60 protein-coding genes and 4 tRNA genes (2 of these 64 running past the window's edge) are annotated in these 54,799 nt (G+C 62.4%); 36 read left to right on the top strand and 28 right to left on the bottom strand.

Annotated elements, in window-relative coordinates; all coding sequences use genetic code 11:
• The 3 genes from E4487_RS06175 to E4487_RS06165 form a co-directional block, all read left to right on the top strand.
• Positions 1-702, top strand: the 3' portion of a protein-coding gene (locus E4487_RS06175) for a LysR family transcriptional regulator (protein WP_175252936.1). 225 nt of this gene lie to the left of the window's left edge; only the last 702 of its 927 coding nucleotides appear in the window; the start codon falls outside the window, past its left edge; the stop codon is at positions 700-702.
• 156 nt (positions 703-858) lie between these two features.
• A complete protein-coding gene (locus E4487_RS06170) occupies positions 859-1,203 on the top strand; it encodes a toxin (protein WP_175252935.1) in 345 nt (114 codons plus the stop codon).
• Positions 1,200-1,508, top strand: a complete 309-nt coding sequence (locus tag E4487_RS06165; protein ID WP_175252934.1) for a DNA-binding transcriptional regulator — start codon at positions 1,200-1,202, stop codon at positions 1,506-1,508. The genes E4487_RS06170 and E4487_RS06165 overlap by 4 nt, the downstream gene beginning before the upstream one ends.
• Positions 1,509-1,834: 326 nt before the next feature.
• Here the strand turns inward: E4487_RS06165 and E4487_RS06160 are convergent, their stop codons facing one another.
• From E4487_RS06160 to E4487_RS06150, 3 genes are all read right to left on the bottom strand, one after another.
• The gene (locus tag E4487_RS06160) at positions 1,835-2,614 is read right to left on the bottom strand and encodes a glycine betaine ABC transporter substrate-binding protein (protein WP_175252933.1); all 780 of its coding nucleotides are present in this window, start codon (positions 2,612-2,614) and stop codon (positions 1,835-1,837) included.
• Between the two features lie 75 nt (positions 2,615-2,689).
• Entirely contained in the window at positions 2,690-3,871 is a 1,182-nt protein-coding gene (locus tag E4487_RS06155; protein WP_257229350.1) for a major royal jelly family protein, read from the bottom strand.
• A 45-nt stretch (positions 3,872-3,916) separates the two neighbouring features.
• Positions 3,917-4,927 carry a zinc-binding alcohol dehydrogenase family protein gene (locus E4487_RS06150; RefSeq protein ID WP_175252932.1) on the bottom strand — a complete coding sequence of 337 codons (1,011 nt, stop codon included), beginning with the start codon at positions 4,925-4,927 and terminating at the stop codon, positions 3,917-3,919.
• Between the two features lie 112 nt (positions 4,928-5,039).
• On the opposite strand from E4487_RS06150, the gene E4487_RS06145 reads away from it, so the two are divergent.
• Positions 5,040-5,966, top strand: coding sequence for a LysR family transcriptional regulator (locus E4487_RS06145; protein ID WP_175252931.1), 927 nt, complete (start codon positions 5,040-5,042; stop codon positions 5,964-5,966).
• 73 nt (positions 5,967-6,039) lie between these two features.
• Here E4487_RS06145 and E4487_RS06140 read toward each other — a convergent pair whose 3' ends face one another.
• The 5 genes from E4487_RS06140 to E4487_RS06120 form a co-directional block, all read right to left on the bottom strand.
• Entirely contained in the window at positions 6,040-6,330 is a 291-nt protein-coding gene (locus tag E4487_RS06140; protein ID WP_175252930.1) for a putative quinol monooxygenase, read from the bottom strand.
• Between the two features lie 218 nt (positions 6,331-6,548).
• Entirely contained in the window at positions 6,549-7,400 is an 852-nt protein-coding gene (locus E4487_RS06135; RefSeq protein ID WP_175252929.1) for an N-acyl homoserine lactonase family protein, read from the bottom strand.
• A 51-nt stretch (positions 7,401-7,451) separates the two neighbouring features.
• Complete coding sequence (locus E4487_RS06130) at positions 7,452-8,639, bottom strand: MFS transporter (RefSeq protein ID WP_175252928.1); 1,188 nt, start codon at positions 8,637-8,639, stop codon at positions 7,452-7,454.
• 59 nt (positions 8,640-8,698) lie between these two features.
• Positions 8,699-9,463, bottom strand: coding sequence for an SDR family oxidoreductase (locus E4487_RS06125; RefSeq protein ID WP_175252927.1), 765 nt, complete (start codon positions 9,461-9,463; stop codon positions 8,699-8,701).
• A 29-nt stretch (positions 9,464-9,492) separates the two neighbouring features.
• A complete protein-coding gene (locus E4487_RS06120) occupies positions 9,493-10,290 on the bottom strand; it encodes an SDR family oxidoreductase (protein WP_175252926.1) in 798 nt (265 codons plus the stop codon).
• A gap of 103 nt (positions 10,291-10,393) precedes the next feature.
• Between E4487_RS06120 and E4487_RS06115 the strand changes: the two genes are divergently transcribed.
• Complete coding sequence (locus E4487_RS06115; RefSeq protein ID WP_175252925.1) at positions 10,394-11,344, top strand: GlxA family transcriptional regulator; 951 nt, start codon at positions 10,394-10,396, stop codon at positions 11,342-11,344.
• A 326-nt stretch (positions 11,345-11,670) separates the two neighbouring features.
• Here the strand turns inward: E4487_RS06115 and E4487_RS06110 are convergent, their stop codons facing one another.
• The 3 genes from E4487_RS06110 to E4487_RS06100 all read right to left on the bottom strand — a co-directional run bounded on the left by E4487_RS06110 (position 11,671) and on the right by E4487_RS06100 (position 13,381).
• Positions 11,671-12,321 carry a nitroreductase family protein gene (locus E4487_RS06110; RefSeq protein WP_175252924.1) on the bottom strand — a complete coding sequence of 217 codons (651 nt, stop codon included), beginning with the start codon at positions 12,319-12,321 and terminating at the stop codon, positions 11,671-11,673.
• 252 nt (positions 12,322-12,573) lie between these two features.
• A complete protein-coding gene (gene grxC / locus E4487_RS06105) occupies positions 12,574-12,846 on the bottom strand; it encodes a glutaredoxin 3 (RefSeq protein ID WP_175252923.1) in 273 nt (90 codons plus the stop codon).
• 4 nt (positions 12,847-12,850) lie between these two features.
• Entirely contained in the window at positions 12,851-13,381 is a 531-nt protein-coding gene (locus tag E4487_RS06100; RefSeq protein ID WP_175252922.1) for a carboxymuconolactone decarboxylase family protein, read from the bottom strand.
• Positions 13,382-13,510: 129 nt separating this feature from the next.
• On the opposite strand from E4487_RS06100, the gene E4487_RS06095 reads away from it, so the two are divergent.
• A complete protein-coding gene (locus E4487_RS06095; protein WP_175252921.1) occupies positions 13,511-14,338 on the top strand; it encodes an AraC family transcriptional regulator in 828 nt (275 codons plus the stop codon).
• A gap of 75 nt (positions 14,339-14,413) precedes the next feature.
• Here the strand turns inward: E4487_RS06095 and bkdR are convergent, their stop codons facing one another.
• Positions 14,414-14,899 (bottom strand): Bkd operon transcriptional regulator BkdR, encoded by a 486-nt coding sequence (gene bkdR, locus E4487_RS06090; protein WP_175252920.1) that lies wholly within the window; start codon positions 14,897-14,899, stop codon positions 14,414-14,416.
• A gap of 138 nt (positions 14,900-15,037) precedes the next feature.
• Between bkdR and E4487_RS06085 the strand changes: the two genes are divergently transcribed.
• The 17 genes from E4487_RS06085 (at position 15,038) to E4487_RS06005 (ending at position 30,514) form a co-directional block, all read left to right on the top strand.
• Positions 15,038-15,994 carry a DMT family transporter gene (locus tag E4487_RS06085; RefSeq protein ID WP_175252919.1) on the top strand — a complete coding sequence of 319 codons (957 nt, stop codon included), beginning with the start codon at positions 15,038-15,040 and terminating at the stop codon, positions 15,992-15,994.
• Positions 15,995-16,301: 307 nt separating this feature from the next.
• Positions 16,302-18,293: a conjugal transfer protein TraG gene (locus tag E4487_RS06080; RefSeq protein WP_175252918.1), complete on the top strand. Its 1,992-nt coding sequence runs from the start codon at positions 16,302-16,304 to the stop codon at positions 18,291-18,293.
• Positions 18,290-18,724, top strand: a complete 435-nt coding sequence (locus E4487_RS06075; protein ID WP_175252917.1) for a CopG family transcriptional regulator — start codon at positions 18,290-18,292, stop codon at positions 18,722-18,724. Before E4487_RS06080 ends, E4487_RS06075 begins: the two co-directional genes overlap by 4 nt.
• A 59-nt stretch (positions 18,725-18,783) precedes the next feature.
• The gene (gene trbB / locus E4487_RS06070; protein ID WP_175252956.1) at positions 18,784-19,752 is read left to right on the top strand and encodes a P-type conjugative transfer ATPase TrbB; all 969 of its coding nucleotides are present in this window, start codon (positions 18,784-18,786) and stop codon (positions 19,750-19,752) included.
• A complete protein-coding gene (locus tag E4487_RS06065) occupies positions 19,724-20,065 on the top strand; it encodes a TrbC/VirB2 family protein (RefSeq protein WP_175252916.1) in 342 nt (113 codons plus the stop codon). Before trbB ends, E4487_RS06065 begins: the two co-directional genes overlap by 29 nt.
• Entirely contained in the window at positions 20,062-20,334 is a 273-nt protein-coding gene (locus tag E4487_RS06060) for a VirB3 family type IV secretion system protein (RefSeq protein ID WP_088193690.1), read from the top strand. Before E4487_RS06065 ends, E4487_RS06060 begins: the two co-directional genes overlap by 4 nt.
• A gap of 10 nt (positions 20,335-20,344) precedes the next feature.
• A complete protein-coding gene (gene trbE, locus E4487_RS06055; protein WP_175252915.1) occupies positions 20,345-22,774 on the top strand; it encodes a conjugal transfer protein TrbE in 2,430 nt (809 codons plus the stop codon).
• Positions 22,771-23,505 (top strand): P-type conjugative transfer protein TrbJ, encoded by a 735-nt coding sequence (gene trbJ, locus E4487_RS06050; protein WP_175252914.1) that lies wholly within the window; start codon positions 22,771-22,773, stop codon positions 23,503-23,505. The genes trbE and trbJ overlap by 4 nt, the downstream gene beginning before the upstream one ends.
• A 12-nt stretch (positions 23,506-23,517) precedes the next feature.
• Complete coding sequence (locus E4487_RS06045; RefSeq protein ID WP_175252913.1) at positions 23,518-23,703, top strand: hypothetical protein; 186 nt, start codon at positions 23,518-23,520, stop codon at positions 23,701-23,703.
• Positions 23,700-24,857 carry a P-type conjugative transfer protein TrbL gene (trbL, locus tag E4487_RS06040; protein WP_175252912.1) on the top strand — a complete coding sequence of 386 codons (1,158 nt, stop codon included), beginning with the start codon at positions 23,700-23,702 and terminating at the stop codon, positions 24,855-24,857. Before E4487_RS06045 ends, trbL begins: the two co-directional genes overlap by 4 nt.
• 15 nt (positions 24,858-24,872) lie before the next feature.
• The gene (trbF, locus tag E4487_RS06035) at positions 24,873-25,580 is read left to right on the top strand and encodes a conjugal transfer protein TrbF (RefSeq protein ID WP_175252911.1); all 708 of its coding nucleotides are present in this window, start codon (positions 24,873-24,875) and stop codon (positions 25,578-25,580) included.
• On the top strand, positions 25,577-26,563 hold the full coding sequence (gene trbG / locus E4487_RS06030) for a P-type conjugative transfer protein TrbG (protein ID WP_175252910.1): 987 nt from the start codon (positions 25,577-25,579) through the stop codon (positions 26,561-26,563). The genes trbF and trbG overlap by 4 nt, the downstream gene beginning before the upstream one ends.
• 2 nt (positions 26,564-26,565) lie before the next feature.
• Positions 26,566-27,831, top strand: coding sequence for a TrbI/VirB10 family protein (locus E4487_RS06025; protein ID WP_175252909.1), 1,266 nt, complete (start codon positions 26,566-26,568; stop codon positions 27,829-27,831).
• Entirely contained in the window at positions 27,828-28,046 is a 219-nt protein-coding gene (locus E4487_RS06020) for a DUF2274 domain-containing protein (RefSeq protein ID WP_175252908.1), read from the top strand. Before E4487_RS06025 ends, E4487_RS06020 begins: the two co-directional genes overlap by 4 nt.
• Before the next feature lie 61 nt (positions 28,047-28,107).
• Positions 28,108-28,830 carry a zeta toxin family protein gene (locus E4487_RS06015; RefSeq protein ID WP_175252907.1) on the top strand — a complete coding sequence of 241 codons (723 nt, stop codon included), beginning with the start codon at positions 28,108-28,110 and terminating at the stop codon, positions 28,828-28,830.
• A 415-nt stretch (positions 28,831-29,245) separates the two neighbouring features.
• Entirely contained in the window at positions 29,246-29,482 is a 237-nt protein-coding gene (locus tag E4487_RS06010) for a DUF4224 domain-containing protein (RefSeq protein WP_373921504.1), read from the top strand.
• A complete protein-coding gene (locus E4487_RS06005; RefSeq protein ID WP_175252905.1) occupies positions 29,483-30,514 on the top strand; it encodes a tyrosine-type recombinase/integrase in 1,032 nt (343 codons plus the stop codon).
• Between the two features lie 70 nt (positions 30,515-30,584).
• Here the strand turns inward: E4487_RS06005 and E4487_RS06000 are convergent.
• From E4487_RS06000 to E4487_RS05970, 7 genes are all read right to left on the bottom strand, one after another.
• Positions 30,585-30,671 (bottom strand) — tRNA-Leu (locus E4487_RS06000).
• A 120-nt stretch (positions 30,672-30,791) separates the two neighbouring features.
• Positions 30,792-30,865 (bottom strand) — tRNA-Cys (locus E4487_RS05995).
• 38 nt (positions 30,866-30,903) lie between these two features.
• Positions 30,904-30,979: transfer RNA gene (locus E4487_RS05990), tRNA-Gly, on the bottom strand.
• A gap of 67 nt (positions 30,980-31,046) precedes the next feature.
• Entirely contained in the window at positions 31,047-31,607 is a 561-nt protein-coding gene (gene pgsA, locus E4487_RS05985) for a CDP-diacylglycerol--glycerol-3-phosphate 3-phosphatidyltransferase (RefSeq protein WP_037056661.1), read from the bottom strand.
• Positions 31,608-31,640: 33 nt separating this feature from the next.
• A complete protein-coding gene (gene uvrC / locus E4487_RS05980) occupies positions 31,641-33,464 on the bottom strand; it encodes an excinuclease ABC subunit UvrC (protein ID WP_150609563.1) in 1,824 nt (607 codons plus the stop codon).
• A gap of 3 nt (positions 33,465-33,467) precedes the next feature.
• Entirely contained in the window at positions 33,468-34,112 is a 645-nt protein-coding gene (gene uvrY / locus E4487_RS05975; RefSeq protein WP_037056669.1) for a UvrY/SirA/GacA family response regulator transcription factor, read from the bottom strand.
• A gap of 163 nt (positions 34,113-34,275) precedes the next feature.
• Positions 34,276-34,363 (bottom strand) — tRNA-Ser (locus tag E4487_RS05970).
• A gap of 173 nt (positions 34,364-34,536) precedes the next feature.
• Here E4487_RS05970 and E4487_RS05965 point away from each other — a divergent pair.
• The 7 genes from E4487_RS05965 to E4487_RS05935 all read left to right on the top strand — a co-directional run bounded on the left by E4487_RS05965 (position 34,537) and on the right by E4487_RS05935 (position 38,783).
• A complete protein-coding gene (locus E4487_RS05965; protein ID WP_175252904.1) occupies positions 34,537-35,205 on the top strand; it encodes a Bax inhibitor-1/YccA family protein in 669 nt (222 codons plus the stop codon).
• Positions 35,206-35,326: 121 nt separating this feature from the next.
• The gene (gene tusD, locus E4487_RS05960) at positions 35,327-35,719 is read left to right on the top strand and encodes a sulfurtransferase complex subunit TusD (RefSeq protein WP_047589210.1); all 393 of its coding nucleotides are present in this window, start codon (positions 35,327-35,329) and stop codon (positions 35,717-35,719) included.
• Complete coding sequence (gene tusC, locus E4487_RS05955) at positions 35,720-36,079, top strand: sulfurtransferase complex subunit TusC (RefSeq protein ID WP_175252903.1); 360 nt, start codon at positions 35,720-35,722, stop codon at positions 36,077-36,079.
• A complete protein-coding gene (gene tusB / locus E4487_RS05950; RefSeq protein WP_175252902.1) occupies positions 36,079-36,378 on the top strand; it encodes a sulfurtransferase complex subunit TusB in 300 nt (99 codons plus the stop codon). Before tusC ends, tusB begins: the two co-directional genes overlap by 1 nt.
• Positions 36,375-36,710 (top strand): TusE/DsrC/DsvC family sulfur relay protein, encoded by a 336-nt coding sequence (locus E4487_RS05945; RefSeq protein WP_134675867.1) that lies wholly within the window; start codon positions 36,375-36,377, stop codon positions 36,708-36,710. Before tusB ends, E4487_RS05945 begins: the two co-directional genes overlap by 4 nt.
• Positions 36,707-37,702, top strand: coding sequence for a glycosyl transferase family protein (locus E4487_RS05940; protein ID WP_175252901.1), 996 nt, complete (start codon positions 36,707-36,709; stop codon positions 37,700-37,702). The genes E4487_RS05945 and E4487_RS05940 overlap by 4 nt, the downstream gene beginning before the upstream one ends.
• Positions 37,703-37,775: 73 nt before the next feature.
• The gene (locus tag E4487_RS05935; RefSeq protein ID WP_175252900.1) at positions 37,776-38,783 is read left to right on the top strand and encodes a glutathione S-transferase family protein; all 1,008 of its coding nucleotides are present in this window, start codon (positions 37,776-37,778) and stop codon (positions 38,781-38,783) included.
• Between the two features lie 78 nt (positions 38,784-38,861).
• On the opposite strand, the gene cysG is transcribed toward E4487_RS05935, so the two are convergent.
• From cysG to ftsK, 6 genes are all read right to left on the bottom strand, one after another.
• Positions 38,862-40,250 (bottom strand): siroheme synthase CysG, encoded by a 1,389-nt coding sequence (cysG, locus tag E4487_RS05930; RefSeq protein ID WP_037055933.1) that lies wholly within the window; start codon positions 40,248-40,250, stop codon positions 38,862-38,864.
• A 108-nt stretch (positions 40,251-40,358) separates the two neighbouring features.
• The gene (gene serS, locus E4487_RS05925) at positions 40,359-41,639 is read right to left on the bottom strand and encodes a serine--tRNA ligase (RefSeq protein WP_037055925.1); all 1,281 of its coding nucleotides are present in this window, start codon (positions 41,637-41,639) and stop codon (positions 40,359-40,361) included.
• A gap of 79 nt (positions 41,640-41,718) precedes the next feature.
• Complete coding sequence (crcB, locus tag E4487_RS05920; RefSeq protein WP_037055922.1) at positions 41,719-42,099, bottom strand: fluoride efflux transporter CrcB; 381 nt, start codon at positions 42,097-42,099, stop codon at positions 41,719-41,721.
• Positions 42,096-43,421, bottom strand: coding sequence for a replication-associated recombination protein A (locus tag E4487_RS05915; protein WP_037055919.1), 1,326 nt, complete (start codon positions 43,419-43,421; stop codon positions 42,096-42,098). The genes crcB and E4487_RS05915 overlap by 4 nt, the downstream gene beginning before the upstream one ends.
• A gap of 3 nt (positions 43,422-43,424) precedes the next feature.
• A complete protein-coding gene (gene lolA / locus E4487_RS05910; protein ID WP_037055916.1) occupies positions 43,425-44,051 on the bottom strand; it encodes an outer membrane lipoprotein chaperone LolA in 627 nt (208 codons plus the stop codon).
• 124 nt (positions 44,052-44,175) lie between these two features.
• The gene (gene ftsK / locus E4487_RS05905) at positions 44,176-46,584 is read right to left on the bottom strand and encodes a DNA translocase FtsK (protein WP_371923254.1); all 2,409 of its coding nucleotides are present in this window, start codon (positions 46,582-46,584) and stop codon (positions 44,176-44,178) included.
• Between the two features lie 194 nt (positions 46,585-46,778).
• Here ftsK and trxB point away from each other — a divergent pair, with 194 nt between their 5' ends.
• From trxB to infA, 4 genes are all read left to right on the top strand, one after another.
• A complete protein-coding gene (gene trxB / locus E4487_RS05900; protein ID WP_037055914.1) occupies positions 46,779-47,729 on the top strand; it encodes a thioredoxin-disulfide reductase in 951 nt (316 codons plus the stop codon).
• Between the two features lie 54 nt (positions 47,730-47,783).
• Positions 47,784-48,464 carry a leucyl/phenylalanyl-tRNA--protein transferase gene (aat, locus tag E4487_RS05895; protein WP_150609545.1) on the top strand — a complete coding sequence of 227 codons (681 nt, stop codon included), beginning with the start codon at positions 47,784-47,786 and terminating at the stop codon, positions 48,462-48,464.
• Between the two features lie 54 nt (positions 48,465-48,518).
• Positions 48,519-49,226 (top strand): arginyltransferase, encoded by a 708-nt coding sequence (locus E4487_RS05890; RefSeq protein WP_037055910.1) that lies wholly within the window; start codon positions 48,519-48,521, stop codon positions 49,224-49,226.
• A gap of 138 nt (positions 49,227-49,364) precedes the next feature.
• Positions 49,365-49,583, top strand: a complete 219-nt coding sequence (infA, locus tag E4487_RS05885) for a translation initiation factor IF-1 (RefSeq protein WP_002553999.1) — start codon at positions 49,365-49,367, stop codon at positions 49,581-49,583.
• 93 nt (positions 49,584-49,676) lie between these two features.
• On the opposite strand, the gene clpA is transcribed toward infA, so the two are convergent.
• A complete protein-coding gene (gene clpA / locus E4487_RS05880) occupies positions 49,677-51,947 on the bottom strand; it encodes an ATP-dependent Clp protease ATP-binding subunit ClpA (protein ID WP_037055908.1) in 2,271 nt (756 codons plus the stop codon).
• Positions 51,948-51,976: 29 nt separating this feature from the next.
• Positions 51,977-52,339 carry an ATP-dependent Clp protease adapter ClpS gene (clpS, locus tag E4487_RS05875; RefSeq protein ID WP_037055907.1) on the bottom strand — a complete coding sequence of 121 codons (363 nt, stop codon included), beginning with the start codon at positions 52,337-52,339 and terminating at the stop codon, positions 51,977-51,979.
• A gap of 231 nt (positions 52,340-52,570) precedes the next feature.
• Between clpS and cspD the strand changes: the two genes are divergently transcribed.
• Positions 52,571-52,840: a cold shock domain-containing protein CspD gene (cspD, locus tag E4487_RS05870; RefSeq protein ID WP_037055906.1), complete on the top strand. Its 270-nt coding sequence runs from the start codon at positions 52,571-52,573 to the stop codon at positions 52,838-52,840.
• A 74-nt stretch (positions 52,841-52,914) separates the two neighbouring features.
• Here the strand turns inward: cspD and icd are convergent, their stop codons facing one another.
• Positions 52,915-54,171 carry an NADP-dependent isocitrate dehydrogenase gene (gene icd / locus E4487_RS05865; RefSeq protein WP_037055905.1) on the bottom strand — a complete coding sequence of 419 codons (1,257 nt, stop codon included), beginning with the start codon at positions 54,169-54,171 and terminating at the stop codon, positions 52,915-52,917.
• A 360-nt stretch (positions 54,172-54,531) separates the two neighbouring features.
• Between icd and E4487_RS05860 the strand changes: the two genes are divergently transcribed.
• Positions 54,532-54,799 carry the 5' end (the start) of an NADP-dependent isocitrate dehydrogenase gene (locus tag E4487_RS05860; protein ID WP_134675874.1) on the top strand. 1,961 nt of this gene lie beyond the right edge of the window, so 268 of the gene's 2,229 nt are visible here — the first part of the coding sequence; its start codon is at positions 54,532-54,534; its stop codon lies beyond the right edge, outside the window.

The raw sequence follows: 54,799 nt of genomic DNA, 5'->3' as shown, positions 1-54,799 counted from the left end.
GACCAGGCCAAGGCCAGCGTCAAGAGCGCGGCGGCTGGCTACCGTGGGCGCATTCGCGTCGCACTGTCCGATGGCATCCCGCAGGCTCGCCTGGCCGCCTTGCTCGCCCAGTGCCGCGAGGAAGAACCGGAAATCGAGATCTGCCTGTCGGAAGTCACCTTCAGCGAACAGGTCAGAGGCCTCAACGACGACCTGTTCGACATCGGGCTCGCCCAGTCCGACGAAGTGGGCGAAGGGCTTGTGGCCGAGCCGGTCTGGTTCGATCCGCTAGTAGTGGCGGTGCCGGCTCGCCACCCGCTGCTGACCTATCGACGCGTGCCGCTCGACGAAGTGGTGCGCTACCCGCTGGTGCTCTGCGATCCGCAAGTTTGCGAAGGTTTCTGGCAACAGTTGCAGCAGGTGCTAGGCGCCGTGGAAACACGGCTGACCATCGCCGACCGCGTACCGACACTGGATCTGATGATGGCGCTGGTAGCCGCGGGTTATGGCCTGGGCTTCTCCAGCCTGGCGCGCATCAACGAACTGAATAATCCGGACGTCGTGGCCAGGCCGCTAGACGGCTGCGCATCCATGCTGACCACCTACATGGTAAGGCGCAAAGGCGAGCCGGCCGAGCAACTGGCGCGATTTATTGGGCGGGTGAGCCCGTCGGAAACCCAGGCGTTGCTGCCGGATCACACATCACAGAAGGAAATCGCCTGATCGCCCCAGGCACAAGCCTTCCATCGCAGCGAGCCCCTTCAGAAGAGCGTCTTAGCGGCAGCCCAGCCAGGCTGCCGCATTTCTTGTATCTGGCCACCTGCTCACTTCTTGACAAGAAGACACTCACCATTAAATATACGCAAATAGCGCATACATATGAATGCATTGTTCGTTGAGCTGTCACCCTTTGAGCGCAATCGAAAAGCCCACCTGGATGACGACGAGTACTCTCTATTCCAGCAGATGCTCTTGGCCAACCCGGAGGCAGGCGCAGTCATCGCCAACAGCGGTGGCCTGAGGAAGGTCCGCTTCGGATCGGTCAGGCGCAACAAAGGGAAGCGCGGTGGCGTTCGGGTGATTTACTACTACTGGCACAGCGGTCTGCAGTTCTGGCTCTTCACCCTGTATGACAAAGACGAACTCGATGACCTGAGCAGTGATCAGCGTAGGCAGTTGAAAGCGCTCCTTGAGCGCGAAGTGAAGGCGAGGCAAGCACCATGACCAAACGCGATATTTTTTCCGAGCTGATCGAAGGTTTCGACGACTTGGCCGCAGCGCGTGAAGGCAAGCGTACGCTGCGTACTCACAAGGTCGAATACAAGCCAATCGAACCCGCGACAGGTGCGGAAATCGTCGCACTGCGCGAAAAGCTGCAGATGTCCCAGGGTGTATTTGCGCAGGCCATTCACGCCAAGCCAGCGACACTCAAGAACTGGGAACAAAATCGTTCAAAGCCCAACGATCAGGCCACCGTCCTGATTCGTATCCTGAGCAAGTATCCAGAACTCATACGCGAACTGGCATAGACAGAAAGTGCAGCGAGGTCTTTTGTACTGACAAAGCTCTTCCAGAGGCACCGAAAGTTGAAAAACTACATGGATCGGTGTGTAAGGCTGTACGAGATTTGCTTGGCAAGCCACCCGTCCCTAGTCGGCTGGCGGCTTTCGGCTAGAAGCGGAAATAGCTCTGAAGATGGATTTACTTCTTTTCATCAGGCTAAGCCACTAGTCTTATCTGTAGTGGTCTACTGAATCCGAGAACCTGCGGCTGGCGTCGAAGACCTTGTTGGTGTAGCGACGTTTGGCGAGGCTGGCGAGTTCCATTGGTGGTTTCTCCTGTCAGATGGTGATTTTCAAAGGGCAGCGCCACGAGCCAGCCACGCATCGGCGGCTTGCAGCGCTGACATCCCACCGCGGCAGATCATGTGATCAAGTTCGCTTATGACCGCATTGCCTGGACTGAGGCAGTTCAGTTCCTTGAGCAATGCCGCGGGCATATCGCGGGCAAATGGCTCGCTCACGATCAGCGTTGCGTCATCCTGGCCACCGAGCAGCCCCAAGGGTTCGTCCAATGGGCGAATGTAGTGCGAGTGATGCAAAAACTGCGGATGCCAGAGTGGCACGACGCACCATTCGCGCCGTGCATGGGCTTGTTCGTAGCGCGCGAAGCAATCGGCCTGAGTACCGTTCTCGAAGTGATAGCCGAGCCGATCAAGGCCGTATTGCTGGATGATTGCCCTGGAGAAGCGGCTGATGCCGGCGCCGGGATTGATGCCCTGGATCAGCCGCGTCATCCGTGTTGCGACCTCGGGGCGAAGGAGGTCCGCGACGCTCTGTACCGCGTCGACGGGCACATAGTCCGGCACGCCCCAGATGCAGTAAGGCCGGTACAGCACGCCTAGCGTGCGTGTTTGCGCGGCATAAGGCGCAAGGTAGTCGCCATGGCTCGCGGGCAGCCAGGCCGAGACCAGCATGTCGACAGCGCCGGCCCCAAAGCGGCGGAACATGTCTTCATGGGGCGCGGCACTGACCTGAACCTCATAGCCATGACGCTCGAGTACACGCTGCACCAGCGCGGCGCTGGCCGCATGAAAGCTCAGGTCGATGTAACCGAGGCGGATGATCGGTTTCATGGTTCACCTCGCCCGCAGACACACGTCTCGGGCACAGTCCGAAGTCAATGGTTGCCGACAGTCGGCCGGGGCGTCTCAGTGCGTAGGTGCCGGCGCTGCATCGATCTTCACCCGCAACAGGCTATAGGGTTTGCTACGCAGGTCTTGACCATCGTTGAAGCCAGGCGAGCGATGCAGCTGGTTGGCGGTGAAATACAGATAGCCGTCCGGGCCGATGGAAAGGGTGTCCGGCCAGAGCACCCGCGGGTCATGAACGATGGTTTGCCAAGTGCCGTCGGGCAGGCGCTTGCGAATCCCGTTGTGTTCGTAGTCAGTGGCGTAAACGGCGCCCTCGGCATCAGCCTCTAGGCCATCGGAGGCGCCCTTCTCGCCCAGGTCACGTACGGCAGACTGCAACTGTGCCTCGCTCACAGTTGGGTCGCGCAATAGTGCGGTCGACACGGCGTACAGATGGCGGCTGGACAACGGAGAGAAATAGAGTTCGTGTCCATCCGCAGATAAAGCGATGCCGTCGGAAGCCACACCTAGAGCCTTTGGCTTGCCATCGGCATCCTTTGTCAAAAGCGCCGGTTTTCCCTCCACGACCGGTACGAAGTCCCGGTCGACAGAGGTCTGCACCGCGCCGCTCAGGCGTCGGCTGGCTTTACCACTGGCGATATCCATGACGATGATGCCGCCGGGGCCGGATACGGACGAATCGGTTACATAAACCGTGCCTTGCTTGCCCACCCGGAAGTCGAAGCGCATGTCGTTGACATAGGTGCTCGGCAGGATCACTTCAGGTGGAAAGACCAGGGTCTTGACCACCCGGTTGCTGGCCAGGTCGATGGCGACCAGCTTCGCGCCGCCGGGACGCGGCGTGGAGAATTCCGGCGCGGCGGTGTCCAGCACCCAGACACGCCCCTTGCCATCGGCGACCACGCTTTGCACGCTGATGAATCCCTTGGCCGGGTCGTCCGGATCTTCCGTATTGATGGCTGCATTGGGGTACGGCTGGACCTTCCCGTCTCGAATTTCACCCACCGTGAAAGGCACGGCGTCACCCCAGCGCGGGAAGTTGACGAAGAGTCGTCCGGTCTCGCTGACAGTTACGCCGGTGGGCATGGCTTCATGGAAGGCAAATACCTGGTCAATCACCCCGATCGGCCGAGCGGCCGCAGCGCTGGCCGGCAGCGGCTGGAGTTGCGCGGCGAAGGTGACTGGGCTGGCGAGCGCCAAGGCCAAAAAGGTGTGGCGAAAACGTTTTTCGATGCGCATAGTGGGTCTCCTGCCCGCGCGGCGGGCACTTGATGCATGGATAAGTCAGAAGCCTTCCAGGACGATCTTGCCCATGGCCTTGCCGCTTTCGATCAGTGCATGGGCACGCCGCAAGTTGGCCGCCTCGATGCGTCCGAAATGCTCGCCTACGGTTGTCTTCAGCACACCGGCGTCTATCAGCTCCGTGACGCGGTTGAGCAACTGGTGCTGCTTGATCATGTCGTCCGTCTTGTACAGCGAGCGGGTGAACATCAGCTCCCAGTGCAGCGTTAGCGACTTGCGCTTGAGCGGCACCACATCCAGCACGGCCGGATCGTCGATCAGTGCTAGATGGCCCTGGGGCCGCAAAACCTCGACCAGTTGAGGAAGGTAGCTGTCGGTGTGGGTGAGGCTGATCACATGATCCACCGCCTCGATACCAATGCCCTTTAACTGCTCCGCCAGCGGCCGGCTGTGGTCGATTACATGATGCGCACCGAGGGCGCTGACCCATTCCCGGGTTTCCGGGCGCGAAGCGGTGCCGATCACCTTCAGGCCGGTCAACTGGCGGGCCAGTTGCGTCAGGATCGAACCCACGCCGCCGCCGGCACCCAGGATCAGCAGACTCTGCCCTGCTCCACCGCCCTCGCTCATGCCGAGGCGGTCGAACAGCAGTTCCCAGGAGGTGATCGACGTCAACGGCAAAGCGGCGGCACTGGCATCGTCTAGGCTGCGCGGTTTGCGCCCGACAATGCGTTCGTCGACCAGATGCAACTCGCTATAGCTGCCAGGACGGTCGATGGCGCCGGCATAGAACACCTCATCGCCGGGCTGGAACAGGCTTACGTCGGCGCCTACGGCACGCACTACACCGACCGCGTCCCAGCCGAGCACTTTGGGCTGCTCGGTAGCCCCCTTGCCGGAACGCACCTTGGTATCGACCGGGTTCACCGCGATGGCTCTGACCTGCACCAGCAGGTCATGCGGGCCTGGGGTAGGTTCTGGCAGCTCGCTGTCGAACAATGCACGAGGGTCGTCGATTGGCAGGCCGTACTCGGTGAAGACGATAGCTTTCATGTGGGGCAATCCTTGAAGGTCAGGTACAAGCGAAACGTAGGGACATCTTCGTCTTCCCATACCTCTGGAAAAAGGCTCAAAATCCACCAGCACTTTCATCGCAGGTGTGAAAATGGTTCGGTTCGAAGACCTTCAGCTTTTCGTGCGCACAGCCGCACTGGGCAGTTTCTCCAACGTCGCCCGCGAAGTTGGCCTGCTACCGGGCCAGGTGGCCGCGGCGATCAAGCGCCTCGAGCGCGATCTGGATGTTCGTTTGTTCGCTCGCTCCACGCGCAGCCTGCGGTTGACTGCCGAAGGTGAGCAGTACCTGCCGTTTGCCTGCGAGGCACTGGATACCTTGCGCGAAGGCCAGGACCGGGTGCGCCGGGAAAGCACCCAGCTGCATGGCTTGCTGCAGGTCTCCGCGCCGTCGGATCTCGGCCGCAACGTGCTGCTGCCGTGGCTTTCCGAGTTCCGTCGTCAGCATCCGGCGCTCAGCCTTCGCCTGCTGATATCGGATCAAGTGGCCGACGTATTTCGAGACCCGGTGGACGTTGCGCTGCGCTACGGAGTATTTGACGATGCGAGTTGGGTAGCCTTGTCGCTGGCTCCCTGGAATCGCCGCGTCCTGGTAGGCGCCCCAGATTACCTAGAGCGTAACGGCAGGCCCCGAACGCCTACCGATCTTGCGCAACACCAATGCCTGCTGTATTCGCTCAACGGACGCGCGCATGATCGCTGGCGGTTAGGTGATCAGACGGTACAGGTCACTGGCCCGCTGTTAAGCAACGACGCCGACATCGTGCGACGCTTGGCGGTTGCGGGGGAAGGGCTTGTCTACAAATCCTGGCTGGACGTACGCGACGACATAGAAGCAGGACGGCTGGAGATAGTGCTGGCTCAGTATCAAGGCGAGCCCACACCGCTTAACCTGGTGTGCCCGCATCGCAAGCAATATTCGCCGGCCGTTCAACAATTGCATGCACTGTTGCGCAGTCGTCTCGATCCGCTGAAACAGGAACTGCCGCCTCTCGCGTCTGATCCGGGTTTGATCGCTTGAACGGCAAGGTCAAATAGCGGCTGCCAGAACCAGTAGCGTATCCCACGGTTCTGGCGACCCAGAAGCTGCGGCTTCAAACCAGCAGCGACAGCTTCATCACGTCGAGCGTGATATGCCTTTCAAGCGTTTCGGCAAGCTCTCGAAAGACCGGCCCTTCAAGATGGTCTTGTAGCGCCGCCTCGTCGCGCCAACGCTCGATCATGACCAACCTGTCCGGCCGCTCGCTGTCTTCATGCAGCTGGTACTGGTCGCAGCCAGGTTCCTTGCGACTTCGTGCGACAGCTTTGCGAAGCGCCGCTTCGGCCACTTCACGGCTGCCGGGCTGTAGCGTAATCGTGGCGACCACAATGATCGGGGTGTCCATGAATCAGTACTCCAAGGGTTGATGTTTCGGGGGCAAGTCTGACCGGCAACCACACGATGGTGCCGGCCTAGGTACAGCAGGCGATTGGAAGAGTGGAGGTTCTGTTATCCGGCCAGACGAGTGAGCTGGGCCCGCTAACAACTGTGCAGCAATTGCCGTTACTGCTTCGCTGCCGTTGCGATACGCGCCACGCCAGCCCACCCGCGCCAGCGGACCACTCAGTCAAGATAGTCAGGAAGAGCGGGCAACCGTCCGTTGTCAGCAGGCTCGTGTTGAATGATGAAGGTCACGCCTTCACGGCTGGCCAGCTGCTCCAGCTTATCTGACGATTCCAGTGTCTGGTCGTGGCTGAAGTTGAACGTCGGGACTTGGTTCCTCAGTCTATTCTCGGTGAAATGCCACTGGTCGCCAGACAGCAGCACCGTTCCTGCGTTACGCAAGGTCAGCTCCAGTGCCATGTGGCCTGGGGTGTGCCCCGGCAATGCGATCATCTTCACCCGACCATCCCCAAAGAGGTCGTGATTCCCTTCGACCAAGTTGACCTTGCTCAGCTTGGGATCGGATACATGGCTTTGCAGCAGCCCGGGCTCGATGAAATGGGCCTTGGCCACTTTCTCCTGAAGCAACAATTCATATTCGCTGCGCTGCAAAACCAACGTGGCTTCAGGGAAGTCACCGGTCTGCCCAGCATGATCGAAGTGGGCGTGGGACAGGGCTACGATGTCGATGTCGCTGGGAGAAAGACCCAGCGCCTCGAGCTGCTCGACCAGCGTCTTGGTCAACTCCATTTTCAAGCTCCCGCTTGTCACGCCGCCCAGGAAGTCCTTGGAAAGGCCGGTATCCCAGAGCAGCCAGTCGTCGCCATGCTTGATCAGATAGCAGGACACGACGATGTCATAGGAACGGCCCTTGTAGGCGCCGGAATCCGACATCAGCGTCAGATCACCGAGATGCATGGTTCCGCAGTCCAGGCGGTACAGACGAACATCGACATCATCGGAGGCATAGGCACCTTTCCAGCCTCCGAGAAGGGACGCCACCAGGGCGAAGATTGCCATTGCTTGCTTCATGAGGAATTCTCCTGGTTGGGATAACGAAATAGTGGTGTTTGTGAAATTCGGTCACGCCATGGCACCTGCGGAGGCAGGCAGAGCCCGACGTTCCGAGAACACGAGGCAACCCAATGCAAGGCTGAAAGACAGTAGTGACGAGGCCAGCAGGCCCGCGTAGCCGTACGCCGGATAGACCCAGCCGGCGATCGCCGAACCGAGCCCGATGCCGCAAAAAAGAAATGACGCGGTCAGGGCCAGCGCGATGCCGCGCTGCTCGGGCCGCAGCTCGACCATCCGCCGTTGTTGCGTTGGCCAGACGATGTCCGTGGCAAAGGCCCAAAGCACTAGTGCAATTAGCAGCCAGCCGAGCTGCGATGGCGCCATCCACATGAACAGAACGTCAGCCATCAGCAGGCCGACACCGGCCACCAGCATGAACACGGCACTCAGGTAACAGGCGGCCCGGGTAACGAACAGGTTGCCAAGCACGCCGGCCACGCCCAGTACGGTCAGCGCCAGTGAGATGTCAGCGGGATCACCGTGGTAATCGTTGCGGATGATCGGCGTGAGAAAGGCGTAGGTCGAGAACACCCCGGTGGTGACGAAGAAGACCACGAGCAACGCGCTAAGCGAGCCCGGGTCGGTCAGCAATCTCAAAATGCTGCGTAAGGCCGTGCGCTCGCCGGCAACCTTGTTCGGCACGCGCCAGAGAATCAGCATGGCCGTCACCATGCCCGCCAGACCGATGCCCATGAAGAGATTACGTGCGCCCCATACATGAGCCAGCCAGGCGGTGATCGGCATGCCCGCCAGTCCCGCGACGCTCAGCCCGAGCAGTACGACGGCGATGGCGCTGCCCTGCTGATCCCGCTCGACCAAGTTCGACCCGAGCGCACCGAGCACCGGGCCAATGAAGCCGGCGCCGATCCCCATCAACACACGTGAGGCCAACAAGACCTCGTAGCTGGGTGCGAACGCAAAGAGCATGGACGCCGTGCTGAACAGCCCAAGCCCGAGCAACACCTGCCGCCGACGCGGCAGGTGACCCAGCGCGACCTGCAGCAACGGCGCTGCCAGCGCAAAGGTCACGCCGAAAACGGTAATCAGGTAGGCGCTTTGCGAGGCGCTCAGCATCCATTCACGGGATATCGCTTCCAGGCTGCCGACCACCGACAGGGCGCCGACGGCCTGGACGAAATAGGCAAGGCTCAGCAGCCGCAATGCAAACAGGGGCTGGGCCGGGATGGAATTGCTCATGGTCGTGCTCCTGAGTGAGCAGAAGCGGCCGGCCCGAGGGCGGGGCCGGCCGGTGGGTTTCACGCGACAGGGATCGGGTTGTCCACCAGCGACTGGTTGAACTGGTTGATGAGGGCGTGCTCGTTCGGCCCGACGTTGGCCCGCAGCGGCACCACGCCGTCGACCAACACTTCAGTGGTCGCGTGTTCGAGCTTGGCCAGCGTCTCGCTCAGGAAGGCATCGAGTGGCATGGCGCGGGGATCGCCGCTCTTGTGAATCAGATCGGTATCGACCCACGGCGGCGCGATTTCGAGCACGCCGACACTGGTTTCGCGCAGGGCAAACCGTTGCGACAGGGTGTAGGAGTGGATGGCGGCTTTGGTGGCCGAGTAGAGCGCGGTCGCCGCCAGGGGCAGGAAGGCCAGCACCGAACTGTTGTTGATGATCCAGGCCTCTGGCTGGCGCTTGAGGTGCTCGACGAAAGCCGCGCTGACGCGTACCGGGCCGAGTACGTTGGTGTTCAGCAGCCCGACCGCCTGGTCGTCATCCAGATCCCCCGAGGCGGGGTTGTCAAACGGCATGATGCCGGCATTGTTGATCACCACGTTCAGGCCAGGGTGGCGCGCGATCACCTTATCGGCGACGGCCTTGATCTGCACCGGGTCGTTGATGTCGAGTACGACGGTATCCATGCCCGGGTTGGCTGCGGCGATCTCGTCGAGCAGGGCCTTGCGGCGGCCGGCGATGATGACCTGGTTGCCAAGTCGGTGAAATGCCTCGGCCAGACCGCGACCGATGCCCGAGGTGCCGCCAGTAATGAAGATCGTGTTTTTGGTCAGTTTCATGGCTAGGTTTCCTTCTATTTCAGTTGGTTTTAGTGGGAGGAGTAACGGGGTGCAGGGGTGTTGCTGGACAGCTGAGCGGACATGGCGCGGCGACTGGCTTCGTAGGTGCGCCATTGCTCGATGTCATGCAGAGACGGAATGGAGATCAGCTCGCCACGGTCGTAATCGGTCAGCGCCGAATCGACCAATTGGTCGGCGGTCATGACGATGGCAGGGTCCAGGTGCTCGAGCGGTAAGCCGCCGATCTCCCAGAACTCGGTTGCGGTGGCACCAGGCAGCACCGCTTGAACCTGGATGCCCTGGCTGGCGAGTTCGTGATGAAGCGATTGGCTGAACGCGGTAACGAACGCCTTACTGCCGCCATACACGCCGTTGAGAATTTCCGGGGCGATGCTGACGATCGACGAGATATTGATGATGCCGCCATGGCCGCGGGCAACCATCCCCGGCAGGGCGGCGTAGCTCAGGCGCGTCAAGGCGGTAACATTCAGGTCGATCATGCGGGTCATTTGCTCCACATCGCTTTGCAACAGAGGCGTGTGGGTACCGATGCCGGCGTTGTTCACCAGCAGCGTGATGCTGGCGTCTTCCTTAAGTTTGGCTTCTACCTTGGCCAGGGAGCGCTGATCGCCGAGGTCGGCATCGAGTACTTCCACGACCCGACGGGTTTCGTTGGTGATGCGGTTGGCCAGGGTGTTCAGGCGATCGCGGTTGCGAGCAACCAGAATCAGGTCATAACCGCGACGGGCAAGGCGATCGGCGTAGATCGCGCCGATGCCGGATGACGCGCCGGTGATGAGGGCCGTTCCTGCATTTGGGTGGTTCATGGTGAGCTCCAGGGTGCGTTGTTCAGGTGGAGCCATCATGCCGGGGCTAGCCAATGTCGCAAATGACGTTTATGTTCGTGTTTTAGGACATAGAGGATTCGTCATGCATCGCATCGGTTATCTATTGGCCGACGGCTTCCAGATCATGTCGCTCGCCACCCAGACAGTGTTCGAGTTCGCGAACGTGGTGGCTGGCGAGCCGTTTTATCTGATCGAAAATTTCTCGGCGTCAGGCCAGCCGGTTCGCTCGTCGCTGGGTATCTCTATCGAAACCCGAGCCTTCCAGGCGCCCGGCCATGCCGACACCTGGATGGTCGTGGGCGTCAATGATCCGCTGAACAACCCGCCCGACCCGGACGTGCTGGCCTTCGTCCGGCTGGCCGGCGCCCAGGCGCGTCGCACAGCCGGCGTGTGCACGGGAGGGTTCGTCCTCGCTCAGGCCGGGTTACTGGACGGCAAACGGGCAACCACGCACTGGGCGTATGCGCGCGAGATGCAAAGCCGCCACCCGGCGATCCATGTCGAAGAGGACCGCATTTACATCATTGATGGCTCGGTCTGGACGTCTGCCGGCATGACGGCGGGGCTCGACCTGGCCCTTGGCATGGTGGAAAAGGACCTCGGTGCCGAGGCGGCGCGGTCCGTCGCGCACAAGCTGGTGATGCACCAGCGTCGCTCCGGCGGCCAGTCGCAGCACTCGGAAATGCTGGCGCTGGCACCGAAGTCCGATCGCATTCAACAGGCGCTGAATTTTGCTCGGCAGAACCTCAATCGACCGCTGAGCGTCGAGGATCTGGCCGAGCACGTGCACCTCAGCCCAAGGCAGTTCACCCGCGTGTTCACGGCCGAAACCGGCCAGTCCCCTGCCAAGGCGATCGAAAGCCTGCGCCTGGAAGCGGCGCGGCTAATGGTCGAGCAAAGCCGCCATAGCTTGGAGACCATCGCCCGTGAAACGGGCTTCCGCGACCGGCGCCATCTACGCGAAGCCTTCGTCCGCGGCTTCGGTGTGCCGCCTCAGGCCGTCAGGCGAGATGTACGGAATATGCCGGCTTGACCCGGCAAACCCAGTCAAACGCCGGTTTCTGCAGCTAACGGGAAGGTCGTTAGCTGGGCCCGCAAATTGCTTCGAATGCCCGCTGACACTTCGCTTATGTCAGACAAGGTAAGGCCATCATGAACAGCAGTGATAAAGAATCGGAGAGTTCACCCGCCTTCTGGCGGACTCAAGAGATGTTGCTGTTCAGCAGGTAACGACGCTCTTACTGAAGCCTGTCGGCTGAATACGGCCTGGGCTCACGGTGTTTACACCCTACCCCGGTAAAGCAACTCCGCTGCTATATCAGCGCTGCACACCCATCTGCCAGGCCCGTCCCCCCGCCATCAGCGAAACATGAATATTTGCTCAGTGGGCAAGCGCGACTTTCCAGGACCGTCTCCGATTTCACGACTGCGATAGCCCAACGCGACCAGGAGCACGCCGGTCAGCCCTTGTTGTGGCAATTGAAAGGCTGCATCGACCGAGGCCTGATCAAAATGCTCCATGGGTACGGCGTCAATGGCCAGCGCCGCCGCGCGGGAGATCAGAGAACCAAGAGCGAGATATACGTGCTTCTCCATCCAATGAGCCAGATCCTTGCGCTCATAACGGTGCAGGTTGATTCGACGTGCACGGGCGTGATGCTGAGCGATCTGAGCGCTGTTGTCTGAAAAGCGACCCTCCGCAGCCTCCTGCGCCAGTAAGGCCTGGAGGTGCGCGTCACTGATGTCGGAAAGTCTGCAGAGCAATATGAAGTGAGAGGCATCGAGCAGCTCGAGATCCTTATTGGCATCGACCTGTTTGGCTGCACCGGCAAGCTGCGCTTTGGTTGCGGCGCTTTCGGCAATCAAGAAACGCCAGGGTTGAAGATTGGTTGGGGATGGACAATAGCGAAGCGCATCGAGTAGTTCATTGAGAACTGGCCGCTCGATTGTCCTATTTGGATCAAATTTCCGTATTGAATAGTGCGGTCGAGCCATTGCCAGTGAAGTCATGCGGGACCTCTGAGGTGCTAGTTGGTGTAGGTCTAAGCACCGCTATGATCCCGGCAAGGTTAGACAGGGATAAAGCGCACCGCTGAACAATGACTTTCACCGATAGTGTGAAAATGGTGACCTGCCAGCAGCGCATTACGGAGGAATGATTCAGCCAGGTTCAGTTCGAGACACATACATCAGGCCGATCTGAACCTACTGAACGAGGGGTTCGAGGCGGCGCGCCGACCTGGCGACAGCCGCCCACCCGTCTCATACACCCGATACGCTATTGGATCGGATATCTGCCACTTTAAGGCCGCCAATCCTGTCGAAGGCCACCAAGTCATCAAAGCCTCCGACATGGTTACCCTCGATATAGATCTGCGGCACCGTACGCCGGCCGGTCCGGGCGATCAGCGCGGCGCGCTGCTCGGGGCTGGCTCCGATATCGATCTCGGTGACGTTAACCCCTCGGCGGGATAGCAGCGCCTTGGCCTGGATGCAGTAAGGGCAGCCGCTAGTGGTATAAAGCGTGGCGTTCATGCTTTTACTCCTCGGTAAGCGGCTGTACTGCCGGAAAGTCGACGTCTGTCTGGGCAACATTGTTGAGGTAGTTGGTCAGTGTCATCAGGGCAATCTGCGCCACGATGTCGACTATCTGCGCGTCGCTCAGCCCCGCCGCCCGCGCCTCGGCCAATTGTTCGTCGCTGACCTGCCCGCGGCTTTCCGTCACCTGCCGGGCGAATGTCGCAACCGTGTCCAGGCTGCCGCGCCGAGCCTGCTCGATAGCTGTATCGTCGAGGCCCGCCTTGCGGCCGAACAGGGAATGTGCGGCGAGGCAGTAGTCGCAACCGTTCACCTCCGAAGTCGCCAGCGCAACGGTCTCGCGTTGGCGCACGCTGAGGGAGTTTTTGCCAAGCGCTTGGGAGAGCGCTAGGTAGCCGCCCAGGGCAGCCGGCGCGTGAGCCAGGGTACGAAAGGCATTAGGCACACTGCCAAGGCTTTTCTGAATGCCAGACAACAACGAGCGCGCGGCATCAGGGGCATGTTCGATCGATACAGGGGTAATGCGGCTCATGGTGGTTCTCCTGAGTTCGGGTGGCTGGGCCTGTGCGCCAGCCTCGAGCCCATGATCTGCAAAAGAACTTCTCAAATGGCAGCTGTTAGTCGAACATATGCTGCAGATCGTCCAAACCTGTGAGGTCACATGGACCGCTTGTCCGCTCTGCTTACCCATTTCCGCCTGCACGCCACCACCTATTACAGCGGCGGCCTGTGCGGCACGGCCGAATACGATGGCCAGGATCGGCAGGGCCATCTGCACCTTCTGCGCGCCGGGCGGGTGCGTATCCAGGCGGAACGGGTAAAGGTCTACGAGATCGAAGAACCTACGCTGATCCTGTTTCCACGCCCGGCACCGCACGCTCTGGTCGCCGATACTGCCGATCAGGCGGAACTGGTCTGCGCCTCACTGACGTTCGACGGCGGTATCGACAACCCACTGACTCTCGCCTTGCCGTGTCACTTGCTGCTGCCGCTGTCGCAGCTACCGAACCTCGCCGGCAATCTTGAGTGGCTGTTTCAGGAAGCTTTCAATGAGGAGTGCGGGCGATTCGCCGTGCTGAACCGGCTGTTTGAGCTGATGCTCATTCAACTGCTTCGTCATCTGCTGGCGACCCGCAGCCTGTCCACGGGCCTTATGGCCGGCCTTGCTGATCCGCGGCTAGCCCGCGCCCTCACCCTGATGCACGACGCACCGCACCAGGCCTGGTCGGTGGAAACCCTGGCGCAGGCTTGCAACATGTCCCGGGCCGGTTTCGCTGCGCGATTCCATGACATCGTAGGCAGCACACCGGCGGACTACCTGCTTGGCTGGCGGGTGAGCCTGGTTCAAAAGCGCCTGCGGGAGGGTCGGCCGATTGCACTCATCGCCGATGAGGTCGGCTACGAAAGCCCCTCGGCTCTGTCGCGTGCCTTTCGCCGCAAGGTCGGCAAAAGCCCGCGCGAATGGCTCAGCGCGGCACAGGCAAGTTAACGAGCGAGCGCATACTCGCAGCGGGCAGGATCCACCCCATCTGCCAAAGGAGCGATCCCACTTACGGAACCCGCCTCATCCAACGACCAACCCGTTGGGTGGCAACGGCAGCGCCGTCTTGTAGCGCACCTGCTTGAGCGCGAAGCTCGAGCGAATGTTCGCGACGCCGGGAATCTTGGTCAGGTGATCGAGGATGAAGCGCTCCAGCGCCTGGATGTCAGGCACCAGCACGCGGAGCAGGTAATCGGCGTCCCCTGTCATCAAATAGCATTCCATCACCTCCGGGCGTTCGGCGATGGCAGTCTCGAAACGCGCCAGCGCATCGACTACCTGCTTCTCCAGGCTGACGTGAATGAATACGTTGACGTTGAGCCCCAGCAGCTCAGGAGCCAGCAGAGTGACCTGCTGACGAATCAGCCCCAGCTCCTCCATGGCCTTGACCCGGTTGAAGCATGGCGTTGATGAAAGATTCACTGCACGTGCCAGCTCAGCATTCGTGACACGGGCATCCTCTTGCAGTCGGTTGAGGATGCCGATGTCGGTCCGATCCAGTTTACGCACGTCGAATATTCTCCAAAAACTAAATACAACAGAATATTTTCCTGCAAATTAGAAATCATCCAGGCCATTTAGGAAAGCTTCTCCGCTTCTGCCCCCTTAGGCTGTTCCCAACTCGAATAGCGATTGGAGGCCACGGTGATGACCTGCCCGCACAGCCTGACTACCGAAGCACGAAACACTCCGTTATCCAGCCGTACCTTATTGACGCCTCGACTCAAGGGCATGGTGCTGTTGCTCATGGCGATTCTGGTGTGGGGCATGAACTGGCCGGTGATGAAGGCAGGACTTGGTCACGTCACACCCGTCTGGTTCTCAGCCAGCCGCTTCGCATTGGGCGCCTTGTGCCTCTTCCTCCTGCAACTGCTGACCGGCACCCTCTATCGACCCAGCCGAGGCGACGTGCCGCTCCTGCTTAGCGTCGGGCTCCTGCAGATGCTCGCCTTCACATTGCTCGGCGCGCTGGCCATGACCGAGATTCCGGCGGGCCGCTCGGCCGTACTCGCCTACACCACCCCGCTGTGGGTGACGCCACTGGCAGTGCTCGTCTTTCGTGAGCGGCTGGCCCCTCGTCAACTCCTAGGCGCCGCCCTCGGCATGTTCGGCGTAGCCGTCTTGTTCAATCCGCTGGCGCTTGACTGGAACAATGCGAACCTGGTGCGCGCCAACCTGATGTTGCTCATCGCCTCGGCCTGCTGGGCGCTGTGCATCCTGCATCTGCGCTACGCCAAGGTTCGCGCCACGGCCTACCAGCTCGCCCCCTGGCAGATGCTCGTCGCTACGGTTCCTTTGCTGGCACTCGCGCGAATCGTTGAAGGGCCGTTCACAGGCGATGGCTCGGTGGCGTTCTGGCAGATCATTCTGTTCGTCGGCCCGCTGGCTACTGCCTTCTGCTTCTGCGCCGTCAACGCTGCGAGCATGTGGTTGCCCGCGACCAGCATGTCGCTGGCCATGCTGGGCGTACCCCTGGTGGGCTTGATGAGTTCGGTGTTCTGGCTCGATGAGACATTGAGCGCCAGTTTCATAGCAGGGGTACTTGCGATTTCCGCGGGCATTCTCCTTGCCACCGTTAAGACACGAGCCAGGCATACAAAGTGAATCTGTCGTCCCATCAAGGCGGCTTGCTTGCCTAAGCAGTGGCTGCTTTCGGCCCAGAGTGTGTAAAAACCTTTCGGGTTACTGGTGAGTAAGCCCACGGCTCCCGGTCGTTGCGATAGTTGGGCCGGTAGCTGCCTGTTGAACTCCGCGTCCCCCTCCTTACGTCACCTCACGAAATTAAAACTGTTGCCAGCCCAATCTTAATACCCATCGAATCGGTCTTTGACCCCTTTTCGTCCTGCACTCAACCTCTCGCCCACGGCACATTGGCGTGCCGTGCGTTTTGCCTGGGAGGTTGGGTTCAGGGATGCAAGCGGCGACAGTGCTGTATGGCCAGGTGCTGGCAGTGTTGACCATTACCCTCTCCGGGGTATGGAGTGCCACGCAGTGGACGGCTGCTGCGCTCGGTTACCAGGCTCGCCTTGGCGCGCCCTGGTTCGAGTTGCTGGGCACTTCGGTGTATCCCCCCTGGAGTCTGTTCGAGTGGTGGTTCGTCTTCGACGCCTATGCGCCGGACGTCTTCAACGTCGGCGGCAGCATCGCCGCCTGCAGCAGTCTGCTGGCGTTGGTGGTGGCCATCGGGATGGCAATCTGGCGAGCGCGCCAGGCACGCCGCGTCACCACCTACGGCTCGGCGCGCTGGGCCGATGCGGATGAGGTGCGCAAGGCTGGCCTGACCCAGCCCGCGGGAGTGTTCCTCGGCCAGTTCGATGGGCAGTACCTGCGCCACGAAGGCCCTGAGCATGTGCTGACCTTCGCGCCGACGCGCTCAGGCAAGGGTGTCGGACTGGTAGTCCCCACCCTGCTCTCCTGGCCTTCCTCGGCGGTCATCCACGACATCAAGGGCGAGAACTGGAGCCTGACCGCAGGCTGGCGTTCACGGTTTTCCCACTGCCTGCTATTTAACCCCACAGACCTGGCCTCGGCAGCCTATAACCCGCTGCTGGAAGTGCGTCGCGGTGCCCACGAGGTACGCGACGTGCAGAACATCGCCGACATCCTGGTCGACCCGGAAGGCGCGCTGGAGCGGCGCAACCACTGGGAGAAGACCAGCCATGCGCTGCTGGTCGGCGCCATCCTGCACGTGCTCTACGCCGGCCAGGACAAGACCCTGCGCGGTGTCGCCAACTTCCTCTCCGATCCGGCCTGCACCTTCGAGCTGACCCTGCATCGGATGATGACCACGCCGCACCTGGGCGATGCACCGCATCCAGTGGTGGCCTCGGCCGCGCGGGAAGTGCTGAACAAGAGCGACAACGAGCGTTCGGGCGTGCTGTCCACGGCCATGTCCTTCCTCGGCCTGTATCGCGACCCGACCGTGGCCGAGGTCACCTCGCGCTGCGACTGGCGCATCGCCGACCTGATCTCGGCCGAGCATCCGGTGTCGCTGTACCTGGTCGTACCGCCCTCGGATATCAGCCGCACCAAGCCGCTGATCCGCCTGATCCTCAACCAGGTCGGCCGGCGCTTGACCGAGTCGCTCGACGGCTCCGACGGCATCGAGCGCCGGCACAAGCTGCTGCTGATGCTCGATGAGTTTCCGGCATTGGGGCGGCTGGATTTCTTCGAGACGGCGCTGGCCTTCATGGCCGGCTATGGGCTGCGCGCCTTCCTGATCTCGCAATCACTGAACCAGATCGACAAGGCCTACGGCCAGAACCACTCGATCCTCGATAACTGCCATGTGCGGGTGACCTTCGCCACCAACGACGAACGTACTGCCAAGCGCATCTCCGAGACTCTCGGCACTGCCACCGAGCTGCGCGCGCAGCGCAACTATGCCGGCCACCGTCTGGCGCCCTGGCTGGGGCATTTGATGGTGTCGCGCCAGGAAACCGCCCGCCCGCTGCTGACCCCGGGCGAGGTGATGCAGTTGCCCAGCGACGAGGCCGTGGTGATGCTCTCAGGGCTCGCGCCGATCCGCGCCAAGAAGCTGCGCTACTTCACCGACACCAACTTCCAGAGCCGAGTACTGCCAGCGCCGCACTTGCAGCCGGGCCGCTACGCCGATGCACCGGCGCCACGGGCGGACGACTGGAGCGGCCTGGCCGTGCCTGAGGCCGTTGACGCTTCAGCGGCCGACCTGAGCGACGGCGAGGCCATCGAGGACGGCGGTCCACGCCGTCAGCCCGAGCTAGCAGAGCTCGCCCAATTGCCGGATCACGACGAGTTGACCAGCGACCTGCTGCTGCTCGACGAGGACGACATTCCCGCCCCCTTCCCCACCCAGCCGGACCCACGCCTGCAACGCGTGGCGCGGCTGGCCGCCCTCGACCCTGACGATGGAATAGCCCTATGAGCCGAGCCCGCCTCAACCTATTTATCCAACCCGAGCATGCCAAGCGCCTGAACGAATTGGCGATCACCAAAGGCGTGTCGAAGTCCTCAATCATCGCTGCGGCGTTAGCCTCCTGGCTTTCACCCGAGTCTGGCGAGCAGCGCGAGGTGGCCATGGCCAAGCGCCTGGACCGGCTATCGCGCCAGTTCGAGCGGCTGGAGCGCGACCAGAACATCCTGATCGAGACCGTGGCGCTCTATGTGCGCTACTACCTCACGGTGAGCACGCCTGTACCCGAGGCTCACCAAGAAGCAGCACGCGCGCAGGGCAAGCTGCGCTTCAGCCAGTTCGTCGAGCAACTGGGGCGCCACCTGCAGCGCGGACGCAGCCTGGTCAGAGACATACACGAAGAGGTTCAGGCAGAGGCCCAGGTCTCGGGAGAGCGTCCATGACTGTCGCATCCTCCCCTGTGCTGAGTGCAACGGCAGCTTCTCTGGATCGGCGCACGCGCATGCTGCGCACGGCGATGGGCCCGCTGATCGCTGCCGCCCTGGATGACCCGGACGTGGTCGAGGTGATGCTCAACCCCGATGGAGTGCTTTGGCTGGATCGCCTGTCAGTCGGCCGCGCCCGGTTGGGCACGCTAGCGGCTGGCGACGGTGAACGGATCATCCGCCTGGTGGCAGCGCATGTCGGCCAGGAGGTACATCGCAACAAGCCGCTACTGAGCGCCGAGCTGCCAGAGACTGGCGAGCGCTTCGAGGGTGTACTGCCGCCAGTGGTGGCCGGGCCGACCTTCGCTCTGCGCAAACGCGCCGCCGGCGTCATCCCGCTTCAGCAGTACGTGGCCGACGGCATCCTCAGTGCCGCGCAGGCAGAGCACCTTCGCGTGGCCGTGCGTGAGCGGCAGAACATCCTGGTGGCCGGCGGCACCAGCAGCGGCAAGACCACTCTAGCCAACGCGCTGCTGGCCGAGGTGGCCGGCAGTGGTGATCGCGTGCTGGTGCTGGAGGACACGGTCGAACTGCAGTGTCCGGCCCTCGATAACGTCGCTCTGCGCACCAAGCCCGGCGTGGTGTCCATGGCTGACTTGGTGCGCAGCACGCTGCGCCTGCGCCCCGACCGTGTGATGGTCGGCGAGGTGCGCGGCGGTGAGGCGCTGGATCTGGTCAAGGCCTGGGGCACCGGCCATCCCGGCGGCATCGCCACCCTTCATGCCGGCTCCGCGCAGGGTGCGCTGCTGCGCCTGGAGCAACTGATCCTGGAGGTCGCCCTGACCGCGCCGCGGGCGTTGATCGCCGAGGCGGTCAACCTGGTGGTGTTTCTCGCCGGGCGTGGCCGCACGCGCTATGTCCAGCAGATCGCCCGCGTCACCGGCTATGACGAGCGCGGCTATCAACTCACGTCCATCGCCCCAGCATTCATTCCTTCACTGACTCAGGAAAACAGCCATGACTGCCTGCCATCCCTGCGTTGCTAATCGTCGTCGCTTCATCGACGCCTTGATGCTCGGCGCCCTATGCCTGGGCGCTTCCCTGCCCGTGCTCGCCGCCGGCTCCGGCATGCCCTGGGAGGGACCGCTGCAATCGATCCTCGACTCGGTACAGGGTCCGGTGGCGCGCATCATCGCGGTGATCATCATCATTACCACCGGCCTGACGCTGGCCTTCGGCGATACCAGTGGCGGCTTTCGCAAGCTGATCCAGATCGTCTTTGGCCTGTCGATCGCCTTCGCCGCATCGTCGTTCTTCCTCAGCTTCTTCAGCTTTACCGGCGGGGCGGTGATCGCATGAACGGCGAGCGCGAACTCATCCCCGGTTTCGAGGTGCCACTGCACCGCTCGCTGGCCGAGCCGATTCTGCTCGGTGGCGCCCCGCGCAACGTGGCGATACTCAACGGCACTCTGGCGGCAGTGGTCGGCCTGGGCCTGCAACTCTGGCTGCCGGGCCTTGCGCTCTGGCTGATCGGTCATTCGTTGGCGGTGTGGGGCGCCCGCCTGGACCCGCAGTTCCTGCAGGTCTTCGCCCGCCACATCAAGCAGCCGTCGCTGCTGGATGTGTGAGGAGGCCGCCATGCTGAACCTCACCGAATACCAGCGCCGCCCCGCCCAGCTCGCCGACTGGCTGCCCTGGGCCGGCCTGGTCGCGTCCGGCGTCGTGTTGAACAAGGACGGTTCGCTCCAGCGCAGCTTGCGCTTTCGCGGGCCGGACCTGGACAGCGCCACCCAGGGCGAGCTGGTGGCCACCTCGGCGCGCCTGAACAATGCCCTGCGCCGCCTTGGCTCGGGCTGGGCGCTGTTTATCGAGGCTGAGCGCCTAGCGGCAGCCAACTACCCTGACAGCGACTTTCCTGAACCCTTGTCCTGGCTGGTGGACGAGGAGCGCCGCGCCGCCTTCGAGGCCCAGGGCAGTCACTTCGAGAGCAGCTATCACCTGACGCTGCTCTACCTGCCACCGGAAGAGTCACGCTCGCGCGCCGCAGGCCTGCTCTACGAGCACCGGCCGCAGTGCGGCGTCGACTGGCGCGAACGACTGACTGCCTTTGTCGCTGAGACGGATCGTTTCTTCGACCTGCTGGACGGGGTGATGCCGGAGCTCGCCTGGCTCGATGACAGCCAGACGCTGACTTACCTGCATGCCACGATTTCGCCCCATCGCCAGCGGATGGCTGTACCCGAAGTGCCCTTCCACCTCGATACCCTGCTTGCCGACAGCCCCCTGAGCACTGGCCTGGCGCCACGTCTCGGTGAGCAGCATCTGCGCACGCTGTCGGTACGTGGCTTCCCCACCTCAACGTGGCCAGGCGTGCTGGACGACCTTAACTGTCTGGGCTTCGCCTATCGCTGGTCGACCCGTTTTATCTGCCTGGAGAAGGACGAGGCCGAGAAGGAACTGGTGCGCCTGCGCCGGCAGTGGTTTGCCAAGCGCAAGGGTGTCCTGGCGCTGCTGCGCGAAGCGATCTTCCAGCAGGAAAGCCCACTGCTCGACAGCGATGCGGCGAACAAGGCCAGCGATGCCGACGCGGCGCTGCAGGAGCTTGGCGCCGACCAGGTCGCCTTCGGCTATGTGACAGCCACCGTGACAGTGAGCGATGCCGATGCCCAGGTCGCCGACGAGAAGCTGCGCCGGGTAGAGCGGGTGGTCCAGGGCCGCGGCTTCGTCACCATCGCCGAGAGTCTCAACGCGGTGGAGGCGTGGCTGTCGTCGATCCCCGGCAACGCCTACGCCAACGTCCGCCAGCCGCTGATCTCCACGCTCAATCTGGCGCACCTGATGCCGGTCTCGGCAGTCTGGGCCGGCCCGGCACGCAACGAACATCTGAATGGCCCGCCATTGGTGATCACCCGCACCGATGGCGCGACTCCGTTTCGCCTGGTCACCCATGTCGGCGACGTCGGCCACACCCTAGTGGCTGGCCCTACCGGCATGGGCAAATCGGTGTTGCTGGCGACCCTGGCTCTGCAGTTTCGACGCTACCCGGGCGCGCGCCTGTTTCTCTTCGACATGGGCCGTTCGCTGCGCGCAACGGTGCTGGGCCTGGGTGGCGAGCACTACGACCTCAAAGGCGACAGCGACCTGGCTTTCCAGCCTCTGGCGCGCATCAATCAGACGGGATACCGAGCCTGGGCCGCCGAGTGGCTGGAGGCGCGCTTGCTGCAGGAAGGCGTGGCCGTCGGCCCCGAGCAGAAGGCTGCGCTGTGGACGGCGCTAGACAGCCTGGCCGGCGCGCCGGACGTGCAGCGCACACTGACCGGTTTGTCGGTGCTGCTGCAGGACAACGCCCTGCGTCAGGCGCTGCAACCCTACGTACTGGGCGGTGCCCATGGCCCGTTGCTGGATGCCGATCAGGATCGGCTGGGCAGTGCCGACGTGCAGTGCTTCGAGATGGAGGAACTGATGCACAGCAAGGCGGCGGTAGCTGCGGTGCTGAGCTACCTGTTCGCCCGCTTCGAGGAACGTTTCGACGGCGCGCCGACCCTGCTGATCCTCGACGAGGCCTGGCTGTTTCTCGACGACCCGCTGTTCGCCGCGCGCATCCGTCAATGGCTCAAGACCCTGCGCAAGAAGAACGTCAGCGTCATCTTCGCCACCCAGTCGCTGGCCGATATCAAGGACTCCAGCATCGCTGCGGCAATCATCGAGAGCTGCGCCAGCCGCATCTTCCTGCCCAATCCGCAGGCGGGAGAGCCTCAGATCCGAGGCATCTACCAAAGCTTTGGCCTCAACGACCGGCAGATCGAGATCATCGCCCAGGCCACGCCCAAGCGTGATTACTACTACCAGTCGCGCCTGGGCAACCGCCTGTTCGACCTCGACCTGGGGCCGGTGGCGCTGGCCTTCGCCGCCTCGGCCAGCCCGGCCGAGCAGCGCGAGGTCGACCGCATTTTGCAGACGTCCGGCGCCGCCGATTTTGCCCCTGCCTGGTTGCATCACCGCGGCCTGGACTGGGCCGCCGACCTGCTCACCGCTTATCCCTCGTCACGCAAGGAGTGCCTGCCATGAGATCCCCTGTTCACCGTTTCCCCTGCGCCACGCTGCTGGTACTAGGTCTGCTGGCCGTGAAGCCGGCCAACGCTTTCACCGTAATCGATCCGACCAACTTGGTGCAGAACACCCTGACTGCGGTGCGCACCCTGGAAATGGCGAACAACCAGGTTCGCCAGTTACAGAACGAGACCCAGATGCTGCTGAACCAGGCCCGTCACCTACAGCGCCTGGACTACAACGTGGTCAGCCAACTGCGCGCGAGCTTGACCAATACTGAGCGGCTGCTCGCCGAGGCGCGAGGGCTGGCCTACGAAGTGCAGCGCCTGGATCAGGAGTTCAGCCGACTCTACCCGAGCGAGTACACCGGCGACGTCAGCAGCCAACGCCTGGCAGAAGAAGCACGCAAACGCTGGCAACAGGGCCTCGACGGGCTGCATACGGCGCTGCGTGTGCAGGCGCAGGTGACGCAGAACCTGACCGAGGACGAAAGCGCCTTGGCCGCCCTGGTGCAGCAGAGCCAGTCCGCGGGTGGGGCCTTGCAGGCCGCCCAGGCCACCAACCAGCTGCTGGCCCTGCAGGCCAAGCAGTCGATCCAGGCGCAGCAGCTGCAGATCACCCAGAACCGTGCAGTCGCCTTGGAGCTTGCCCGTCAGTCTGCAGCGGCCGAGGAGGCACGCGAACGGCGGCGTCGCTTTATGGGCAACGGCACGCCCTATACCCCCTACCCCGTGCAGTTCTATCGGTAGGGAGGCACCCTCATGAAATTCCTGACACTGCTGCCGCTGCTTGTGCTGGTCGCCTGCGGACAGGACGAAAACGGGGTCATGGCTCGGCAAGACGATGCGGCTGAGCGCTTCTACTCGGGCTGTGCTCGGCCCGGCGAGTTTCTCCGGTCTGCTGATCTACCTGCGATACCGCCAAGCTTCGACGAGGACGTGCAATGAACGACGTCAGCGTGATCGACCGTTTCCTCGAGGTGTTCGGGCTGTATATCGACACCGGCTTCGGCCTGCTCGGCGGTGAGGTGGCCTTTCTCACCATGACCCTGGTGGTGATCGACATGACCCTGGCCGGACTGTTCTGGGCCATGGGCGGTGAGGATGTCAGCGCCAAGCTGATCCGCAAGACCCTCTATGTCGGCGCCTTCGCGTTCATCATCGGCAACTTCAATGCCCTGGCCAAGATCGTCTTCAACTCTTTCGCGGGATTGGGTCTGCTGGCCTCAGGTTCAGGATTGAGTCATGCGGAGTTTCTGCAGCCAGGGCGGCTGGCCGCGATTGGAGTTGATGCCGGAGGGCCGCTGCTTGAGCAGATCAGCAGCCTCAGCGGTTTTCCCGAAGTCTTCAGCAACCTGCACAGCATCCTGGTGTTGTTTCTCGCCTGGCTGGTAGTGATTGTCAGTTTCTTCTTCCTGGCCATTCAGCTGTTCGTGACCTTGGTCGAATTCAAGCTGACCACCCTCGCCGGCTTCGTGCTGGTGCCCTTTGCGCTGTGGAACAAGACTGCCTTTCTCGCCGAGAAGGTGCTGGGCAACGTGGTCGCGTCCGGCATCAAGGTGCTGGTGCTGGCGGTGATCGTCGGCATTGGCAGCGGGCTGTTCGCCGAGTTCCAGGCCGTGCCGGACGAACCCTCCATCGACCATGCACTGGTGGTCATGCTTGCCTCGCTGGCCCTGCTGGGCCTGGGCATCTTCGGGCCGGGTATTGCCACCGGGCTGGTCTCCGGCGCACCGCAACTGGGTGCCGGTGCAGCAGCCGGTACCGCACTCAGCGCGGCGGGTATGGCAGCAGGTGCTGCTGCAGTAGCAACAGGTGTCGGCGGCGCGGTATTGGCCGGCGCGCGTATGGCACCTGGAGCCGCGCGTTTGGCAATAGGCGGCGCTCGCTCTATGGCAGGAGCCTCTTCCGGCGCTGCAGCAAGTGGCGCCCCCGCCGCTTCCGATCCTGCAACTGCTCCAACCAAACAGCCTGACTGGGCCAGGCGCCTGCAGCGCAGGCAACAACTCTCACAGGCCACCAGTACGGTCGCCCACACCCTTCGTGGTGGCGATGGCGGTGGTTCATCACCTGGGCCGCAGATCCGCGACCCATCAAGTTAGTAAAGGAGGACGAAGATGCGATTCAGACGTCCAAGGGTGCGCTACAGCGACACCCCTCAACCTGTCACCCCTTACCAGGCCGCGGCACAGACCTGGGACCTGCGCATGGGCAGCAGCCTGGCGCAGGCACGCAATTGGCGGCTGATGGCCTTCGGTTGCCTGGGTCTGGCGCTGCTGATGGCCGGCGGGCTGGTCTGGCGTTCGGCGCAGTCGACGGTGACGCCCTACGTGGTGGAGGTCGACAACCTCGGCCAGGTGCGTGCCGTCGGCAAAGCCGCCAGCCCCTACCAACCCCAGGATGCGCAGATCGCGCATCACCTGGCGCGCTTTATCCAGCAGGTGCGCTCGCTCTCTATCGATCCGGTGGTGGTGCGGCAGAACTGGCTGGAGGCCTATCACTCCACCACCGACCGCGGCGCGGCAACCCTCAATGATTATGCCCGCGCCAACGATCCCTTCACCCGGGTCGGCAAGGAGTCGGTATCGGTGGAAGTCACCAGCGTGGTGCGTGCCAGCGACAGCTCGTTCCAGGTGCGCTGGATCGAACGCCGCTTCGTGAATGGTTCGGCCGCCGGCCTGGAGCGCTGGACCGCGGTGATCTCGCTGGTACTGCAGCCTCCACGCACCGAGGAAAAGCTGCGCCGCAACCCGCTCGGCATCTACGTCAACGGCCTGTCCTGGAGCCGCGAACTGGACACTACGGAAGGAGCGAAGAAACCATGAAAACGTCCCTACATCTTTCTATCTGCTCTCTGCTGCTGAACGTGCTGGCCGGCTGTGCCAGCCAGCAGCCGCCAATGATCGCGCTGGATGAACCGGTCGAGGCGCAGCGTCTGCCGGAGCCGCCCAAGCCCATCGAGGTAGTGGAAGTCCCCAAGCCCCTGGCCCTGCCCACACAGCTCAAGCCACTGCCGGAAGCTCAGCGCAGCAAGCCGGCCAAGGAGCCGGCCGACGAGCGCGTGCGGGTCTCGCGCGCCAATCGCGAGGCTCGGGTAGCACCGAGCCGGGAAGGCTATATCAACGCCATCCAGATCTGGCCCTACTCCGATGGCGCGTTGTATCAGGTGTACACCAGCCCGGGTCGGGTGACGGCGATTAACCTGCAGCCCGGCGAAGAGTTGATCACTGTGGCCGCCGGCGACACCGTACGCTGGATCGTAGGCGATACCACCAGCGGTAGCGGCGACGAGTTACGCACCAGCGTGCTGATCAAGCCGACGCGGGTCGATCTCAAGACCAACCTGGTGATCACCACCACGCGCCGCACCTATCTGATCGAGCTGATTTCCACCGAGCAGGCCTGGATGGCGTCGGTGTCCTGGAACTATCCGAAGGATCGCATGCTCGCCCTGCAACGCCGTGCCAGTGCCGCTCAGGCCGCGGCGCCAGTGGACGCAGGCTTGGTCTTGGAGCAGTTGCGCTTTCGCTATGCGATCAGCGGCAGCAATCCACCCTGGAAGCCGCTGCGTACCTTCGACGACGGCCAAAAGGTGTATATCCAGTTCCCCGCCGGTATCGCCCAAGGCGAGCTGCCACCGCTGTTCGTAATTGGCCCCGAAGGTGACGGACAGCTGGTCAACTATCGCTTCCGCTCGCCCTACTACATCGTCGACCGCCTGTTCGGCGCGGCCGAGCTACGCCTTGGCGCCGACAAGGGTGACGTGGTGCGGATCGAGCGCACCGACGGCGTGGCACGGAGGCCATGAGCATGACGGCCAAGAACGACAACCAAGCCGCAGCAACCTCGCTATCGCCCAAGGAGGCGCCGGAGTCGCTGGAGCTGCGCGCCAAGCCGCGTCCGGTCACCCGACTCAATCCGCGCATGCTGGCGGTAGTAGTCGGCGGCCTATCGGCTGCGGTACTCGGAGCCATGCTGTGGTCGCTGCAGCCGCAGCAGCGCCGACAGGGCGCCGAGCCGAACGAGCTATACAACGTCGACCGCGTGGCACGCTCCGAGGGACTGGAACAATTACCAGCAGACTACTCGCAGTTGTCGCCTCCACCTGCGCCCGAGGTACCGCAACTGGGGCCGCCGCTGCCTGGCGACTTGGGCGGGGCGATCCTCAGGGCCGAGCAGCAAGCGCAAGGTTATGGATATGGGCCAGATGCCGCCGAAGCTGAGCGCCTGGCACTGCTCAAGGAAGCCGAGGAGGCAGCGCTATCCTCGGTCTTCTTTCAGACCAGCAGCGCGCGGAAATCGAACGTTGCATCCACTGGGAGTGCCCAGCCCGATCCCATGATCCCGGGTATGGCCTCGTCAGGCGCGGTAGCCGCAACTGCAGGAACGCAGACCCAGCAGGAACGGAACGAGGCGTTTCTCAGTAGATCCGTAAACGCACAGATCCGTAATTCAGGATTGCTGCAGATGCCTGAATCGCCCTACCAGGTGATGGCCGGCACCATCATCGCGGCGGCGCTGGTCACCGGTATCAAGTCGGATCTGCCCGGCGACGTAATCGCCACGGTGACCGAGCCGGTCTACGACAGCGCCACCGGCCAGCATGTGCTGATTCCGCAAGGTGCGCGCCTGCTGGGCCGCTACAACAGCCAGGTGAGCTACGGACAAAGCCGCGTGCAGGTGGTGTGGCAGCGAGTGATCCTGCCGGACACCTCGTCCTTCCAACTCGACAATCTGGTCGGTACCGATGCCGCCGGCTATGCCGGTCTCGAGGATGGCGTCGACTGGCATTGGGATCGGATCGTCGCCGGCGCGGCTATGACAAGTCTGCTGGGCATCGGTGCGGAGTTGGCGGCACCGACCAGTCGCACCGATGGCGACCGCATCATCATCGCCGGACGCGACAGCCTGCAAGACGCGGTGAATCAGGTCGGCCAGGAGGTCACCCGCTGTAACCTCGATATCCACCCCACGTTGACCCAGCGCCCTGGCCTACCCCTACGCGTGATCGTAAACCGCGATCTGGTGCTGCGTCCCTATCAGCCCTTCTCCGCTCAAATGAGGAGCCCACAATGAGTACGACCAAGCTGCGCCTCGGCCCGCTGCCGAAAACCGAGAACCTGAAGCTGACCTTCACCTGCCCGGCCAGCCTGAAGGCTGACCTCGAGCGCTACGCGGCGCTTCACTCGCAAACCTATGGCGAAGAGGTCGACGCCCTGACGCTCATCCCGCACATGCTGGAGGCGTTCATGGCGAGGGATCGGGTATTCAGGAAGGCAGCGTCGAGTTGAGGACATGCCGTCGCCACACTGTTAGGCTTCTTCACCAAAGTCGAGAGCACTGCCACGGCCGATGACGGAAGAAGAAGTAGGTATTGAGCAGCGGGCGATTGCCTTCGCCAAGGCAAACAGGACTCGCATCGCCAGAGAAATAGCAGATGTCAGGGTATATCCTGGAGAGGAAACGCCTGTCTCGGTTTTCATGGCAGGCTCCCCTGGTGCGGGTAAGACGGAGGTATCCAAAGCCCTGATTGCAGGCTTCGAAGATGTCGGGGCGAGAGCTCTGCGAATCGACCCAGATGACCTACGTGTCTATTTTCCCGAGTACACAGGTAACAACTCTCGGCTGTTCCAACGAGCCGTGAACAGCATCGTCGAGCGCTTGCATGACCTTGTCCTTGAGCAACGACAGTCATTTTTGCTGGATGGAACGCTTGCTAACGAGCAGGTAGCCAGACGAAACGTCGAGCGTTCCTTGAGACGCAACAGGGACATCACTATCGTCTATGTCTATCAGGATCCCTTGCTTGCCTGGGAGTTTGTGAGAGCCCGAGAGCTCACTGAGGGAAGAAACATCCCGAAGGCCGAATTCATCAGGCAGCTTTTCGCAGCGAAGGAGGTTGTGAAGGTGCTGAAACAGAGCTTTCGCCTGCAACTCAAGGTTGACCTGATCGTCAAAGACACTGACGGCAGTAACCAAGCCGTGGAGCTTAACGTCGGCGCTGACGAAATTGACGCTCTGGTCACCTTTGGATACTCTGCCACTGAGCTTGATCGAATTTTAACCGAGGCCTAATCGATGAAAAGAGTTCATGCGGGCAACCCGAGCCCTCTATCGAGCTTTTTCAGAAGCAATTCTGATGCTGCTAAGCGCGCCGCTTATGGCGCTGCATCTGCTCGTGCCATCGAAAGTCAGCGCAAAGTGCTCGAAGAGGCGAAGAACATTAGAGAGACTCAGGCACTGGCCTGAATAATCGCTGAATCAGCAAGAAGCCGCCTCTCAAAGGCGGTTTTTTTTGGGGGAAAATCCATGGAGCTACCGAGTTTCAGAGCCGATCTTAGTCCCTTCTAATGCTGCAACGTCTCTCGCACCGCCTGACTCATCGAATCTGCCGCTCACTACTCTGCAATCCTCCCCTCCCGGTTGAGGTACACCAGAACGTGCCATATGGTGCCAATAGACACCTTTCACCTATCACACAATCACCGTTATGGTATTGGCGGGATCGCTACTCATGGAAGCAATACAGTTTTTGAGCCACGAGCAAGTCTGTGAGCTGACTGGCGCCAAGATAAGAGCGAAGCAAATCGAGGTCCTACGCAGAAACGGCATACCCCATACGATCAAGGCAAATGGCTGGCCGTGTGTGATTGCGGCCAATCTATTGCCGGTGTCGAAGGTTAGCGTTGCGCAAGAAGTGGCCTGGAGGTCGAGGAAGGCAGGATAGATGGGACGTAGACCGACGAAACCAGGAGCAATACCGAGGCTGCGGGAACGCCGCAAACCGAGTGGCAAGGTTTATTACTATTACGATCTAGGCGGCCGACCGAGAAAAGAGATCCCTCTCGGCAGTGACTACGGCCAAGCCATCATGAAATACGCCGAGCTTGAACGCGACCGCACCGCAACTGACCTGCGCAATAGCGTGATCACCTTTGGGTACGTCGCAGGGAAATACTCAGTCGAAATCATTCCAAACAAGGCTCCCGGCACTCAAACCAAAAATCGACAAGAACTGCGTAACTTACTGGAGTTTTTTGGCGATCCCCCGGCTCCGCTAGAGGCCATCCAGCCCCAGCACGTTCGCCAGTACCTCCGTTGGCGCCAATCTGCTCCCATAAGCGCCAACAGAGAGAAAGCCCTTCTGTCTGCGATTTGGAACTATGCCCGAGAAATGGGCTACACGGCGATGGCCAACCCTTGCTCCGGGGTCAAAGGAAACAAGGAGAAAGGTCGTGATGTATACATCGAAGACTCCCTGTACCAGGCCGTTTACGCAAAAGCAGACCTAGGCCTGCGAGACGCGATGGATCTCGTCTATCTCACAGGTCAGCGCCCTGGTGACACGCTGCGACTAGACGAGCGAGATATCAAAGATGGCTACCTGCATGTCAGACAATCGAAAACAGGGGCAAAGCGCCGTATCGAAGTCGCAGGCGAGTTGTCACCGCTGCTGGATAGAATTAAAGCTAGGAAAGCCACTTACAAGGTACGTTCAACCAAGCTGGTTGTGGCCGAGGATGGCGCACCAATGACGCAAGCAATGCTGCGCTCTCGCTTCGACAAGGCCAGAGAGGCCGCAGGCATTGAAAAAGCAGAGTTCCAACTACGCGATCTGCGGGCTAAGGCAGGAACCGACAAAGCGGAATCCAGCGGCGACATTTTGCAAGCAAGAGACCAGCTAGGCCATACGACAGTGGTTATGACCGAGCACTACATCAGAGATCGTCGAGGGAAAAAAATCACGCCAACACGATAAATTGCGGACCACGGCGCAAATTGCGGACCAAACCATACAGCCGCGAAAACCGTAAGTGTTTGATTTCAAATGGTGCCCGAAGCCGGACTCGAACCGGCACGCCATTACTGGCGAGAGATTTTAAGTCTCCTGCGTCTACCGATTTCGCCATTCGGGCGGTAGCGCTGTGCGAAGGGCTGGACTATATACAGCCCTCCACGTCCTCGCAAGGCACGCAAAAGGTGCCATGGAGAATGAAAAAGGCCTCGTAAATCGTTGATCTACGAGGCCTTTGGATTGGAGGCTGAGGTCGGAATCGAACCGGCGTTCACGGATTTGCAATCCGGTGCATAACCACTCTGCAACTCAGCCTTAAATCAAACGAGCCGCCTTGGCGACTCGTGTAAAACTGGAGCGGGAAACGAGACTCGAACTCGCGACCCCGACCTTGGCAAGGTCGTGCTCTACCAACTGAGCTATTCCCGCTTGTCTTGTCGACGGGCGCCATTCTATAGAATCGAATCGCGACGTCAACCCTTTGATTCAAAAAAACTTATTTCTTTTCCGAGGTGGTGCTGAGGTGCGGCCAGGCGGCCAACAGATACTGCAGCATCGACCACAGAGTCAGCACGGCAGCAATGACCAGCAGCACGTAACCGACGATGACCCAGAAGGTGAACTGTGGCGGGTTGCCGAGCAGGATGACCAACGCCAGCATCTGCGCCGCCGTCTTCCACTTGCCCAGGTTGGACACCGCCACCTGGGCACGGGCACCCAGCTCGGCCATCCATTCACGCAAGGCGGAGACCACGATCTCGCGGCCGATGATGATCGCCGCTGCGAGCGTCAGCCAGAGATTGGAGTGCTCGGCCGCAAGCAGCACCAGCGCGACAGCCACCATCAGCTTGTCCGCGACCGGATCGAGGAAGGCACCGAATGGCGTGCCCTGCTCCCAGCGCCGTGCCAGGTAGCCATCGAGCCAGTCGGTCGCAGCGGCAATCGCGAAAACGCCGCTGGCGGCCCAGTAGCTCCAGGAGAACGGCAAATAGAACAGCAGGATGAAAACCGGGATCAGCGCGACCCGGAGCACGGTAAGCAAGTTGGGGATGTTCATCGGCACAACTAGGCTGCGAGGTGAGCGAGCATTCTACTCGCTGTGCAGGGTCGCATAAATCAACTCAGCGAGCTTTTTACTGATTCCGGGTGCTTTGGCGATTTCTTCGGCGCTGGCGCGCGAGAGCTCCTGCAGACCGCCGAAATGATTGAGCAACTCACGCCGCCGCTTGGGCCCTATACCCGCAACCTCCTCGAGGGTGGAGGTACGCCGGGCCTTGCCGCGGCGCGCACGATGCCCGGTGATGGCGAAACGGTGGGACTCGTCGCGGATCTGCTGGATCAGGTGCAACGCTGGCGAATTGCCGGGCAAGGTGAACTCATGTGCTGCGTCGTTCAGGTACAGCACTTCGAGGCCGGGCTTGCGCGTGGTGCCCTTGGCCACGCCCAGCAGGATCAGGTCGGGCACGGCCAGTTCCTGCAACACCTCACGGGCCATGGCCAGCTGGCCCTTGCCGCCGTCCACCAGCAGCACGTCGGGCAGCTTGCCTTCGCCATCCTTGATCTTGCTGAAGCGCCGGGTCAGCGCCTGGTGCATCGCCGCGTAGTCGTCGCCTGCGGTGACGCCTTCGATATTGAAGCGCCGATAGTCGGATTTCAGCGGGCCCTCGGGGCCGAACACCACGCAGGAAGCGACCGTCGCCTCACCGCTGGAGTGGCTGATGTCGAAGCATTCCATGCGCTGCGGCGGCTCATCCATCTCCAGCACCGTCGCCAGGGCCTCGAAACGCTCGGTCATGTGCTCGCGATTGGCCAGGCGTGCAGCCAGCGCCTGCTCGGCATTGGTAACGGCCAGCTGCTGCCAGCGTGCCCGGGTCGCCCGCACCCGGTGACTGATCGTCAGGCTGCGTCCCCGCAGCGACTCTATCGCCTCGACGAGCGTGGCGAAATCCTCATGCTGCACGTTGACGATCAGCTCGCTCGGCAGGTCGCGTTCCGCATTGCCCAGGTAGTACTGGGCGAGGAAGGCCATCAGCACATCGCCGCCCTCCTCCTCGATGGCTACCTGAGGGAAGAAGTTCTTGCTGCCCAGCACCCGGCCACCGCGAACGCTGATCAGGTGCACGCATGCGCCGCCCGGGTTGAGCATGACCGCAACCACGTCGACATCCCCGGTGCCGCCCTCCATGCTCTGCTGATCCTGCACGCGCCGGAGCATGGCGATCTGGTCACGCAGTTCGGCCGCGCGCTCGAACTCCAGGGCCATGGAGGCTTTTTCCATGCTGACGGACAGCTCCTCGCTCAGGGCATTGCTGCGCCCATCGAGAAACATCACCGAGTGGCGCACGTCCTCTGCATATTCCTCGGGGCTTACCAGGCCCACGCAGGGCCCCTTGCAGCGCTTTATCTGGTACTGCAGGCAGGGACGCGTGCGGTTCTTGTAGTAGCTGTCCTCGCATTGGCGGACGAAAAAGGTCTTCTGCAGCAGGCTGAGACTTTCACGAATGGCCAGCGCACTGGGATAGGGGCCGAAGTAGCGACCCTTGGCCTTCTTCGCGCCACGATGGATGCCCAGGCGCGGGAAGTCGCCATCGGACAGGAATACGTAGGGATAGGACTTATCGTCGCGCAGCAGGATGTTGTAGGGCGGCCGCCATTCCTTGATCAGCGTCTGCTCGAGCAGCAGCGCCTCGGTTTCGTTGGCGGTGATGGTGGTTTCGATCTGCGCGATGCGCGCGACCAGCGCGGCGGTCTTCGGCGCCTGGCCGGTCTTGCGAAAGTAGCTGGCGAGGCGTTTCTTGAGATTCTTCGCCTTGCCCACGTACAGCAGGCGGGCCTCGCCATCGAACATGCGATAGACGCCAGGGCGACCGCTGCAGGTCGCGAGGAACGCACTCGAATCGAACGGAGCGGACATCGGCTAGTTGGCGGCGTCGACCATGCCGTGGCGCACCGCCAGCAGTGCCAACTCGACATCGCTGGTGATGGAGAGCTTCTCGAAGATGCGATACCGATAGGTATTGACGGTCTTCGGCGACAGGCAGAGCTTGTCCGAGATGTTCTGCACCTTATGGCAATTGGCGATCATCAGGGCGATCTGGATCTCGCGCTCGGACAACAGGTCGAACGGCGAGCCATTGCTCTGCGGCTGGAAGGACTTCAGCGCCATTTGCTGGGCGATCTGCGGGTCGATGTAGCGCTGCCCGGCGAACACCAGGCGGATGGCCTGAACCATCTCGTCGAGCGCTGCACCCTTGGTCAGGTAGCCGGCGGCGCCAGCCTGCAGCAGGCGGGTCGGGAACGGATCGTCTTCGCAGACGGTGACGGCGACCACCTTGATATCGGGGTGGCTGCGCATCAGTTTGCGTGTGGCTTCCAGGCCGCCGATGCCAGGCATCTTGACGTCCATCAGCACCACGTCCGGCTTGAGTTCACGAACCTTGAGCAAGGCTTCCTCACCGGTACAGGCCTCACCGACGACTTGCAAGCCGTCGATGTCAGCAAGCATGCGCGTGATACCCGTGCGAACCAGATCGTGATCGTCGACCACCAGCACCTTAATCAATCGCCACCTCGTTGCACCTTGTCAGCCACCGTGCAGCGACGGTGAGGTTGAACTTGCCGGCCACCTTAGCAAAAAAGCCAGGGACTGACCTAGCTTGACGCACGGAAGTCAAAAAGCAAGCGTCAGATTAAGATCGGGAATTGCTCAGGGCAATACAGGGAAATGGCGGAAGCGGTGAGATTCGAACTCACGGATAGTTGCCCATCGACGGTTTTCAAGACCGTTGCCTTAAACCACTCGGCCACGCTTCCAGATTCTTTCTAGGGAGGGTTCGAGACCGCTGTCTCGAAGCTCCGCCTCAGTGCGGGCGGCAATCTTACCGGAACGCAACACACTGTCAAACTCTCTGTCTTGGCACAGGGATCGGCTCTGCTATGATCCGGGCATTCGAGTAACGGAATCCTTGTGCCACAGGAGCGTCGCCATGCAAGAGCAAGACTACGTCATCAATCATTCGCAGGCTGAGCAACAGGAAGTCAGCAAGGTGTTGCGCAACACCTATGGCCTGCTGGCCATCACCCTGGCGTTCAGCGGCCTGGTGGCATTCTTCAGCCAGCGCGCCAACCTGCCCTACCCGAACTTCTTCGTGGTGCTGATCGGCTTCTACGGCCTGTCCTTCCTCACCTACAAGCTGCGTGATTCCGCCTGGGGCCTGGTTTCCACCCTCGCCCTGACCGGTTTCATGGGCTACACCCTCGGCCCGATTCTCAACCGCTACCTGGGCATGGCCAACGGCGCGGAACTGATCAGCTCGGCATTCTCCATGACCGCCCTGGTGTTCTGCGGCCTGTCCGCCTACGTACTGACCACCCGCAAGGACATGAGCTTCCTCAGCGGCTTCATCACCGCTGGCGTGTTCGTCCTGCTCGGCGCCATGGTGGCCGGCTTCTTCTTCCAGATCAGCGGCCTGCAGCTGGCGATCAGCGCCGGTTTCGTGCTGTTCTCTTCGGCCTGCATCCTGTACCAGACCAGCGCCATCATCCACGGTGGCGAGCGTAACTACATCATGGCCACCATCAGCCTGTACGTATCGATCTACAACCTGTTCGTCAGCCTGCTGCAGATCTTCGGCATCATGGGCGGCGACGACTGATAGGCTTTCGTCCCCCTTCGAGCCCGCTTCGGCGGGCTTTTCTTTTTTATCCACTCGACTTTGTGCGCCGTAGGCCCCTGGCCTTATCATTGTGACTGTTTTTCGCTTCGCCGGACGCCCCATGAAGTTTGCCATCGCCCTGTTCGCCGCCCCTCACCTGCCTGCCTCGCGGCGTGCGCTGCGCTTTGCCCAGGCAGCGCTGGCTGGCGGCCATGAAATCGTCCGCCTGTTTTTCTATCAGGACGGCGTACACAGCGCCGCCAGCAATGTCGTCACCCCGCAGGATGAGCTGGACCTGCCCGGGGAATGGCGTGAGTTCGTCACCGGCAACGGCCTGGACGCTGTGGTGTGCATCGCCGCAGCACTGCGCCGTGGTGTGCTCAACGACGAGGAGGCGCAGCGCTATTCGCGCCCTGCGGCCAACCTGGAGGCGCCGTGGGAGCTGTCCGGCCTCGGCCAGCTGCATGAAGCCGCACAACAGGCCGATCGACTGATCTGCTTCGGAGGCCAGTGAATGAGCAAGTCGCTGCTGATCATCAGCCGCCAGGCGCCCTGGAGCGGCCCAGGTGCCCGTGAGGCGCTGGACATCGCCCTGGCCGGTGGCGCATTCGACCTGCCGATTGGCATGCTGTTTCTCGACGATGGCGTGTTTCAGCTGAACCAGGGCCAGCAACCAGGCGCGCTGCAACAGAAAGACCTCGGCGCCAACCTGCAGGCGCTGCCGATGTTCGGCGTAGAGGATCTGTACGCCAGCGAGCGCAGCCTCGCCGAACGCGGCCTCGCCGGCAACGAACTGAATCTGGCGGTGCAGCGTCTCGACGACAGCGCGCTGACCGCCCTCCTCGACCGTTACGACCAGGTGATCACAGTCTGATGGCCACCCTGCACATTCTTTCTCATTCGCCATTCGCCGACAGCCGCCTGGCCAGTTGCCTGCGCCTGCTCGGCGCCCAGGACGCCCTGCTGCTCTGTGGCGACGCGGTCTACGCCTTGCAGCCTGCAACCGCCAACCTGCAGGCGCTGCAGTTGATACCCACCAGCGTCGCGCTCTACGCCCTGGACGAAGACCTCGCCGCGCGCCACCTGCAAGCCCCCGAACGCGTACAGGCCGTGGACTATCCGGGCTTCGTCGAACTCTGCACCCGCTACGCCAAGGTCAACAGCTGGCTATGAACACGCTGAACGTCGCTGGACAGCATATCGCCCTGGACAAGGACGGCTACCTGGTCGACCTGCAGGATTGGTCGGGCCCGGTGGCCGAGGCCCTGGCGGAGGCCGAGGAGCTGCAACTGAGTGCCGAGCACTGGGAAATCCTCCAGCTGCTGCGCGCCTTCTACAACGAATTCCAGCTGTCGCCGGCCAATCGCCCGCTGATCAAGTACGTGGCCCTCAAGCTGGGCCCGGAGAAAGGCAACAGCCTGCACCTCAATCGCCTGTTCAAGGGCACGCCTGCCAAGCTGGCGGCCAAGCTGGCCGGCCTGCCCAAACCGACCAATTGCCTATGAACCTGATCACTCCCGCCGAACACCCTTTCGCCCAGTTCGTGCGCATCCTCGGCAAGGGCAAGCGTGGCGCTCGCGGCCTGACCCGCGAAGAAGCACGCGAGGCCATGGGCCTGCTGCTCGATGACAAGGTCGAGGACACCCAGCTTGGCGCCTTCCTGATGCTGTTGCGGCACAAGGAAGAAAGCGCCGAGGAACTCGCCGGCTTCACCGAGGCGATTCGTCCGCGACTGGCTGCCCCGGCTATCCAGGTCGATCTGGACTGGCCCAGCTACGCCGGCAAGAAACGCCACCTGCCGTGGTACCTGCTGGCAGCCAAAGCCCTGGCGAACAGCGGCGTGCGCATCTTCATGCACGGCGGCGGCGCCCACACCGCCGGACGCCTGTATACCGAGCAACTCCTGGCCCATTTGGAGATACCCCGCTGCCATGACTGGCCGTCGGTGCAGCACGCGCTGGACCAGCAACACCTGGCCTACGGCTACCTGGGCGACTGGATGCCGGCGCTGCAGCGCATGATCGACCTGCGCAACACGCTGGGCCTGCGCTCGCCGATCCACTCCCTGGCCCGCGTGATCAACCCGCTCGGCGCACGCTGCGGCCTGCAAAGCATCTTCCATCCCGGCTACCAGGCCGTGCATCGCGAAGCCAGTCGCCTGCTGGAGGATTGCGCCATCGTGATCAAGGGCGAAGGGGGCGAGATCGAGGCCAACCCGGATTCGGCCTGCCACCTCTATGGCACCGCCAATGGCGAGGACTGGGATGAGGAATGGCCAGCGCTCTCGGCGCAGCGCCACGTCAAGCCGGAGAGCCTCGACCCGGCACGGCTGCAGGCCTTCTGGCACGGCGAGCAGGAGGATGCCTATGGCTATCTGGCGGTCATCGCCACCATGGCCACGGCACTGCGCGGCCTTGGTCTGGCGCGTGAGGACGCCTTCGCCCAGGCGAAGATGCGCTGGGACGCCCGTCTTCAATCAATCTCTTCGATGGATTGAGCCAGCTTTTTCAACACTTCAATCGAGCCGGTGACGATAGACTCCAGTTTCATTCAAAACGGAGGCAGGCGTCATGGGCTTGTTGATCGATGGGCACTGGCACGACCAGTGGTATGACACCGGCAGCGGCGGACGTTTCCAGCGCGAAAGCGCGCAGCGGCGCAACTGGGTGACCGCCGACGGCGGCGCGGGGCCAAGTGGCGATGCCGGTTTCAAGGCCGAGGCCGGCCGCTACCACCTGTACGTTTCGCTGGCCTGCCCCTGGGCGCATCGCACCCTGATCCTGCGCAAGCTCAAAGGGCTCGAATCGCTGATCGATGTGTCGGTAGTCAGCTGGCTGATGCGCGAACAGGGCTGGACCTTCGATCGCGACTTCGGCTCCAGCGGCGATCACCTCGACAACCTCACCTACATGCATCAGCGCTACACGGCGGACGACCGTCATTACAGTGGGCGCGTCACCGTGCCAGTGCTGTGGGACAAGCAAACCGGCGGTATCGTCAGCAACGAGTCGTCGGAAATCATCCGCATGTTCAACGACGCATTCGACGGCCTGAGCGGCAACGACCTGGATTTCTACCCCGAGCCATTGCGCGAGCGCATCGATCAGCTCAACGAGCGCATCTATCCGGCGGTGAACAACGGCGTCTATCGCGCAGGCTTCGCCACTACCCAGGAGGCCTACGAAGAGGCCTTCGACGAGCTGTTCGACATGCTCGATGAGCTCGAAACGCTGCTAGACGGGCAACGCTATCTGGCCGGGCATTACCTGACCGAAGCCGACATCCGCCTGTTCACCACGCTGATCCGCTTCGACGCCGTCTACCACGGCCACTTCAAGTGCAACCTGAAGCGCATCGAAGACTACCCGAACCTGTCCAACTGGCTGCGCGAGCTCTACCAGTGGCCCGGCGTCAGCGAGACGGTGGACTTCACCCATATCAAGTCGCACTACTACGCCAGCCACGCCACCATCAACCCGACGGGTGTGGTGCCCAAGGGGCCGCAGCAGGACTTCATGCGCACGCACGATCGCCAGCGCCTGCCGGGCAAGGGCGTGTGGCAAAAAACCGAGCGCTAGGCCGCAGGGTGGATGAGGCCTTCTTCATCCATCGATACCCAGCCACGGTGGATCGATGAAGCGCGATCACCCTACGTATCAGACGTGGCCCTGCGCACCCTCGAACCAGGCCAGCTTGTCACGCAAGGTGACCACCTCACCGACGATGACCAGGGTCGGTGCATGCACTTCATGCTCGGCCACCAGTTGCGGCAAGCTGTCCAGGGTGCCGGTGAACACCCGCTGATTCTGCGTGGTGCCCTGCTGCACCAGAGCCGCCGGCGTTGCGCCCGAACGACCGTGGGCGATCAGTTGCTCGCAGATGGCGGGCAACCCCACCAGGCCCATGTAGAACACCAGCGTCTGCCCCGGAGCCACCAGATCCTTCCATGGCAGATTACTGCTGCCATCCTTGAGGTGCCCCGTGACGAAGCGGACCGACTGCGCATGATCGCGGTGGGTCAACGGAATGCCCGCATAGGCGGCGCAACCCGACGCGGCGGTGATGCCTGGCACCACCTGGAAGGGAATGTCCTCCGCGGCCAGTTGCTCGATTTCCTCGCCGCCACGGCCGAAGATGAACGGGTCGCCCCCTTTCAGGCGCAACACGCGCTTGCCCTGCCTGGCCAGGTCGATCAGCAGCTGGTTGATCTGCTCCTGCGGCACCGCATGATCGGCGCGGCGCTTGCCCACGTAGATACGCTCGGCATCGCGGCGGCACAACTCGATGATGGCTGGCGCCACCAGGCGGTCGTAGAGCACCACATCGGCCTGCTGCATCAGGCGCAGCGCCCGGAAAGTCAGCAGATCCGGATCACCGGGGCCGGCACCGACCAGATAGACCTCGCCCAGCGCTCGCGGCGCGGCGCCGGCCAGGCGCTCCTGCAGAAGACGCTCGCCCGCCTCCGGTTTGCCAGCGAAGACGCTCTCGGCAATCGGTCCCTGGAAGACATCCTCCCAGAACACCCGGCGCTGCTGCACATCGGGGAACATCTGTTTGACCCGCTCGCGAAAACGCTTGCCCAGGTTGGCCAGCTGCCCGTAGCTGGCAGGAATCCAGGTCTCGATCTTGGCTCGGATCAGTCGCGCCAGTACCGGCGCATCACCACCACTGCTGACGGCAACGATCAGCGGCGAACGATCGACGATCGCCGGGAAGATCACACTGCACAACGACGGCGCATCGACGACGTTGACCGGAATACCGAGCGCCTGGGCCTCGGCGGACACCTGCGCGTTGAGCGTTTCGTCGTCGGTCGCCGCGATGACCAGGGCCACGCCCTGCAGGTCGCTGCTCGCATAGCCACGCAGGAAGATGCCGGCCGAGCCAGCCAGCTCCTGCAGCTCGCTACGCACCTCGGGCGCAACGACGCGCAAGCGCGCACCGGCATCACTGAGCAGGCGCGCCTTGCGCAGCGCGACCTCACCACCGCCGATCACCAGTACCGGGCGATCCTGCAGCTTGTGGAACAGCGGAAGAAATTGCATCAGGTCAGCCTCAGCGGAGGTCGGTTCGCAGAATGCGTCGTGCACACCCTGCCGCCATTGAAAACGGGGCAGCCGTGCCGCCCCGTTCCATGCATCGCGATGACCGGCTCAGCCGATCACTTCGATACCACCCATGTAGGGCTTGAGTACCTCGGGCACGCGAATGCTGCCGTCGGCCTGCTGGTAGTTCTCCAGCACCGCGACCAAGGTGCGGCCCACGGCCAGGCCGGAACCATTGAGCGTGTGCAGCAGCTCCGGCTTGCCGGTTTCCGGGTTGCGGTAACGCGCCTGCATGCGGCGCGCCTGGAAGTCGCCACAGTTGGAGCAGGAGGAAATCTCGCGGTACTTGTCCTGGCTCGGTACCCAGACCTCCAGGTCGTAAGTCTTGACCGCAGAGAAGCCCATGTCGCCGGTGCACAGTGCCAGCTTGCGATACGGCAGCTCGAGCAGCTGCAGCACGCGCTCGGCATTGGCCGTCATGCCCTCCAGCGCCTCGAAGGAGGTCGACGGCTCCACGACCTGCACCATCTCGACCTTGTCGAACTGGTGCTGGCGAATCATGCCGCGCGTATCGCGGCCGGAGGCCCCTGCCTCGCTGCGGAAGCACGGCGTGTGGGCGACGAACTTCAGCGGCAACTGCTTGGCGTCGAGGATTTCGCCGGCGACGATGTTGGTCAGCGACACTTCGGCGGTCGGGATCAGGTACAGATCGGCCTGGTCTTCACGGGTGATCTTGAACAGGTCTTCCTCGAACTTCGGCAGCTGACCGGTGCCCTGCAGCGCCGGCGCCTGCACCAGGTACGGGGTGTAGGCCTCTTCGTAGCCGTGCTCGCCGGTGTGCAGGTTGATCATGAACTGCGCCAGGGCACGGTGCAGGCGCGCGATGGGGCCGCGCAGCAGGGCGAAACGGGCACCGGAGAGCTTGGCGGCGGTCTCGAAGTCCAGCCAGCCGTGCTGCTCGCCCAGGGCGACGTGATCCTTGATCTCGAAGTCGAAGCTGCGCGGCGTACCCCAGCGCGCGACCTCGACGTTCTCGTCCTCGTCGGCGCCGACCGGCACGGATTCGTGCGGCAGGTTGGGGATGTTCAGCAGCAGGTTGTCCAGCTCGCTCTGGATCGCGTCCAGCTCGCGCTTGCCGGCTTCCAGGTCGCTGCCCATCTGGTCCACTTCCGCCAGCAGCGGCGCGATGTCTTCACCGCGCGCCTTGGCCTGGCCAATGGACTTGGAACGACTGTTACGCTCGGCCTGCAATTGTTCGGTGCGCACCTGCACCGACTTGCGCTGACTCTCCAGGGCCTCGAAGCGGGCGACGTCGAGCGAGAAGCCACGGGTGGCGAGGCGCTCGGCGATTTCGGTGAGTTGCGTGCGGACGAGTTTGGAGTCGAGCATGTTCGGGTCTCAATACATCGGCGAAATGGTTAATGACCAGCAAGCTGGCGCGGGTGGTGGAGTGTAAAGCCTTAACGGGTCAGGATGCCAATCGGGCCAGGCTCAGGCCGGCCCAGGCTGCCAGCAGACCGCCAAGGATGCTGAAGGCCAGATAGCCGAAGGCTTCGGGCGCGCGCCCACCCTCCATCAGCTTCATGATCTCCAGGCTGAAGGACGAAAACGTGGTGAAGCCACCCAGCACGCCGGTGATCAGCCCGGTGCGCAGCTCCAGTGGCAGGTCGGTACGAGTGAGGAACAGGCCGGACAGCAGACCGATCAACAGGCAACCCAGCACGTTGACGGTGAGCGTGGCCAGGTAGAAGTGCCGCGGCCAGTTGCCGGCGACCCAACTGGCCACCAGAAAGCGCATCAGCGAACCGACAGCCCCCCCTGCCGCCACGGCAAGCGCCACACGAATCATCTCTTTCTCCTTTGTCGGGTGCTGCTGGAATCCAGGCTACGCAGGTGCTTGAGCTTCTCGCGAATCTTCGACTCCAGACCTCGCGGCACCGGCTGGTAATACTCGCGCGGCTCCATTTCATCCGGGAAATACACTTCGCCAGCGGCGTAGGCATTGGGCTCATCGTGGGCGTAGCGGTATTCCTCGCCATAACCGAGCTGCTGCATCAGCTTGGTCGGCGCATTGCGCAGGTGCAGTGGCACCTCCAGCGAGCCGAACTCGGCGACATCCTGCTTGGCTGCCTTGATCCCCAGATACACCGCGTTGCTCTTGGCTGCGCAGGCGAGGTAAGTCACCGCCTGCGCCAGCGCCAGGTCGCCCTCGGGACTGCCCAGGCGCTTGACCGCATCCCAGGCGGCCAGACACAACGGCAACGCACGCGGGTCGGCATTACCGATGTCTTCGCTGGCCATGGCGACAATGCGCCGGCAGATGTAGGCCGGGTCGCAGCCGCCGTCGAGCATGCGCGCCAACCAATACAGCGCGCCATCGGGGCTGGAGCCGCGGACGGACTTGTGCAGCGCGCTGATCTGGTCGTAGAAGGCTTCGCCGCCCTTGTCGAAACGCCGGCGGGTATCGCCCAGCAGGTTGTGCAGCGAGGCCACGGCGATCTCGCCACCATCCTCGGCCAGGTCGGCGGCGTTCTCGAGGAAGTTGAGCAGGCGCCGACCATCGCCATCGGCGGCGGCCATGAGCATGGCGAAGCTTTCCTCGGGCAGGCTCAGGTGACGCTCGCCCAGGCCTTTCGGGTCGCTCAGCGCACGCGTCACCAGCTTGCGCATGGCTGCCTCGTCGAGGCTCTTGAGCACGTAGACGCGGGCGCGCGACAGCAGCGCGTTGTTCAGTTCGAACGAAGGGTTCTCGGTGGTGGCGCCGATGAAGATCAGCGTGCCGTCTTCGACGTAGGGCAGGAAGGCATCCTGCTGGCTCTTGTTGAAACGGTGCACCTCATCGACGAAGAGGATGGTGCGACGGCCATATTGCGCGGCATGCTGCTGCGCCACCTCGACCGCCTGGCGAATCTCCTTAACCCCGGAGAGTACCGCCGAGATGGTCTCGAAATGCGCATCGCTGACCTTGGCCAGCAGGCGCGCCAGGGTGGTCTTGCCTACCCCTGGCGGCCCCCAGAAGATCATCGAATGCAAGGCACCCTGTTCCAGCGCTTCACGCAGCGGCTTGCCAGGCCCCAGCACATGCTCCTGGCCGACGTATTCATCCAGGCTGGTAGCACGCAAACGCGCAGCCAGGGGCTGCGCGACGGGTTGGCGAGCGAACAGGTCCACCACTTACTCCTGGATGACGTCCGCACCTTGCGGGATGTCGAAGCTGAACAGGCCGTCGTCGACCGGCTCGTTCATCTTCACATTGAGGAACAGGATGTTGGTGCGCTGACCAATGCTGTCGATCAGCTGCATGTCGTTGAGCACGCGGTTGCGGAACGACAGGCGCAGGCTGTCGAACAGGCTGTCCTTGGCCTTGGGCTTGAGGATGAAGTCGACCACGTTGCCGCCTTCCTTGTAGTCGATATCGAAGTTCTCGCGAATCTGCGACACGTCACCGGAGAGCAGCAGCGCCGGGGTGTGGGTCAGGCGCTGGTCGAGGGTCTGCACGGTCACCTGCTCCAGGTCCGGGTCGTACAGCCAGACCTTCTTGCCGTTGGACACCAGCAGCTGCTCCATCGGCTGGTCGGTATGCCAGCGGAACAGCCCCGGGCGCTTGAGCACCAGTTGCCCGGCGGTTTCCTGCAACTGGGTGCCGCTGGCATCGAGCGTCAGTTGCGAAAAGCGCGCACTGATGGTCTGCGCCTGGTTGAGCAGCTCGGTCAGGCGCTGGGTGGCCGCCTCTTCGTCAGCCTGGGCAGTCAGCAGGGTAAAACTCAGAACAGCCAGCATCAGCAGGCGAATAACACGCATAGGAACCCCTTTAGTCCGTGTGAGGATGGCGAGATGACTCCGCACCTCGCATTGCTCGGCCGCATGAACGACCGTGGAATCTTGTAGACCGCGAATCGGGCGGTTTGTCCGTGAGATGCCGAAGTCAGTCGCGCGACGGCCCGGGCGCGATGACCTCGCGCGAGCCGTTGGTGTTCATCGAACTGACCACGCCGGCCATCTCCATCGCCTCGATCATCCGCGCGGCGCGGTTGTAGCCGATCTTCAGCTTGCGCTGCACTGCAGAGATGGAAGCACGACGGCTTTCCAGCACGAAGTTGACGGCTTCGTCGTACAGCGGATCTTCCTCGCTGCCCTCGCCGCCTTCGCCACCACCGCCTTCGAAGCCGCTGCCACCACCCTCCTCGACGCCCGCGAGGATGTCCTCGATGTAGTCGGGCGAGCCGCGCTGCTTCCAGGCCTCGACCACACGGTGCACTTCATCGTCGGAGACGAAGGCACCATGCACGCGGATCGGCAGGCCGGTGCCGGGCGGCAGATAGAGCATGTCACCATGCCCCAGCAACTGCTCGGCGCCACCCTGGTCGAGAATGGTGCGCGAGTCGATCTTGCTCGACACCTGGAACGCCATGCGGGTCGGAATGTTGGCCTTGATCAGACCGGTGATCACGTCCACCGAAGGGCGCTGGGTCGCCAGGATCAGGTGAATGCCCGCAGCCCGCGCCTTCTGGGCGATACGTGCGATCAGCTCTTCCACCTTCTTGCCGACGATCATCATCATGTCGGCGAATTCGTCGACCACCACCACGATGGTGGGCAGCGGCTTGAGCAGCGGCGGCTCGTCTTCCATGCTTTCGCGACGGAACAGTGGATCGGTCAGCGGCGTGCCGGCCTCGATGCCGTCCTTGACCTTGCGGTTGAAGCCCGCCAGGTTGCGCACGCCCATCGCCGCCATCAGCTTGTAACGGCGTTCCATCTCGGCCACCGACCAGCGCAGCGCATTGGCGGCCTCCTTCATGTCGGTCACGACCGGGCACAGCAGGTGCGGAATGCCTTCGTAGATCGACAGCTCGAGCATCTTCGGGTCGATCATGATCATCCGCGCCTCTTCCGGCGTGGACTTGAACAGGACCGACAGGATCATCGCGTTGACCCCCACCGACTTACCGGAACCCGTGGTACCGGCCACCAGCAGGTGCGGCATCTTGGCCAGGTCGGCGATGACCGGACGTCCGCCGATATCGTGCCCGAGGGCCAGGGTGACCGGCGACTTGGCATCGTCGTACTCGCTCGACGACAGCACTTCGGAGAAGCGCACGATCTGCCGGTCTTCATTGGGTATCTCGATGCCCACGGTGGTCTTGCCGGGAATCACCTCGACCACGCGTACGCTGACCATGGCCATCGAGCGTGCCAGGTCCTTGGCCAGATTGGAGATGCGGCTGACCTTGACGCCGGCAGCGGGCTGAATTTCGAAACGGGTGATCACCGGGCCCGGATGCACGGACTCCACCACCACCTCGACGCCGAATTCCTTGAGCTTGATTTCCAGCAGGCGCGACATGGCCTCGAGCGACTCGGGTGAATACTGCTTCTGCTTCTTCTCGGCGACATCGAGGATGGAAATCGGCGGCAGGCTACCTTCGATGGCGCTATCGACGAACAGCGGCGCCTGTTTCTCCTTGAGCACGCGCTTGCTCGGTTCCGCCGCCTTGGGCGGCGCAGGCGGCGTGATCACCGGTGCCGGGCGCTTGTCGCGCTCGCTCATGTGCTTGCTCAGCGACTCTTCGCGTTCGAGCAGGCGCTCCTTGACCTTGGCCTGTTCGCGGCGGTCAGCGACCACGGGCGCGGCCACCTCGATGACGCGGTCGTCCAGTTCACGCAGTTGCGCGACCATCTGCTTGCGTTCGCTGCGGGCATTCCACCAGCCCGTGATGGCGCCATGGATCAGCTCGATCAGATCGAGGGTGATCTTGCCGGTCAGGTCCATCACGCGGAACCAGGACAGGTCGGTGAACACCGTCAGGCCGAAGAGGAACAGGGCCAGGAATACCAGGGTGCTGCCTTGCACGTTCAGCGCATGGACGGCCAGATCGCCCAGGCTGGCGCCCAGCATGCCGCCACCGGAGCCCTGCATGCCGGCATCCGCCGCGAAATGGATGTCGCCGAGTGCGGCGCCAGAGAGAATCAGGAACACCAGGCCGATGCTGTGCCAGGAAAACAGCCAGCCATTCCAGTGCCAGGGTTGGTTACGGGTGCGGAACACCTGCCAGGTCTTGGCCGCCAGCAGCAACGGGAAGATGTAGGCGAAATAGCCCAGCGCACCGAACAGCGCGCTGGAGAGCCAGGCACCAATGCTGCCACCTGCGTTGATGATGCGCTCGACCTGCACGCTGTTGTCCCAGGCCGGATCGGCGGCGTTGTAGGTCAACAGTGCCATCAGCAGGTACAGGCACATAGCGCCCAGGGCGATCAAGGCGCCTTCCTTCAGTCGATACTGAAGCTTCTGACGCCAATCGATAGTCTGGGTGGTGGAATTCTTCAAAACAGCCATTTCCTGCGCCCTGGGCGCGTCCATCTGATGATTGATCGCGGAAGCGGCCTATTGTAGGGCCTGCCTGGCGCTCAGGCCAATTGCCAAGCTCCCGCACTTGCCCTGCTTCGGTGTAGCATAGCCGCCAGCAGCTTCCATGCGGCTCAATTGGAGCACGCATTCTCTTTTGTGACAAAGGCTTATGGGGTTTTTTTATGAGCGAAGTCAAGCATTCACGCGTGATCATCCTGGGTTCCGGCCCTGCCGGTTATAGCGCCGCCGTGTACGCCGCGCGCGCCAATCTCAAACCCGTGGTCATTACCGGCATCCAGCCTGGCGGTCAGCTCACCACCACCACCGAAGTGGACAACTGGCCGGGTGACGTCGAAGGCCTTACCGGCCCGGCCCTGATGGAGCGCATGCAGAAGCATGCCGAGCGCTTCGACACCGAGATCATCTACGACCATATCCACACCGCAGAGTTGCAGAGCCGCCCCTTCGTCCTCAAGGGCGACAGCGGCACCTATAGTTGCGACGCGCTGATCATCGCCACCGGCGCCAGCGCCCAGTACCTCGGCCTGCCGTCGGAAGAGGCATTCTCCGGCAAGGGCGTTTCCGCCTGCGCGACCTGCGACGGTTTCTTCTACCGCAACCAGGTGGTCGCAGTGATCGGCGGCGGCAACACCGCTGTGGAAGAGGCACTGTACCTGTCGAACATCGCCAAGGAAGTGCACCTGGTGCACCGCCGTGACAAGCTGCGCTCGGAGAAGATCCTGCAGGACAAGCTGTTCGACAAGGTCGAGAACGGCAACATGCGCCTGCACTGGAACCACACCCTCGACGAAGTGCTGGGCGACCAGACCGGCGTGACCGGCGTACGCCTGAAAAGCACCCAGGACGGCAGCACCCAGGACCTGGCCCTGGCCGGCGTGTTCATCGCCATCGGCCACAAGCCGAACACCGAGCTGTTCGTCGGCCAGCTGGACATGCATGACGGCTACCTGAAGATCAAGGGCGGCAGCGAGGGCAACGCCACTGCCACCAGCATCGAGGGCGTGTTCGCCGCCGGCGACGTGGCCGACCACGTCTACCGCCAGGCCATCACGTCGGCCGGCGCCGGCTGCATGGCCGCGCTGGATGTCGAGAAGTTCCTCGACAGCAACTGATGGCACCAGGGCGAGCACCCCGCTCGCCCTCCCCTGCCCCGCGGACGGACGCGCATGCTGACCTGGCTGCAACGTGATTCCCTGCAGTTCCCGCCACTGGCCAAGGCCATGCGCGAACCGAACGGCCTGCTGGCTGCGGGCGGCGACCTCAGCGCCGACCGTTTGATCAGCGCCTATCGCCACGGCTGCTTTCCCTGGTTCCAGGACGGCCAGCCGATCCTCTGGTGGTCACCGGACCCGCGCACCGTGCTGTTCCCCAACGAGCTGCATGTTTCGCGTAGCCTGGCCAAGTTGCTGCGTCAGCAACGCTACCGCGTCAGCTTCGACCAGGATTTCGCGGCTGTGATCAACGCCTGCGCAGGGCCACGCAGCTACGCCGACGGCACCTGGATCACCCAGGGCATGCAGGATGCCTACCTGCAACTGCATCAGCGCGGCATCGCCCACTCGGTCGAGGTCTGGCTCGATGACGAGCTGGTCGGCGGCCTCTATGGCCTGGCCATGGGGCAACTGTTCTTTGGCGAATCCATGTTCAGTCGCGCCGACAACGCCTCGAAAGTCGGTTTCGCCACCCTGGTGGGCAAGTTGCATGAATGGGGCTTCGCGCTCATCGATTGCCAGATGCCCACGCAGCACCTGCACAACTTCGGCGCCAGGGCCATACCGCGCGCCACGTTCGCCGAGTACCTGCAGCGCCACCTCGACCTGCCCAGTGCAGCGGACTGGCTCGCCTAGTCGACTGGCCAACCCTGACATACACTCTTAGTCAGGTTTTCCCGAGACACCGCCATGACCGAGCTGGCCCGCCTGAAGTTCTATGCCACTCAGCCACATCCATGCAGCTACCTGCCGGAAGAACAGGCGACGACCCTGTTTCTCGACCCCAGTCAGCCCATGGACGTGCTCGTCTACGCCGAACTTTCGGAAATGGGCTTTCGCCGCAGCGGCGATCACCTGTACCGCCCGCACTGCCAGCAGTGCACCGCCTGCATCCCGGCACGCATCCCGGCAGCGCTGTTCACGCCGAACCGCCAGCAGCGGCGCATCCTCAAGCGCAACGAGGACGTCAGCGTGCGCTCGGTGCGCCCGGCATTCACCGAAGAGTATTACGCGCTCTACGTTCGCTACATCGAGCAGCGCCATGCCGATGGTGACATGTACCCGCCCAGTCGCGATCAGTTCTCGACCTTTCTCGTCCGGGACCTGCCATTTTCTCGTTTCTATGAGTTCCGCCTGCGCGGCAAGCTGGTCGCCATCGCGGTCACCGACGTGCTGCCGAACGGCCTGTCGGCGGTCTACACCTTCTATGATCCGGATGAGGAGCGCCGCAGCCTCGGGCGCTTCGCCATTCTCTGGCAGATCGGCGAGACCGCACGTCTGGGCCTTGAAGCCGTCTATCTGGGCTACTGGATCAAGAACTGCCGGAAGATGAACTACAAGACCCAGTACCGGCCCATCGAGCTGTTCGTCAATCAGCGCTGGACACGGCTGACCTAGCGCCCCTCCCACCCCTTCAGCCCCGGGCAAAGCACCAAGCCACTTGGCGCAGCCCCCTGTTTTCGGGCACAATGCACGCCGCTTTTGCCTGGGGCCAGTCGCGCCGGGCCATTTCCTGGATACCGAGGGCTTTACTGCATGTCGAAAGAAGACAGCTTCGAAATGGAAGGCACTGTCGTCGACACCCTGCCCAACACCATGTTCCGCGTGGAGTTGGAAAACGGGCACGTCGTTACCGCGCACATCTCCGGCAAGATGCGCAAGAACTACATCCGCATTCTCACTGGTGACAAGGTGCGCGTCGAGCTGACACCTTATGACTTGAGCAAGGGCCGCATCACCTACCGCGCCCGCTAAGCCAAGCACCAAACGAAAACGCCCGGCGACTGCCGGGCGTTTTCGTTTGCGCGTGCAGTGCGGGCCTCCCTGGCCTGCACCGCCGCATCCCGATCAGGCGACTTCCGCCGTCGTCTCGAACTCGAAGCTTGGCTCGCCATCGCGAATGTCGATGTGCACCACACCGCCATGCTCGGCCAGCTCGCCAAACAGGATTTCCTCCGCCAGCGGACGCTTGATCTTGTCCTGGATCAGTCGCGCCATCGGCCTGGCCCCCATCATCACGTCGTAGCCACGTTCGGCCAGCCAGCTGCGCGCCGCGTCGCTGACTTCGAGCGTGACCCGCTTGTCCTCCAGCTGCGCCTGCAGTTCGGTGAGGAACTTGTCGACGATGCTCTTGATCACTTCGTGGCTCAGGCGGCCGAACTGGATGATGGTATCCAGGCGGTTGCGGAACTCCGGCGTGAAGCTCTTCTTGATGACTTCCATGGCATCGGTGGAGTGATCCTGCTGCGTGAAGCCGATCGACGCACGCGATGCGGTTTCCGCACCGGCATTGGTGGTCATGATCAGGATCACGTTGCGGAAATCCGCCTTGCGCCCGTTGTTGTCGGTCAGCGTGCCGTGGTCCATCACCTGCAGCAGCAGGTTGAAGACTTCCGGATGCGCCTTCTCGATCTCGTCGAGCAGCAGCACGCAATGCGGCTGCTTGGTGATCGCCTCGGTCAGCAGGCCACCCTGATCGAAACCGACGTAACCGGGCGGCGCGCCAATCAGGCGCGACACGGTATGCCGCTCCATGTACTCGGACATGTCGAAGCGCACCAGCTCGATCCCCATGGCCTTGGCCAGCTGCCGCGCGGCCTCGGTCTTGCCCACCCCGGTGGGGCCGGCGAACAGGAAGGAGCCGACCGGCTTGTCCGGTGCCTTGAGGCCGGCCCGCGACAGCTTGATCGCGGTGGCCAGCGAGTCGATTGCGGCATCCTGACCGAATACGGTGAGCTTGAGGTCGCGCTCCAGGTTGCGCAGCAGCTCCTTGTCGGAGCTGGACACGTGCTTTGGCGGAATCCGCGCGATCTTGGCGACGATGTCCTCGACCTGCGCCACGTCGATGCGGGCCAGACGCTTGTCTTCCGGCTGCAGGCGCTGGTAGGCGCCCGCCTCGTCGATCACGTCGATGGCCTTGTCCGGCATGTGGCGGTCGTTGATGTAGCGCGCCGCCAGCTCGGCCGCCGCACGCAGCGCCTCATCGCTGTATTCGATGTGGTGATGCTGCTCGAAGCGGGCCTTGAGCCCCTTGAGGATGCCGTAGGTGTCATCCACCGAGGGCTCGACCACGTCGACCTTCTGGAAACGCCGCGCCAGTGCGCGATCCTTCTCGAAGATGCCGCGAAATTCCTGGAAGGTGGTCGAACCGATGCAGCGGATCTCGCCGGAGGACAGCAGCGGCTTGAGCAGGTTGGAAGCATCCATCACCCCGCCGGATGCGGCCCCGGCACCGATGATGGTGTGGATCTCATCGATGAAGAGGATGGCGTGCGGACGCTTGCGCAGCTCGTTGAGCAGCGATTTGAAGCGCTTCTCGAAGTCGCCACGGTACTTGGTGCCCGCGAGCAAGGCGCCCAGGTCCAGCGAGTAGACCACGCTGTCGGCAAGCAGGTCAGGCACCTGTTCGTCGACGATGCGCTTGGCCAGGCCCTCGGCGATGGCCGTCTTGCCGACACCGGCCTCACCGACCAGCAGCGGGTTGTTCTTGCGCCGACGCGCGAGGATCTGCGCCACGCGCTCGACCTCGTGCTCGCGCCCCACCAGCGGATCGATCCGCCCCTGGCGCGCAAGCTCGTTGAGGTTGCTGGCATAGGCATCGAGCGGATTGCCGGAGGTGGCGGAGTCACCGCCCTCCTCATCCTGCATGTCCTGATCGCTTTCGTGGTGATCACCGTGCCCCGGCACCTTGGAAATGCCATGGGCAATGTAGTTGACCACGTCGATACGGGCCACGCTCTGCTGCTTGAGCAGGAACACGGCCTGGCTTTCCTGCTCACTGAAAATCGCCACCAGCACGTTGGCGCCGGTGACTTCACGCTTGCCGGAGCTCTGCACGTGGAACACCGCGCGCTGCAGCACGCGCTGGAAACCCAGGGTCGGCTGAGTCTCGCGCTCCTCGTCGTGCTGGGGAATCAACGGAGTGGTGGAGTCGATGAATTCCTGCAGGTCATGGCGCAGCTTGTCGAGGTTGGCCCCACAGGCCCTTAGAACACTGGCGGCGGCCTCGTTATCCAGCAGGGCCAGCAGCAGGTGCTCGACCGTCATGAACTCATGACGTTTTGCACGGGCCTCCTTGAAAGCCAGATTGAGGGTGACTTCGAGCTCTCGATTCAACATAGCTTCACCTCATACCCAAGTGGCCGGCGTTAACCGTCCTTCTCTATTTCACAGAGTAGCGGATGCTGGCTCTCACGCGCATATTGGTTGACCTGCATGGCCTTGGTCTCCGCAATGTCGCGCGTGTAAACCCCACACACCGCACGCCCTTCTGTATGGACGGTCAGCATGATCTTGGTCGCCAGCTCCCGGTTCATGCCGAAAAAGGTTTCAAGTATTTCGACGACGAAGTCCATCGGTGTGTAGTCGTCATTGAATAGGACCACCTTGTACATCGGTGGTGCCTGCAGTGCTGGCTTGGATTCCTGAACAGCGATACCAGAGGAGTCATCCTCATGCTCTGCCGGGTGATCCTGATTGAATGTTAGTCGAATCTGGCTACTTGCATGCATGCTGAATTCAGAGGTTCAGGGCTGGGCGAACTGGGATGCTAGAGGGAGTTTGACTGAGTTCTCAGCCATCCGCCGTATAGCCTTGACTATCGGCAAAAGGGTGTTACAACCAATGAATACCCACTCGTGGGTATCAGGGGTTCCACGCCTTCGCCCAGCCTGGTCGGTTATCGCGCGGAATCGAAGTGGATGATACTCCAGAGATGGAGTCCTTTGCAGAGGGATATCAGCATGCTCAGCGGTAAGGTCAAGTGGTTCAACAACGCCAAAGGCTATGGATTCATCCTGGCCGACGGCCGAGATGAGGACCTGTTCGCCCACTACTCGGCCATCCAGATGGACGGTTATAAAACGCTCAAGGCCGGCCAGCCGGTCCGCTTCGAGATCGTGCAGGGTCCCAAAGGACTGCATGCCATCAATATCAGCGCGGTGACCGCCACTCAGGACGCCCCAGCGGCCGTACCCCAGGCGCAAGATATCGCGAGCACTGTCGAAGTCTGAGCATCCTGGCAAATCGCCACAAGAAGGCCGGTCATGTGACCGGCCTTTTTTTCATGCGCTGATCGAGTATCCGATCACATGTGGCTGATCATCGCGTCACCGAACTCGGAGCACGACAGCAGGGTCGCACCCTCCATCAGGCGCTCGAAGTCATAAGTGACAGTCCTGGCCGCGATCGCGCCATTGGTGCCCTTGATGATCAGGTCGGCGGCCTCGCCCCAGCCCATGTGGCGCAGCATCATCTCAGCCGAGAGGATGACCGAACCCGGGTTGACCTTGTCCTGGCCGGCGTACTTAGGCGCAGTACCGTGAGTGGCCTCGAACATTGCCACCGAATCCGACAGGTTGGCCCCCGGCGCGATGCCGATGCCCCCGACCTCGGCCGCCAGGGCGTCGGACAGGTAGTCACCGTTGAGGTTGAGCGTGGCGATCACGTCATACTCGGCCGGGCGCAGCAGGATCTGCTGCAGCATGGCGTCGGCGATCACGTCCTTGACCACGATGTTCTTGCCGGTCTTCGGGTTCTTGAACTGCATCCACGGGCCGCCATCGAGCAGTTCGGCGCCGAACTCCTCACGGGCAATCTCGTAGCCCCACTCCTTGAAGGCACCTTCGGTGAACTTCATGATGTTGCCCTTGTGCACCAGGGTCACCGAGCCACGATCGTTGTCGACCGCATACTGCAGTGCCTTGCGCACCAGACGCTTGGTGCCCGCCTCGGAAACCGGCTTGATGCCGATGCCGCACATGTCGGTGAAGCGGATCTTCTTGACGCCCATTTCCTCGGTGAGGAACTTGATGACCTTCTCCGCCTCGGCGCTGCCGGCCTTCCACTCGACACCGGCATAGATGTCTTCGGAGTTCTCGCGGAAGATCACCATATCCACGTCGCCCGGCTTCTTCACCGGGCTGGGCACGCCCTCGAACCAGCGCACCGGGCGCAGGCAGACGTACAGATCGAGCTCCTGGCGCAGGGCCACGTTGAGCGAACGGATGCCGCCACCGACAGGCGTGGTCAGCGGCCCCTTGATCGAGACCACGTAATCACGCACGGCCTCCAGGGTTTCTTTCGGCAGCCAGGTGTCCTGGTCGTAGACCTGGGTGGCCTTCTCGCCGGCGTAAACTTCCATCCAGGAGATCTTGCGGGTGCCGCCATAGGCTTTCTCGACGGCCGCGTCGACGACCTTGATCATCACCGGAGAAATATCGACGCCGATGCCATCACCCTCGATGAAGGGGATGATGGGGTTGTTCGGTACATTCAGTGACATATCGGCGTTGACGGTGATTTTGTCACCGCTGGCTGGCACCTGGATCTTTTGGTATCCCATGCTGGACTCCATCTTGTGGTTAGACAGTGTGCATCCCCGAGAGTAGCGCAAACCGCTTGGCGAGACACATGTGCGAAGGTCTTATTCAACTGGGCATTCTGCGGCGAGGTGCCGCAGTGGTATACTGCTTAGGTGACTAACGAGTCATAAGGGGCGACCTGACTGGAACCAGACAGCAGCCTCTTGCAACCGGTAGACGGCCACCACTGCCTGTCGGTTCGAAATGCTCGACACTCTACGGGTGCATCCAACATCACCGCGGCGAGTCCTCGACCCGGCCCCACCATCCTGGGGCTCAAGCGCCTACCCGCGCAGGTCGAGTTTCTATGCGCGCTCAGCAAAGAAGAGAGTTAACCCTAAATGTCCACCCCTTCGAAGATCATCTACACCTTCACCGACGAAGCTCCAGCCCTTGCCACCTACTCGCTTCTGCCCATTGTGGAAGCCTTTGCCGCCTCGGCTGACATCTCCGTTGAAACCCGCGACATCTCTCTTGCTGGACGGATCCTGGCAAGCTTTGCCGACCGCCTGGACGCCGACAAGCGCATCGACGACGACCTCGCCAAACTGGCCGAGCTGACCCTGCAGGCCGACGCCAACATCATCAAGCTGCCGAACATCAGCGCCT

Source organism: Pseudomonas sp. BMW13 (assembly GCF_013357275.1).
Lineage (GTDB): Bacteria > Pseudomonadota > Gammaproteobacteria > Pseudomonadales > Pseudomonadaceae > Aquipseudomonas > Aquipseudomonas khazarica.
Note: the sequence above shows the minus strand (reverse complement) of the source record. Positions and strands in the feature narration are given on the sequence as shown.

Coding starts and splice junctions, on each gene's coding strand:
- infA (WP_002553999.1), top strand. CDS start 49,365: ATGTCGAAAGAAGACAGCTTCGAAATGGAAGGCACTGTCGTCGACACC.
- E4487_RS06115 (WP_175252925.1), top strand. CDS start 10,394: ATGCATCGCATCGGTTATCTATTGGCCGACGGCTTCCAGATCATGTCG.
- tusB (WP_175252902.1), top strand. CDS start 36,079: ATGGCCACCCTGCACATTCTTTCTCATTCGCCATTCGCCGACAGCCGC.
- E4487_RS06130 (WP_175252928.1), bottom strand. CDS start 8,639: ATGAGCAATTCCATCCCGGCCCAGCCCCTGTTTGCATTGCGGCTGCTG.
- E4487_RS06025 (WP_175252909.1), top strand. CDS start 26,566: ATGACGGCCAAGAACGACAACCAAGCCGCAGCAACCTCGCTATCGCCC.
- pgsA (WP_037056661.1), bottom strand. CDS start 31,607: ATGAACATCCCCAACTTGCTTACCGTGCTCCGGGTCGCGCTGATCCCG.
- clpS (WP_037055907.1), bottom strand. CDS start 52,339: ATGCATGCAAGTAGCCAGATTCGACTAACATTCAATCAGGATCACCCG.
- trxB (WP_037055914.1), top strand. CDS start 46,779: ATGAGCGAAGTCAAGCATTCACGCGTGATCATCCTGGGTTCCGGCCCT.
- aat (WP_150609545.1), top strand. CDS start 47,784: ATGCTGACCTGGCTGCAACGTGATTCCCTGCAGTTCCCGCCACTGGCC.
- E4487_RS05890 (WP_037055910.1), top strand. CDS start 48,519: ATGACCGAGCTGGCCCGCCTGAAGTTCTATGCCACTCAGCCACATCCA.
- trbL (WP_175252912.1), top strand. CDS start 23,700: ATGAACGACGTCAGCGTGATCGACCGTTTCCTCGAGGTGTTCGGGCTG.
- trbF (WP_175252911.1), top strand. CDS start 24,873: ATGCGATTCAGACGTCCAAGGGTGCGCTACAGCGACACCCCTCAACCT.
- clpA (WP_037055908.1), bottom strand. CDS start 51,947: ATGTTGAATCGAGAGCTCGAAGTCACCCTCAATCTGGCTTTCAAGGAG.
- tusD (WP_047589210.1), top strand. CDS start 35,327: ATGAAGTTTGCCATCGCCCTGTTCGCCGCCCCTCACCTGCCTGCCTCG.
- crcB (WP_037055922.1), bottom strand. CDS start 42,099: ATGATTCGTGTGGCGCTTGCCGTGGCGGCAGGGGGGGCTGTCGGTTCG.
- E4487_RS06060 (WP_088193690.1), top strand. CDS start 20,062: ATGAACGGCGAGCGCGAACTCATCCCCGGTTTCGAGGTGCCACTGCAC.
- grxC (WP_175252923.1), bottom strand. CDS start 12,846: ATGAACGCCACGCTTTATACCACTAGCGGCTGCCCTTACTGCATCCAG.
- E4487_RS06150 (WP_175252932.1), bottom strand. CDS start 4,927: ATGAAAGCTATCGTCTTCACCGAGTACGGCCTGCCAATCGACGACCCT.
- uvrC (WP_150609563.1), bottom strand. CDS start 33,464: ATGTCCGCTCCGTTCGATTCGAGTGCGTTCCTCGCGACCTGCAGCGGT.
- trbE (WP_175252915.1), top strand. CDS start 20,345: ATGCTGAACCTCACCGAATACCAGCGCCGCCCCGCCCAGCTCGCCGAC.
- E4487_RS06085 (WP_175252919.1), top strand. CDS start 15,038: ATGACCTGCCCGCACAGCCTGACTACCGAAGCACGAAACACTCCGTTA.
- E4487_RS06160 (WP_175252933.1), bottom strand. CDS start 2,614: ATGAAACCGATCATCCGCCTCGGTTACATCGACCTGAGCTTTCATGCG.
- E4487_RS06170 (WP_175252935.1), top strand. CDS start 859: ATGAATGCATTGTTCGTTGAGCTGTCACCCTTTGAGCGCAATCGAAAA.
- E4487_RS05935 (WP_175252900.1), top strand. CDS start 37,776: ATGGGCTTGTTGATCGATGGGCACTGGCACGACCAGTGGTATGACACC.
- cspD (WP_037055906.1), top strand. CDS start 52,571: ATGCTCAGCGGTAAGGTCAAGTGGTTCAACAACGCCAAAGGCTATGGA.
- E4487_RS06125 (WP_175252927.1), bottom strand. CDS start 9,463: ATGAAACTGACCAAAAACACGATCTTCATTACTGGCGGCACCTCGGGC.
- E4487_RS06080 (WP_175252918.1), top strand. CDS start 16,302: ATGCAAGCGGCGACAGTGCTGTATGGCCAGGTGCTGGCAGTGTTGACC.
- E4487_RS06120 (WP_175252926.1), bottom strand. CDS start 10,290: ATGAACCACCCAAATGCAGGAACGGCCCTCATCACCGGCGCGTCATCC.
- E4487_RS06135 (WP_175252929.1), bottom strand. CDS start 7,400: ATGAAGCAAGCAATGGCAATCTTCGCCCTGGTGGCGTCCCTTCTCGGA.
- E4487_RS06155 (WP_257229350.1), bottom strand. CDS start 3,871: ATGCGCATCGAAAAACGTTTTCGCCACACCTTTTTGGCCTTGGCGCTC.
- cysG (WP_037055933.1), bottom strand. CDS start 40,250: ATGCAATTTCTTCCGCTGTTCCACAAGCTGCAGGATCGCCCGGTACTG.
- icd (WP_037055905.1), bottom strand. CDS start 54,171: ATGGGATACCAAAAGATCCAGGTGCCAGCCAGCGGTGACAAAATCACC.
- E4487_RS06095 (WP_175252921.1), top strand. CDS start 13,511: ATGGACCGCTTGTCCGCTCTGCTTACCCATTTCCGCCTGCACGCCACC.
- E4487_RS06010 (WP_373921504.1), top strand. CDS start 29,246: ATGGTATTGGCGGGATCGCTACTCATGGAAGCAATACAGTTTTTGAGC.
- trbG (WP_175252910.1), top strand. CDS start 25,577: ATGAAAACGTCCCTACATCTTTCTATCTGCTCTCTGCTGCTGAACGTG.
- ftsK (WP_371923254.1), bottom strand. CDS start 46,584: ATGGCTGTTTTGAAGAATTCCACCACCCAGACTATCGATTGGCGTCAG.
- E4487_RS06065 (WP_175252916.1), top strand. CDS start 19,724: ATGACTGCCTGCCATCCCTGCGTTGCTAATCGTCGTCGCTTCATCGAC.
- E4487_RS06145 (WP_175252931.1), top strand. CDS start 5,040: ATGGTTCGGTTCGAAGACCTTCAGCTTTTCGTGCGCACAGCCGCACTG.
- E4487_RS05965 (WP_175252904.1), top strand. CDS start 34,537: ATGCAAGAGCAAGACTACGTCATCAATCATTCGCAGGCTGAGCAACAG.
- E4487_RS06020 (WP_175252908.1), top strand. CDS start 27,828: ATGAGTACGACCAAGCTGCGCCTCGGCCCGCTGCCGAAAACCGAGAAC.
- E4487_RS06100 (WP_175252922.1), bottom strand. CDS start 13,381: ATGAGCCGCATTACCCCTGTATCGATCGAACATGCCCCTGATGCCGCG.
- E4487_RS06165 (WP_175252934.1), top strand. CDS start 1,200: ATGACCAAACGCGATATTTTTTCCGAGCTGATCGAAGGTTTCGACGAC.
- lolA (WP_037055916.1), bottom strand. CDS start 44,051: ATGCGTGTTATTCGCCTGCTGATGCTGGCTGTTCTGAGTTTTACCCTG.
- tusC (WP_175252903.1), top strand. CDS start 35,720: ATGAGCAAGTCGCTGCTGATCATCAGCCGCCAGGCGCCCTGGAGCGGC.
- E4487_RS05940 (WP_175252901.1), top strand. CDS start 36,707: ATGAACCTGATCACTCCCGCCGAACACCCTTTCGCCCAGTTCGTGCGC.
- E4487_RS06015 (WP_175252907.1), top strand. CDS start 28,108: ATGACGGAAGAAGAAGTAGGTATTGAGCAGCGGGCGATTGCCTTCGCC.
- trbJ (WP_175252914.1), top strand. CDS start 22,771: ATGAGATCCCCTGTTCACCGTTTCCCCTGCGCCACGCTGCTGGTACTA.
- E4487_RS06075 (WP_175252917.1), top strand. CDS start 18,290: ATGAGCCGAGCCCGCCTCAACCTATTTATCCAACCCGAGCATGCCAAG.
- E4487_RS06140 (WP_175252930.1), bottom strand. CDS start 6,330: ATGGACACCCCGATCATTGTGGTCGCCACGATTACGCTACAGCCCGGC.
- E4487_RS06005 (WP_175252905.1), top strand. CDS start 29,483: ATGGGACGTAGACCGACGAAACCAGGAGCAATACCGAGGCTGCGGGAA.
- trbB (WP_175252956.1), top strand. CDS start 18,784: ATGCTGCGCACGGCGATGGGCCCGCTGATCGCTGCCGCCCTGGATGAC.
- E4487_RS06045 (WP_175252913.1), top strand. CDS start 23,518: ATGAAATTCCTGACACTGCTGCCGCTGCTTGTGCTGGTCGCCTGCGGA.
- E4487_RS06110 (WP_175252924.1), bottom strand. CDS start 12,321: ATGACTTCACTGGCAATGGCTCGACCGCACTATTCAATACGGAAATTT.
- serS (WP_037055925.1), bottom strand. CDS start 41,639: ATGCTCGACTCCAAACTCGTCCGCACGCAACTCACCGAAATCGCCGAG.
- E4487_RS05945 (WP_134675867.1), top strand. CDS start 36,375: ATGAACACGCTGAACGTCGCTGGACAGCATATCGCCCTGGACAAGGAC.